Origin of the sequence: Streptacidiphilus melanogenes (assembly GCF_000787835.1) — a bacterium.
GTDB classification, from domain to species: Bacteria; Actinomycetota; Actinomycetes; order Streptomycetales; family Streptomycetaceae; genus Streptacidiphilus; species Streptacidiphilus melanogenes.
In genome coordinates this window covers 1-57020 of record NZ_BBPP01000005.1, presented here as the reverse complement: position 1 = coordinate 57020, position 57020 = coordinate 1, and the positions used below count along the sequence as shown (strand labels likewise).

General features: G+C 71.5%; 51 protein-coding genes, 3 tRNA genes and 1 pseudogene (1 of these 55 running past the window's edge). 22 read left to right on the top strand and 33 right to left on the bottom strand.

Going from position 1 to position 57020, the window contains the following annotated elements:
• The 3 genes and pseudogenes from TR49_RS07690 to TR49_RS07680 all read right to left on the bottom strand — a co-directional run.
• A protein-coding gene (locus TR49_RS07690) for a molybdopterin molybdotransferase MoeA (RefSeq protein ID WP_084724664.1) crosses the window boundary here: on the bottom strand, nt 1–524 show its 5' portion. Its footprint begins 1060 nt before the window's first position; the window shows 524 of its 1584 coding nt (coding positions 1–524); it begins with the start codon at nt 522–524; its stop codon lies off the left edge, out of view.
• Nucleotides 521–1434 (bottom strand): annotated as a pseudogene (locus TR49_RS07685) (NTP transferase domain-containing protein). The gene TR49_RS07690 and the pseudogene TR49_RS07685 overlap by 4 nt, the downstream one beginning before the upstream one ends.
• Nucleotides 1435–1481: 47 nt before the next feature.
• Nucleotides 1482–2633 carry an acyl-CoA dehydrogenase family protein gene (locus TR49_RS07680; RefSeq protein ID WP_042378651.1) on the bottom strand — a complete coding sequence of 384 codons (1152 nt, stop codon included), beginning with the start codon at nt 2631–2633 and terminating at the stop codon, nt 1482–1484.
• 134 nt (nt 2634–2767) lie between these two features.
• Here TR49_RS07680 and TR49_RS07675 point away from each other — a divergent pair, with 134 nt between their 5' ends.
• From TR49_RS07675 to TR49_RS07660, 4 genes are read left to right on the top strand one after another with little or no spacing between them, the layout of a single operon-like run.
• Nucleotides 2768–3577 (top strand): DUF5819 family protein, encoded by an 810-nt coding sequence (locus TR49_RS07675; protein ID WP_052434094.1) that lies wholly within the window; start codon nt 2768–2770, stop codon nt 3575–3577.
• Complete coding sequence (locus TR49_RS07670; RefSeq protein WP_052434093.1) at nt 3577–4803, top strand: HTTM domain-containing protein; 1227 nt, start codon at nt 3577–3579, stop codon at nt 4801–4803. Before TR49_RS07675 ends, TR49_RS07670 begins: the two co-directional genes overlap by 1 nt.
• A 46-nt stretch (nt 4804–4849) precedes the next feature.
• A complete protein-coding gene (locus TR49_RS39720) occupies nt 4850–5596 on the top strand; it encodes a BRO-N domain-containing protein (protein WP_052434092.1) in 747 nt (248 codons plus the stop codon).
• A 3-nt stretch (nt 5597–5599) separates the two neighbouring features.
• Nucleotides 5600–6115, top strand: coding sequence for a BRO-N domain-containing protein (locus tag TR49_RS07660; protein ID WP_052434091.1), 516 nt, complete (start codon nt 5600–5602; stop codon nt 6113–6115).
• Here TR49_RS07660 and TR49_RS07655 read toward each other — a convergent pair.
• The 3 genes from TR49_RS07655 to TR49_RS07645 are packed head-to-tail and all read right to left on the bottom strand — an operon-like array spanning nt 6104 to nt 8192.
• Nucleotides 6104–6835, bottom strand: a complete 732-nt coding sequence (locus TR49_RS07655; protein ID WP_042378649.1) for a TrmH family RNA methyltransferase — start codon at nt 6833–6835, stop codon at nt 6104–6106. The two genes, TR49_RS07660 and TR49_RS07655, sit on opposite strands and share 12 nt — an antisense overlap.
• On the bottom strand, nt 6832–7719 hold the full coding sequence (locus TR49_RS07650; protein WP_042378646.1) for a pyridoxamine 5'-phosphate oxidase family protein: 888 nt from the start codon (nt 7717–7719) through the stop codon (nt 6832–6834). Before TR49_RS07650 ends, TR49_RS07655 begins: the two co-directional genes overlap by 4 nt.
• Nucleotides 7720–7730: 11 nt before the next feature.
• Nucleotides 7731–8192 (bottom strand): VOC family protein, encoded by a 462-nt coding sequence (locus TR49_RS07645; RefSeq protein WP_042378644.1) that lies wholly within the window; start codon nt 8190–8192, stop codon nt 7731–7733.
• Nucleotides 8193–8309: 117 nt separating this feature from the next.
• Between TR49_RS07645 and TR49_RS07640 the strand changes: the two genes are divergently transcribed.
• On the top strand, nt 8310–8840 hold the full coding sequence (locus tag TR49_RS07640; protein WP_042378642.1) for a CGNR zinc finger domain-containing protein: 531 nt from the start codon (nt 8310–8312) through the stop codon (nt 8838–8840).
• A 46-nt stretch (nt 8841–8886) separates the two neighbouring features.
• On the opposite strand, the gene TR49_RS07635 is transcribed toward TR49_RS07640, so the two are convergent.
• The 7 genes from TR49_RS07635 to TR49_RS07605 all read right to left on the bottom strand — a co-directional run bounded on the left by TR49_RS07635 (nt 8887) and on the right by TR49_RS07605 (nt 17244).
• Complete coding sequence (locus TR49_RS07635; RefSeq protein ID WP_084724691.1) at nt 8887–9627, bottom strand: ABC transporter permease; 741 nt, start codon at nt 9625–9627, stop codon at nt 8887–8889.
• A 131-nt stretch (nt 9628–9758) separates the two neighbouring features.
• The gene (locus TR49_RS07630) at nt 9759–10682 is read right to left on the bottom strand and encodes an ABC transporter permease (protein ID WP_042378640.1); all 924 of its coding nucleotides are present in this window, start codon (nt 10680–10682) and stop codon (nt 9759–9761) included.
• Nucleotides 10679–11833, bottom strand: coding sequence for an ABC transporter ATP-binding protein (locus TR49_RS07625; protein WP_042378639.1), 1155 nt, complete (start codon nt 11831–11833; stop codon nt 10679–10681). The genes TR49_RS07630 and TR49_RS07625 overlap by 4 nt, the downstream gene beginning before the upstream one ends.
• 26 nt (nt 11834–11859) lie before the next feature.
• Nucleotides 11860–13032, bottom strand: a complete 1173-nt coding sequence (locus TR49_RS07620; RefSeq protein WP_052434089.1) for an ABC transporter substrate-binding protein — start codon at nt 13030–13032, stop codon at nt 11860–11862.
• A gap of 439 nt (nt 13033–13471) precedes the next feature.
• Nucleotides 13472–15154 (bottom strand): phenylacetic acid degradation protein PaaN, encoded by a 1683-nt coding sequence (gene paaN / locus TR49_RS07615; protein ID WP_042378635.1) that lies wholly within the window; start codon nt 15152–15154, stop codon nt 13472–13474.
• A 219-nt stretch (nt 15155–15373) separates the two neighbouring features.
• Nucleotides 15374–15805: a MarR family winged helix-turn-helix transcriptional regulator gene (locus TR49_RS46325; RefSeq protein WP_042378633.1), complete on the bottom strand. Its 432-nt coding sequence runs from the start codon at nt 15803–15805 to the stop codon at nt 15374–15376.
• Complete coding sequence (locus tag TR49_RS07605; RefSeq protein WP_042378630.1) at nt 15802–17244, bottom strand: MFS transporter; 1443 nt, start codon at nt 17242–17244, stop codon at nt 15802–15804. Before TR49_RS07605 ends, TR49_RS46325 begins: the two co-directional genes overlap by 4 nt.
• 110 nt (nt 17245–17354) lie before the next feature.
• On the opposite strand from TR49_RS07605, the gene TR49_RS07600 reads away from it, so the two are divergent.
• Entirely contained in the window at nt 17355–17960 is a 606-nt protein-coding gene (locus TR49_RS07600) for a TetR/AcrR family transcriptional regulator (RefSeq protein ID WP_042378628.1), read from the top strand.
• Between the two features lie 58 nt (nt 17961–18018).
• Here the strand turns inward: TR49_RS07600 and TR49_RS07595 are convergent, their stop codons facing one another.
• The gene (locus TR49_RS07595; protein WP_084724663.1) at nt 18019–18501 is read right to left on the bottom strand and encodes an Lrp/AsnC family transcriptional regulator; all 483 of its coding nucleotides are present in this window, start codon (nt 18499–18501) and stop codon (nt 18019–18021) included.
• Nucleotides 18502–18695: 194 nt separating this feature from the next.
• Between TR49_RS07595 and pdhA the strand changes: the two genes are divergently transcribed.
• The 3 genes from pdhA to TR49_RS07580 are packed head-to-tail and all read left to right on the top strand — an operon-like array spanning nt 18696 to nt 22146.
• A complete protein-coding gene (gene pdhA / locus TR49_RS07590; protein ID WP_042378619.1) occupies nt 18696–19832 on the top strand; it encodes a pyruvate dehydrogenase (acetyl-transferring) E1 component subunit alpha in 1137 nt (378 codons plus the stop codon).
• Nucleotides 19829–20842 (top strand): alpha-ketoacid dehydrogenase subunit beta, encoded by a 1014-nt coding sequence (locus TR49_RS07585; RefSeq protein WP_042378617.1) that lies wholly within the window; start codon nt 19829–19831, stop codon nt 20840–20842. The genes pdhA and TR49_RS07585 overlap by 4 nt, the downstream gene beginning before the upstream one ends.
• Before the next feature lie 5 nt (nt 20843–20847).
• Nucleotides 20848–22146: a dihydrolipoamide acetyltransferase family protein gene (locus tag TR49_RS07580; RefSeq protein ID WP_042379036.1), complete on the top strand. Its 1299-nt coding sequence runs from the start codon at nt 20848–20850 to the stop codon at nt 22144–22146.
• Nucleotides 22147–22235: 89 nt separating this feature from the next.
• Here the strand turns inward: TR49_RS07580 and TR49_RS07575 are convergent, their stop codons facing one another.
• From TR49_RS07575 to TR49_RS07560, 4 genes are all read right to left on the bottom strand, one after another.
• Nucleotides 22236–22733 (bottom strand): GNAT family N-acetyltransferase, encoded by a 498-nt coding sequence (locus TR49_RS07575; protein WP_042378616.1) that lies wholly within the window; start codon nt 22731–22733, stop codon nt 22236–22238.
• A 68-nt stretch (nt 22734–22801) separates the two neighbouring features.
• Nucleotides 22802–24502, bottom strand: a complete 1701-nt coding sequence (locus TR49_RS07570) for an AMP-binding protein (RefSeq protein WP_084724662.1) — start codon at nt 24500–24502, stop codon at nt 22802–22804.
• Nucleotides 24503–24577: 75 nt separating this feature from the next.
• Complete coding sequence (locus TR49_RS07565) at nt 24578–24907, bottom strand: rhodanese-like domain-containing protein (RefSeq protein WP_084724661.1); 330 nt, start codon at nt 24905–24907, stop codon at nt 24578–24580.
• Between the two features lie 24 nt (nt 24908–24931).
• Complete coding sequence (locus TR49_RS07560) at nt 24932–25747, bottom strand: hypothetical protein (RefSeq protein ID WP_052434088.1); 816 nt, start codon at nt 25745–25747, stop codon at nt 24932–24934.
• 215 nt (nt 25748–25962) lie between these two features.
• Between TR49_RS07560 and TR49_RS07555 the strand changes: the two genes are divergently transcribed.
• The 4 genes from TR49_RS07555 (at nt 25963) to ppk2 (ending at nt 32342) form a co-directional block, all read left to right on the top strand.
• Nucleotides 25963–28743 carry an ATP-binding SpoIIE family protein phosphatase gene (locus TR49_RS07555; protein WP_084724660.1) on the top strand — a complete coding sequence of 927 codons (2781 nt, stop codon included), beginning with the start codon at nt 25963–25965 and terminating at the stop codon, nt 28741–28743.
• A 42-nt stretch (nt 28744–28785) separates the two neighbouring features.
• Nucleotides 28786–29226 carry a MarR family winged helix-turn-helix transcriptional regulator gene (locus TR49_RS07550; protein WP_042378612.1) on the top strand — a complete coding sequence of 147 codons (441 nt, stop codon included), beginning with the start codon at nt 28786–28788 and terminating at the stop codon, nt 29224–29226.
• Between the two features lie 121 nt (nt 29227–29347).
• Nucleotides 29348–31459, top strand: coding sequence for an MMPL family transporter (locus TR49_RS07545; RefSeq protein ID WP_042378610.1), 2112 nt, complete (start codon nt 29348–29350; stop codon nt 31457–31459).
• A gap of 67 nt (nt 31460–31526) precedes the next feature.
• Nucleotides 31527–32342 (top strand): polyphosphate kinase 2, encoded by an 816-nt coding sequence (gene ppk2, locus TR49_RS07540; RefSeq protein ID WP_042378607.1) that lies wholly within the window; start codon nt 31527–31529, stop codon nt 32340–32342.
• Here ppk2 and TR49_RS07535 read toward each other — a convergent pair.
• The 3 genes from TR49_RS07535 to TR49_RS07525 form a co-directional block, all read right to left on the bottom strand.
• Entirely contained in the window at nt 32330–36544 is a 4215-nt protein-coding gene (locus TR49_RS07535) for an ASH domain-containing protein (RefSeq protein WP_052434087.1), read from the bottom strand. The two genes, ppk2 and TR49_RS07535, sit on opposite strands and share 13 nt — an antisense overlap.
• Nucleotides 36545–36794: 250 nt before the next feature.
• A complete protein-coding gene (locus TR49_RS07530) occupies nt 36795–38789 on the bottom strand; it encodes a TolB family protein (protein ID WP_042378604.1) in 1995 nt (664 codons plus the stop codon).
• Between the two features lie 166 nt (nt 38790–38955).
• A tRNA-Leu gene (locus TR49_RS07525) sits at nt 38956–39039 on the bottom strand.
• Between the two features lie 389 nt (nt 39040–39428).
• Here TR49_RS07525 and TR49_RS07520 point away from each other — a divergent pair.
• The 7 genes from TR49_RS07520 (at nt 39429) to TR49_RS07490 (ending at nt 48627) form a co-directional block, all read left to right on the top strand.
• A complete protein-coding gene (locus TR49_RS07520) occupies nt 39429–40343 on the top strand; it encodes an FHA domain-containing protein (protein ID WP_042378603.1) in 915 nt (304 codons plus the stop codon).
• Between the two features lie 10 nt (nt 40344–40353).
• The gene (locus TR49_RS07515) at nt 40354–40887 is read left to right on the top strand and encodes an FHA domain-containing protein FhaB/FipA (RefSeq protein ID WP_042378601.1); all 534 of its coding nucleotides are present in this window, start codon (nt 40354–40356) and stop codon (nt 40885–40887) included.
• A gap of 168 nt (nt 40888–41055) precedes the next feature.
• Nucleotides 41056–42576, top strand: coding sequence for a PP2C family protein-serine/threonine phosphatase (locus TR49_RS07510; protein WP_042378598.1), 1521 nt, complete (start codon nt 41056–41058; stop codon nt 42574–42576).
• Between the two features lie 75 nt (nt 42577–42651).
• The gene (locus TR49_RS07505; RefSeq protein ID WP_042378596.1) at nt 42652–44034 is read left to right on the top strand and encodes an FtsW/RodA/SpoVE family cell cycle protein; all 1383 of its coding nucleotides are present in this window, start codon (nt 42652–42654) and stop codon (nt 44032–44034) included.
• A gap of 75 nt (nt 44035–44109) precedes the next feature.
• Nucleotides 44110–45570, top strand: a complete 1461-nt coding sequence (locus TR49_RS07500; protein ID WP_042378594.1) for a peptidoglycan D,D-transpeptidase FtsI family protein — start codon at nt 44110–44112, stop codon at nt 45568–45570.
• A gap of 234 nt (nt 45571–45804) precedes the next feature.
• Nucleotides 45805–47769 (top strand): Stk1 family PASTA domain-containing Ser/Thr kinase, encoded by a 1965-nt coding sequence (pknB, locus tag TR49_RS07495; protein WP_042378591.1) that lies wholly within the window; start codon nt 45805–45807, stop codon nt 47767–47769.
• 147 nt (nt 47770–47916) lie between these two features.
• Nucleotides 47917–48627, top strand: a complete 711-nt coding sequence (locus TR49_RS07490) for a class I SAM-dependent methyltransferase (protein ID WP_236653261.1) — start codon at nt 47917–47919, stop codon at nt 48625–48627.
• Here the strand turns inward: TR49_RS07490 and TR49_RS07485 are convergent.
• From TR49_RS07485 to TR49_RS07460, 6 genes are all read right to left on the bottom strand, one after another.
• Nucleotides 48599–49279 carry a hypothetical protein gene (locus TR49_RS07485; protein WP_042378588.1) on the bottom strand — a complete coding sequence of 227 codons (681 nt, stop codon included), beginning with the start codon at nt 49277–49279 and terminating at the stop codon, nt 48599–48601. The two genes, TR49_RS07490 and TR49_RS07485, sit on opposite strands and share 29 nt — an antisense overlap.
• Before the next feature lie 243 nt (nt 49280–49522).
• Nucleotides 49523–50488: a class E sortase gene (locus TR49_RS07480; RefSeq protein ID WP_052434086.1), complete on the bottom strand. Its 966-nt coding sequence runs from the start codon at nt 50486–50488 to the stop codon at nt 49523–49525.
• Nucleotides 50485–51138, bottom strand: coding sequence for an aminodeoxychorismate/anthranilate synthase component II (locus tag TR49_RS07475; protein ID WP_042378587.1), 654 nt, complete (start codon nt 51136–51138; stop codon nt 50485–50487). Before TR49_RS07475 ends, TR49_RS07480 begins: the two co-directional genes overlap by 4 nt.
• On the bottom strand, nt 51138–51419 hold the full coding sequence (locus TR49_RS46625; RefSeq protein ID WP_052434085.1) for a hypothetical protein: 282 nt from the start codon (nt 51417–51419) through the stop codon (nt 51138–51140). Before TR49_RS46625 ends, TR49_RS07475 begins: the two co-directional genes overlap by 1 nt.
• Nucleotides 51420–51484: 65 nt before the next feature.
• Nucleotides 51485–52201, bottom strand: a complete 717-nt coding sequence (locus TR49_RS07465) for a class E sortase (RefSeq protein WP_042378586.1) — start codon at nt 52199–52201, stop codon at nt 51485–51487.
• 28 nt (nt 52202–52229) lie between these two features.
• Nucleotides 52230–52979: a DUF881 domain-containing protein gene (locus TR49_RS07460; protein ID WP_042379017.1), complete on the bottom strand. Its 750-nt coding sequence runs from the start codon at nt 52977–52979 to the stop codon at nt 52230–52232.
• 161 nt (nt 52980–53140) lie between these two features.
• Between TR49_RS07460 and crgA the strand changes: the two genes are divergently transcribed.
• On the top strand, nt 53141–53395 hold the full coding sequence (gene crgA / locus TR49_RS07455) for a cell division protein CrgA (protein WP_042378584.1): 255 nt from the start codon (nt 53141–53143) through the stop codon (nt 53393–53395).
• 198 nt (nt 53396–53593) lie between these two features.
• Here crgA and TR49_RS07450 read toward each other — a convergent pair whose 3' ends face one another.
• The gene (locus TR49_RS07450; protein WP_042378583.1) at nt 53594–54424 is read right to left on the bottom strand and encodes a rhomboid family intramembrane serine protease; all 831 of its coding nucleotides are present in this window, start codon (nt 54422–54424) and stop codon (nt 53594–53596) included.
• 28 nt (nt 54425–54452) lie between these two features.
• On the bottom strand, nt 54453–54974 hold the full coding sequence (locus TR49_RS07445; RefSeq protein WP_042378581.1) for a peptidylprolyl isomerase: 522 nt from the start codon (nt 54972–54974) through the stop codon (nt 54453–54455).
• Between the two features lie 218 nt (nt 54975–55192).
• Here TR49_RS07445 and TR49_RS07440 point away from each other — a divergent pair, with 218 nt between their 5' ends.
• A complete protein-coding gene (locus TR49_RS07440) occupies nt 55193–55951 on the top strand; it encodes a DUF5324 family protein (RefSeq protein ID WP_042378578.1) in 759 nt (252 codons plus the stop codon).
• 73 nt (nt 55952–56024) lie between these two features.
• Here TR49_RS07440 and TR49_RS07435 read toward each other — a convergent pair.
• The 4 genes from TR49_RS07435 to TR49_RS07425 form a co-directional block, all read right to left on the bottom strand.
• Nucleotides 56025–56097 (bottom strand) — tRNA-Ala (locus tag TR49_RS07435).
• 58 nt (nt 56098–56155) lie between these two features.
• Nucleotides 56156–56287, bottom strand: coding sequence for a DLW-39 family protein (locus tag TR49_RS45325; RefSeq protein WP_218161989.1), 132 nt, complete (start codon nt 56285–56287; stop codon nt 56156–56158).
• A gap of 118 nt (nt 56288–56405) precedes the next feature.
• Nucleotides 56406–56482: transfer RNA gene (locus TR49_RS07430), tRNA-Ile, on the bottom strand.
• Between the two features lie 80 nt (nt 56483–56562).
• On the bottom strand, nt 56563–57020 hold a 458-nt coding region (locus TR49_RS07425; protein ID WP_063770042.1), incomplete at its 5' end, for a DUF3566 domain-containing protein.

The following is a 57020-nucleotide window of genomic DNA, read 5'->3' as shown; positions in this document are numbered from 1 at the left end:
CCCTCGGCCGGCTCCCGCAGCCGCCAGGGGCCGGGGCCGGAGACGGCCCAGCCGTCCATGGCGGAGGTGTCGAAGGGGGGCAGGTGCGTGGCGGCCGTCAGGGGGGCGGCGAGGACGGCGCCCAGCGCGTCCGCCGCGTCCCGCTCCTCCGTGCCGAGCGGGCGCGCGCCCGCGTGCGCGGCGACCGCGCGCGCCTGCTGCCAGCCGAGTTCGCCCGGGTGGGTCGCGGGCGGGGGAACGGACGGGTCGGCGTCGCCCGGCTTATCAAGATCATCAAATGCGCCACGTGTTGCATTTCGTGATCTTGATGCCGCGGAGGGGCCGACCAGACCGAAGGCGTCGTCCAGCACCTGGTCGAAGGAGGAGTCCGCTCCAGGCGACCGAGGAGCGGGCGGCAGCTCCTCCGCGCCCGCCTCGTAGTCGAACGGACGGTCCGGCTCGGGCGGGGACGGCGGGGTCGACGCCTGCGGCAGCAGATACGGATAGGCGGCCAGCAGGTCCGTCTCGACCTCGCGACCCGTCATTCCGGGTGCTCCTCGGCGCGGTCCGCGGCCCAGCGCAGCGCGAGCTGCGCGGCCTTCCGGTTCGCCTCCGCAACCGCCTCCGGACCGCCCCCGGCCGAGGCCGCCGCGTACCCCACCAGGAACGCGGTCAACGGCGCGGCGGGGCGCGCAACGCCGTGCGCGACGTCCCGGGTCATGTCGAGCAGCCCGTGGACGTCGACCTCCAGGTCGATCCCGAGCTCGGTCTTCGCAGCGGCGATCCAGTCATCCAGCACGCCTCCATCGTCCCCGATGGGCGCGCCGGCGGCGTGCATCAGGGTGGTGTTCCCTGCGTGTCCGCGAGGTTCCGCGCGCGTTTCCTGGCCCGCTCGACGTCCTCCCAGGTGTCGCAGTCCACGGCCGCGCCGGTCGGGTCGGGCAGCCGCAGGGTGCGGAGCGCCCCCGTGACGGCCCGCAGCCGCGCCCCGTCCGGATCCCCCACGGCGGCGAGCGCGACCCGGAGCGGCCCGGTGCGATAGGCGGCGGTGAGGAGTTGCTCGCGGCCGCCCGCGTCCACCAGCACGGCGGCGTCGACATCGGGCTCCGCCAGCGCGTCGAGCAGGCGGTGCACGGTGGCCGCGTCCAGGAACGGCAGGTCGGCGGCGAGCAGCACCGTCACCTCGGCGGCGACCTGCGCCAGGCCGGCCGCCAGCCCGGCGACCGGCCCGCCGCCGGGCGGCTCCTCCCGCGCCCACCGCACGCGGCGCGCGGTCGCGCGCTCGGGGCCGACGACGACCGTCGTACCGGCGTCCGCGCAGGCGGCCAGCACCCGGTCGAGCAGCGCCATCCCCCCGACGACCAGCGCGGGCTTGTCCTCGCCACCCAGCCTGCGGGCGGCGCCGCCGGCCAGGACGACGGCGTCGTATGCGTAGCGCTCCATGGTGTCTCTCATGCAACCACAGCGCACCGGGCGCTCGTTCCCGCGCGCCGGAGCGGAACTCAAGGCAGCTGGTGCTCCGCCAGCAGGTCACCCAACTCCTGCTCGAAGGCCGCCGCGGGCCCGAGGAGGAGTTCGAGGTGCTTCGCCCAGGCGTGGTAGCGGTGGAGCGGGTAGTCGAGATCCGCCCCGATGCCGCCGTGGAGGTGCTGGGCCGTCGACGCCACCGCGCGGACGCCCTCCGCGGACCAGATCTTCGCCGTGGCCAGGTCCGCGTCCAGCGGCATCCGGTCGGCGAGGTCGGCGCCGTGGGCGACGCGCCATGCCGCCTGCCACAGCGTGACCTCCATCGCCCGCAGGTCGATGTAGCGGTCGGCGGACTGCACGGCCACCGCCTGGAAGGTGGCGATCGGATGCCCGAACTGCTCGCGCTTGGAGGCGTACGTGGAGGTGAGCCTCAAGGCCGCCTCACCGAGGCCCAGGCAGAGCGCGGCGACGCCCACGATCAGCCAGGCCCGCACCGCACGCCAGTTGGCGCCGTCCGCCGAGACCGGTCCGAGCTGCCAGGAAGACTCGACGAACGCGCCGCCGAAGACCAGCCGCCCGGCGAGCTCGCCGTTGGTCGACACCTGGCGCTCCAGGGTCACCCCCGCCCCACGCGGGTCGACGAGCAGCAGCACCGTGCCCTCGGGGCCACGCGCCGGGACCAGGACCAGGTCCGCGACCGGCGCCCAGGCGACGGCGGTCTGCTCCCCGGTCAGCGCCCAGCCGCCCGCGACCGGCTGCGCCGTCACCGCCTCGTCGGCCGCCTCGTGGCCACTGCGGCCGTGCGCGGCGACCCCGAGCAGCAGACGGCCTGCGGCGACCTCCGGCAACAGCCTGCGCCGCAGCTCCTCCGCGCCGAAAGTCTGGACGGCCAGGGCGGCCGCGCCGGCCTCCAGCAGCGGGACGCGCGCCAGCACCCGTGCCGACTCGCGCAGCACCAGACACCAGGCGATCTCGTCCAGCCCCGCGCCGCCGTGGCTCTCGGCGAGCGCGATGCCCAACAGGTCGGACTTGGCCAGGCGCTGCCACAGCTCCCGGTCGATGTCCGCGGCCACCGGCTCGATGCCGAGGGCGGGGCTGGGCACGCCCCCGTCCGGTGCGACGTCCGCGAAGACGCCGCGGGCCGCCTCGGCAGCGGCCTGCTGCGCGTCGGTGAAGGTGAAGTCCACGGGGCGCCCCTTCCGAAGCAGATGCTGACAGTGCGTCAGATTAGAACAAGTTCTAGATACACGGAAGGGTCGCGCACAGGCCGCCGACATCAGTACCGTGCTCAGACATCAGTGGAGCGGCGAGGCGGGTACAAGTGGCAGACGAGCCGGACGGCGCGACCGCGTACGAACCCATACCCGCGCCCCGAACCGCACCGGACGAAGCCGGCCCCGCAGACGGCCGGACCAACGACGCCGAGGCCACCGACACCGAGACCACCGAGACCACCGAGACCGAGCACGACGGAACCGACGAGCCCGAGGCCGGGCAGGAACGCCGCTGGTCGCTGCCGTCCCTGCTGGTCCTCTACGCCGCCGTGATCGCCGTCGCGGTCGCCGTGGTCTACCACCTGGGCACCGTCTTCCTCTCCATCGCGCCCAGCAACCCGATCTCGCAGCACAACGCCACCACGGTCAACGCGCACGTGATGCCCGAGTTCGAGCAGAACTGGCAGCTGTTCGCACCCAACCCGCTGCAGCAGAACATCGCGGTCCAGGCACGCGTGCAGACCCTCGACCCCGACGGCGGCCGCACCGAGTCGCCGTGGATCGACCTCACCGCCCAGGACGTCGCCGCGATCCGCGACAACCCGTTCCCCAGCCACGTCAACCAGAACCTGCTGCGCCGCGCCTGGGACTACTACACCGCCTGGCACGACCAGAACGAGAAGTCCACCGGCTTCGGCGGACCGCTCTCGGTGGAGTACCTCAAGCGCATCGGCCTGCAGCGGATCGGACGGGACTGGCACGGGGAACCCGTCATCCAGATCCAGTTCCGCTCCGCCACCACCGACGTCACCGGCCCCACCTGGACCGGCGCACCCGCGACCACCGCACCGTCCTACCGCCAGCTGGCGTGGTGGCCGGCCACCGACGACGACTACCGCGGCCTGGGGGTCTCCTGATGCGCGCCCTTCTGACCCGCGGCGCCGACGCCGCCTTCCAGGGCTGGACCACCGTCACCGGCCGCACGCTCGCCCGCTACCAGGCGGCGATCGTGCGCATCGGCGTCGCGCTGACCTTCGGCACGTTCCTGCTGCGCGAGTGGCCGCACCGCCGCGTCCTGTACGGCGACCTCTCGCCGTGGAGCGGGGATCTGTCCCGTCAGTTGCTCTCGACGAACCATGCGTTCTCCGTGCTGGCCTGGTCCGACGCGGGCTGGTGGTTCGAGTGCGTGTACGTCGCGGCGATCGCGGTCAGCGTGCTGATGCTGCTGGGCTGGCGCACCCGCGCCACCTCGCTGGTCTTCATGGTGCTGGTGCTCTCGCTGCAGAACCGCGCGGTCCTGGTCGGCGACGGCGGCGACAACGTCGTCCACCTGATGGCGATCTACCTCGTCTTCACCCGCTGCGGCGAGGTCTGGTCCCTGGACGCCCGCGCCGCGCGCCTCGGCACGCGGCGCGCGGGCGATCCGGCCGGCGTCGCGGTGTGGTTGCTGCTGGGGACGGCCCTGGCGTTCTGTCAGCTCACCGGCTTCGCCAAGCTCGGCATGCTGGATCTCGGCCTCTACACCTGGGGCACCTTCTTCTGGCTCTGCTGGCTGCTGGCCGGCCTGCGCGGCGCGCTCACCCGCCGCGCGCCGGAGAGCGAGGGCTCGGCCCTGCTCGACGCGCTGACCGCGCTGCTCCACAACGCCGCGATGCTGGTGATCGCGGCGGAGGTCTGCTTCATCTACGCCACCGCCGGCTGGTACAAGATCCAGGGTTCGCTGTGGCAGGGCGGGACCGCCCTCTGGTACCCGCTCCACCTGCACTACTTCGAGCCCTGGCCGGCCCTCAACAACATGCTCGGCACCAACAGCACGCTGGTCACCCTGATCACCTACGGCACGGTGATCGCTCAGGTCGGCTTCCCGTTCCTGGTCTTCAACCGGCGCATCAAGAACCTGATGCTGGCGCTGATGATGACCGAGCACCTTGCCATCGCGGTCGTCCTCGGGCTCCCCTTCTTCTCCCTCGCGATGATCACCGCCGACGCGGTCTTCCTCCCCACCGGCTTCCTCGTCCGAGTCGGCCAGGGGGTGGCTAAGGGGGTGGCGCGGGTCGCCTCCACGCCAGTCTTGCGCCAGACGATCATGCGCGCCCCCCGCGCCACCGAGCGCGAGCAAGAGGCCGTGTCGGTCATCCGATAACCCGCGTTGTGCAGGGCGCTCCAGCACCCACCCGAAAGGGCGCGTCATGCACACGCGAATGCTCCACGCGGTGTTCCCCACCACGGGGCAACCCCTCCGCGTCATCCTGATCGACGACGAGCCGTGGTTCGCCGTCGCCGACGTCTGCCGGATCCTCGGCAGGACCGAGCCGACCCAGGCCGTGAGGCTCCTCCCCACGGATGAGGTCAGGGCCGTGAATACCCGCACTCCAAGTGACGGTGTTCACGAACCCGCTGGTCACCGCGGGTCCTTCCGAGGGAACTCGAGCCTCGACGTCATCAGCGAGAGGGGCCTCTACCGACTGATCACGCGCTCCGACAGGGCCACGGCCCGGCCCTTCCAGGACTGGGTCACCCGCGAGCTCCTCCCCTCCATCCGCCGTGGCGACCCGCGCGAGCGCACGGTGGAGAGCTTCGCCGAGGTCCTGGACCTGGACAGCGTCGCGGACCCCGAGCCTGTCAGCGCGTTCGAGCTGCTCGGGCAGACGTTCCAGCTCTACTCCGACGGCTTCGTCCACTGCCCCCACGGCGCGATGGACCCGGTCTTCCCCGCCCCTCACGAGGACGACGGCCCGCCCTACGGACCGCACTTCCGCTGCCGCCCCGAACGCATCGGCATCCTCGGCAGCAGGACCCGCCACCCCTGCCCGCCGGTCCGCCTCACCGATCTCGCCCGCGCCTGCCACCGCCGACCGGCTGCGCCACCCAGCTCGGTCCTGCTCATCGCCGGCGCCCCGACCGACGTCCTCACCGTCCTGAACGGAGTTCGGTAGACCATGGACACCCGCCTGATGCATGCCGAGTTCCCGACCACAGGACAGCCCATCCGCGTCGTGATCATCGACGACGAGCCGTGGTTCGCCACCATGGACATCTGCCGCGTCCTCGGCCGCCGCAATCCGAGCGACGCTGTCAAGAACCTCCACAGCGACGAGACCCGCACGGTGGACATGCGGACCGTATGCCTCGCCCAGAGCGAGGCATACGACGAACCCACAGGCAGGAATGCCTACGGCCGCGGTAACCAGACCCTGAACCTGGTGAACGAGAGCGGGCTCTACAAGCTCGTTCTCCGCTCCGACAAGCCCACTGCCCGCCTCTTCCAGGACTGGGTCACCCGGCGGTTGCTGTTCACCTCCGTGGTGCGGCACCTGCTGCATCGCTCGCACCGGCCGCTGCCGGAGCCCGACATCACCGTCAGCCTCGGGTCGGCCGAGCTGCGCGGCAGGGCCCGCGCACTTCGCCGAGGTTCTCCACAGGTTGGGGATGGCGGCTCCCGCCTACTGACGTGAGCGGCCCTGCCAGTGGAACAGCGCCATGCCGACCGAGGTGGCGAGGTTGAAGCTGGAGACGTGAGGACGCATAGGGATGGCCACAGTAGAGGTGGCCATCCCTTTCACATCATCCGTCACCCCGTGGCGCTCCGAGCCGAAAACGAGCAGAGCGTCATCCGGGAAGGTGACGTCGTGGATGGAGACGCCCTCCGGGTCCAGGGCGAAGACCGGCCCGGAGGGCAGGGCGTCCAGCGAGGTGCGTGCCACCGAGGTCGCGAAGTGCAGGCCCGCCGCGCCGCGGACCGCCGTCGGGTGCCAGGGGTCGACGTCGCCCGTCGTGAGGACGCCCGCGGCGCCGAAGCCGGCGGCGAGGCGGATGACCGCGCCGATGTTGCCCAGGTTGCGGGGGTTCTCAAGGACCACGAACGGGCTGGTCCGCGCCGCGTTGTCCACAGGCTGTGGACGAAGGGCCAGGGCGGCCACGCCCGTCGGGTGCGGGCGGGGGACCAGACGGCGCAGGACCTCCGTGGAGACCGGGACGGCATCGACGCCGCCCAGGTCAGGCGCCAGAGCGGAGGCCAGTTCCGCCAGCCCCGCCGGATCGGAGGTCACCGCAAGGGGCACCACCGCCCCGAAGCGCAGCGCGTGCTTCAGCGCATGGAAGCCCTCCAGCAGGACGGTGTCCCCGCCCGCCGCCAACTCGGCCCAGCGTTCCTCGACGTCGATCACGGTCCTCAGCGTAGAGGGGGGTTGGCCGGGGAATACTCCGGCTCGGTCCAGCGCAGCGGCAGCGCGCCGGGCAGCAGGACCGCGGCCGTCAGCTCGAACTCCACCGACCGCTCCTGCCAGTCGGTCCGGGCCTCACCCGTGAGCAGGAGCGTGTCACCGCTCTCCCAGTCCGGCAGGACGAGTCCCGCACGCGGGTTCAGTTCCAGGTTGCCCAGCGTCATGTAGGCGCCGTTGCCCACGTAGTCGGCCCACCGCAGCCGGGTCGGCGAGAGGACCTCGACGAATCCGGGGAGGCCGCCCCGGTGCGAGGCGTCCACATGGCCCTCCGCATCGGCGGTGGCCAGGAAGAACGTGTCGGCAGTCGCGACGAACGCCTGCTGCGCCGTCGACAGCTCCGCACTGTGACGCGCCGTTCCCGGCTCGACGGTCGGGGTCTGCCGGACCGGGCGCCGTTTCTGGATGTACTTGGGGCAGTTGGAGAAGACCTGCTCGGTGTGGAGCAGGAGGCCTGGCGGCCCGGCCTGCACGGTGCCGTTGACCCGCATCCGGCGTCGCGTCGCGGGTTCGAGCGCGATGGTGCCGACGCTGGTCGGCGTGCTCCCCCGCAGCACGCCGACCAGCGGGTCGTCGGGGCGCGGGGACGCGGCCACGACGACCGTCCGCTCGTCGGGGACGGAGACGAAGCCGGGCGAGCCCGTCAGCACCGTCGCCCACATCCGCCCGGTCTCGTCGGCGGCGCCGACGACCAGGAGCTGCCGCTCCGCCAGGAACGCCGCCGCGACCGAGGGGACGGTGCTGCGGATGCTGCGGCCGAGGTGCTCCGCCCGCGCGGTGTCCCCGAGCCGCACCTGGGCCGCGAGCTCGCCCGCGTGGTAGCCGGTCGTCGTCGCCATGCCGAACCTCCTTAGAAGAAGCCGCAGGTGGGCGCGTCGGCGTGGGGCGCGGAGCCCTCCGCGGCCACGCCGCTCGCGGTGAAGATCTCCAGCCGGGTGCCGTCCGGGTCGGCGAAGAAGATGCCGCCGGAGTCCTGGCCGGGGCCGTGCAGCACGATCCCGTCGTGGTGGAAACTCGCGCCGCGCTCCTTGAGCGCCCATTCCGCCTCGCGGACCTCCTCGACGGAGTCCACCTCGAACGAGAGGTGGTGCAGGCCGGGCCGGTCGGTGGGATGGGCGCCGGACGCCTGCTGCCAGATGGTGAGCACGAGCTCGCCCTTCCTGCCGAGCCGGGCCCGGCGGCGTTCCGGGGGCGTGCCGGGCTCGCTGCCTCCCATCACCTCCAGCCCGAGGACGTCGCGGTAGAAGGCGACCGAGCGGTCCAGGTCGGTGACGTTGATCCCGATGTGGCCGGTGCGCAGCGAGGCGGGCATGGACGGACTCCCGTTCCGAGAAGAGGAAGGCGATGTCTAACCGTTCAACACGACAGTAAGGGTTAGAACCGAAGCACCGCAACCGCTACTCGACGCCTGAACGGTTAGACTCCCTCCATGGACGCCCTCGCCGACCAGGACCCCCGCCCACTGCGCGGCGAACCGCTCTCGCTGGACCTGCTCAACACCCGCTGGCACGACGAGCAGCTCTTCCAGCAGCCGAACGGTCTGGCGATCTGGCTCGCCTCCAACGGCCTGACCGACCGCGTTCCCGACTCCCCCGCAGCGCTCGAGGCGTTGCTCCAGACCCGCACCGCGCTGCTCGCGCTGCGCGCCGATCCGCGCGACACCGAGGCGCTCAACGCGGTCCTCTCCCACGGCCGGATCCGCCGCACCCTCGACAGGGACGGGCAACCCCACGACGAGCCCGACGTTACCGACCCGGTCTGGCTGGCGGCCTGGCTGGCCGCCGACGACTACCTGCGGCTGCTGGCGCGCGGCCCCTCGCGCATCCGCGAATGCGCGCACGAGCGCTGCATCCTGACGTTCTTCGACACCTCCCAGAACGGGCGCCGCCGCTGGTGCGACATGGCCAACTGCGGCAACCGCGCCAAGGCCGCCCGCCACTACGCGCAGCAAAAAGGCTGATCCCCGCCCGGACGAGCCGGACGGGGATCAGCCACAGAAACGAGGGCTACTTCTTGCGCGCCGCCCGCATCTGGTTGAGGACCTGCGAGACCGCGATCACGGCCATGGTGCCGAGCAGCATCAGCGAGCCGATGACGTCGATCTGCGCCGGGTAGGCGCGCTGCACCGAGCCGAAGATGTACATCGGGAAGGTCTCCGAGTTGCCCGCGGTGAAGACCGTGATGATGTAGTCGTCGATCGAGATCGCGAAGGCGAGCAGCGCGGCCGCGCCGATGCCCGGGGCGACCAGCGGCAGGGTGACCTTCATGAACGTCTGGGCCGGGGTGGCGTAGAGGTCCTGCGCCGCCCGCTCCAGCGTCGGGTCCATGCCCGCCAGACGGGACTTGACCGTCACCACGACGTACGAGATGCAGAACATCACGTGGGCGATGGTGATGGTCCAGAAGCCCATCCCGCCGGGGCCGATGGTGTTGAAGAACAGCGCCGCCAGGGTCGCACCCATGACCACCTCGGGGGCGGCCATCGGCAGGAACAGCAGGGCGTTGATGCCGCTGCGCGCCTTGAAGCGGTGCCGGACCATGGCGAAGGCGATCATCGTGCCGAGGATCGTAGCGATGATCGTTGCGACCACGCCGATCTCCAGCGACAGCCCGATGCTGTGACACATCGTGCTGTTGGAGCAGGGGTTCTTCCAGGCGTCCAGGGAGAACTTGTTCCAGGTGTAGTTGAACTTGCCCTCGGGCGAGTTGAACGACATCCACAGGATGACGGCGTTCGGCAGCAGCATGAAGACGAACACCAGGAAGGTGACGACCAGCAGGACGTGCTGCCTGGCCCAGGCGAGCGGGCTGCGCCGGCGCACCTTCAGCTGCGCGCCGCCGCCGGGGGCGGGAGCGGTGGAGATGGTCTGAGTAGCCACTAGAGCAGGTCCTCCGTCCCGGCCCGCCAGATGTACGTCATGACGATGACGAGCGTGCCGACCATCATCACGACCGACATCGCGGAGCCGACCGGGTAGCCGTTGGTCTGACGCAGGAACAGGTCCTCGATGCGCTGACCGACCACCGTCGTGTTCGGGTTGCCCAGCAGCTGGGCGTTGATGTAGTCACCGACCGCCGGAATGAAGGTCAGCAGGGTGCCGCCGATGACACCGGGCATCGACAGCGGCAGGGTGATCCGACGCCAGGTGGTGAACGCGCTGCAGTACAGGTCGGCGCCGGCCTCGTGCAGGCGCGGGTCGATCTTCTCCAGCGAGGTGTACAGCGGCAGGATCGTGAACGGCAGGAAGTTGTAGACCATGCCGCAGACCACCGCGGCCGGGCTGGCCAGCACGTGGTTGCCGACGGTCCAGCCGAGCGCCGTCGTGATCTTCAGCAGGTGCAGGCTGTTGAGCGTGTGCACCACCGTGCCGTTGTCCGCGAGGATCGTCTTCCAGGCGATGGTGCGGATCAGGAAGCTGGTGAAGGACGGCACGATGACCAGGGCCATCAGCAGCGTCTTCCACCGGCCGCCCTTGAAGGCGATGAAGTAGGCGACGGGGTAGGCCAGCGCCAGGCAGACGATCGTCGTCAGCAGCGAGTACACCAGCGAGTGGTAGTACTGCGGGCCGAAGTCGGCGATCGCGTCGTGGTAGTTGGCCCAGTGCCAGGTGAGTTTGAAGCCGTCGTCGTAGTCGCCCGTCTGCACCGAGGCCGAGACCGAGGTCAGGATCGGGACCAGGAAGAAGACGGTCAGCCAGAGCAGGCCGGGGAGCAGCAGCACCCACGGGGTCCAGTTGCGGCGGGGCTTGCGGTCCGGCGCGCGCTCCTCGACCGGGGCGGGCGCCTCGGTGAGAGTCGTCATGCCGCAGCCTCCTCGTCGACCTCGGCGCCGGCCTCGATGTCCTGGGAGCCCTCGAGGCCGAAGCCCTGGCTCGGGTCCCAGTAGACGACGACCTCGGCGCCCGGGCGCTGGATGGCGCGACCGGTGTTCTGCTCGAAGACGGAGAGCTCCTCGCCGGACGGCATCTGCACCAGGTACTGGGTGGAGACGCCGATGAAGCTGGTGTCGACGACCTTGCCGCCGACCAGCGCGTTGTAGCCGTCCGGGACCTCGCCGCGACCGGTGGCGATCTGGACCTTCTCCGGGCGGACACCCAGGATGATCTTGCCGCTGGTGGAGCGGCAGCGGCTGGTGTCGACCTTGAGCTGCTGGCCGTGCGCGGAGACGGAGACCACGCCGTCCTTCTCGCCCTCGACCGAGGCCGGGATCAGGTTGGACTGGCCCAGGAAGTTGGCGACGAAGGTGGTCGCCGGGTTCTCGTAGAGGTCGGCGGGGGAGCCGAGCTGCTCGATCCGGCCGTGGTTCATGACCGCGATGGTGTCGGCCATGGTCATGGCCTCCTCCTGGTCGTGCGTGACGTGCACGAAGGTGAGGCCGACCTCGGTCTGGATGCGCTTCAGCTCGATCTGCATCTGGCGGCGCAACTTGAGGTCCAGCGCGCCCAGCGGCTCGTCCAGCAGCAGCACCTGCGGCTGGTTGATCAGCGCGCGGGCCAGCGCGATGCGCTGCTGCTGACCGCCGGAGAGCTGGGTCGGCTTGCGCTTGGCCAGGTGACCGAGCTCGACCAGGTCGAGCATGTCGGTCACGGCCTTCTTGACGTCCTTGACGCCGCGGCGGCGCAGGCCGAAGGCCACGTTCTCGAAGATGTCCAGGTGCGGGAAGAGCGCGTAGTTCTGGAACACCGTGTTGACCGGACGTCGGTAGGGCTTGAGGTCGGTGACCTCCTGCTCACCCAGGAAGATCTGGCCGACCGTCGGGTCCTCCAGACCGGAGATCATGCGCAGCGTCGTGGTCTTGCCACAGCCGGAGGCGCCCAGCAGGGCGAAGAACGACCCCTGGGGGATCGTCAGGCTCAGGTCGTCCACCGCGGTGAAGGAGCCGTAGCGCTTGGTGAGGCCGACCAGGCGGAGGTCTCCGCCCTCGGTGCGGCCGAGTACGTCGTGGGAACTCATCGGGACTCTTCTCTCCGTGGGCAGGACTACTGGCCGGTGATCTGCTGGAAGCGGCTGGTGTAGTCGTTCAACTGGGCGATGCTGAGCGCCATGAAGCCGCGCGCCTTGGCCTGCATCTCCTTGGTCGGCACGATCAGCGGCACTGCGGCGGCGTCCGAGTCGAGCTGCTGCAGGGCGGCGACGGCGCCCTGCACCGAAGGGATGTAATCGATGTAGTCGGTGAGCTCGGCCGATACCTCCGGCTGGAGGTAGTAGTTCATCAGCTTCTCGGCGTTCTTCTTGTGCCGCGCGAAGTTGGGGATGACCATGTTGTCGGACCAGGCCAGCAGGCCCTCCTTGGGCAGGTCCACGGTCACCAGGTTCGGCTTGCCGAGCTGGGCGACGTCACCGGAGTAGGCCATGGTGACGGCGGTGTTGCCCTGCTGGAAGTCGCTCAGGTAGTCGTTGCCGGTGAAGGCACGGATCTGGCCGGCGTCCTTGGCCCGGCGGATGTACTCCAGCGCCTGGTTGAACTGCGCGTCGGTGAACTGCTCCGGGTTCAGCCCCAGTGCCAGCAGCGCCATCGCGACGGTGTCCTCCATCTCCGCGAAGAGGGACACCTTTCCCTTGAGGTCGGGCCGGGTGAACAGCTCGGCGATCGAGGTGATCGGCGTCTTCACCAGGTTGGAGTTGTAGGCGATGGTGGTGTAGCCGTACGCCCACGGGATGGAGTGCAGGCGGCCCGGGTCGGTCGGGTCGTGCAGCACGCTGGGCAGCAGCTTCGAGTGGTTCGGGATGTTCGCCAGGTCGAACGACTGGATGTAGTCGTACGTCCGGTACTTGGCCACCATGTAGTCGGAGACGACCATGATGTCGTAGCCGGTGTCGATGCCCTTGACCAACGACGGGTCGATCTTGTTGTACCAGTCGTTGTTGTCGTTGATGATCTCCAGGTAGTCGACCTGGATGCCGCTCTGCTTGACGAACGCGTCCAGCGTGGGCCGCTTGTTCTGGTCCTTCGCGTCGACGTCGATGTACGCCGGCCAGTTGGCGAAGACGACCGTCTTCTCGACGTCCGAGTAGTCGTGGCCGGCCTGGCCGTTCTCCTTGGAGCCGGGCGGCAGCACATGGCCCTGGACACCGCACGCGGAGAGCGCACTCGCGCCCGCCACGGCGATCCCGCCGACCATCGCGCCGCGCAGCAGCGAACGCCGGCTCATGCGGCGAGCGGTCGACGTCAGCCTGGTGCGGTTCGTGTAGCGCGCGAGCTCAAAAGAGCTGGAACCCGTCATGTTCGGGGGAGTGCCTTTCTCAAAGACGCGGGGGCTGTCCAGAGGTCCTTTCCGACGTTGCGATGGGGACCGACATTAAAGGTCCTGAGCTGCGGATTCCATGCCTACCCAGTGAGTTGGGGGCGGAATTGTTATCAAAGCCCAGTCACGACGACGTGATCCGCATCACCGCTTACCCTGCGTGATTCGGCCCTCCCAGGGCCACCTACAGCGTGTAAAAGGCGCAACAGAACGCCTACACCCGTGTCAGTGCAAAGCGGCGGGGCCGCCCAGGAGAATCCTGGACGGCCCCGCCTTTCTCTTATGCCAACGCGGCTCTTATGCCAACACCCCGCGCCGCTTCTTATGCCAACACCTGCGCGAGGAATCAGCCGTTGTGGCGGCGGACCTCCATCACACGGAAACGGCTCGCGACGAAAGCGGCGTCGGCGTAGGCCGCGTTCGCGGCCGGGTTCGCCCCGGTGCCGTGCAGGTCGGAGAAGGCGGCGGTCTGGTTGACGAAGACCTGGCCGGTCAGGTTGAGCGAGAGCGAGACGCCGGCGTCCACGGCTGCGTCGACCACCGCGCGCTCGACCTCGGGCGAGGTCGTGTAGGCGGCCGCGGTCATCGCGCCGCGGGTCCGGACGGTCTCGGCCAGCAGCTCCACGCCCTGCGCGGCGGAGTCCACGGCGATGGCGAAGGCCACCGGGCCGAAGCACTCGCCCGGCAGCGCGTCCTTGGCCGCGTCCAGGGTGACCAGCGCGGGCGTGCGGATCACTGCCTCCGGGAACTCCGGGCTCACCACCGCGCGCGGCGCGAGCGCGAGCTCGCCGTACTCGCCCTTCTCGGCCCGCTCGACACGCTGGAGCACGCCCGGGTTCACCACCGCCCCCAGGAGCTGCGCGGCGCGCGCGTCGTCGCCCAGGAGCTTGCCGAGGGCGGCGGCGAGGTCGGCGACGACCTCGGCGAAGGACTTCTCGCCCTGGTCGGTGGCGATACCGGCGCGCGGGATCAGCAGGTTCTGCGGCGTGGTGCACATCTGGCCGCTGTAGAGGGAGAGGCTGAACGCCAGGTTCCCGAGCGCGGCCGCGTAGTCGTCGGTGGACTCGATCAGGACGGTGTTGACGCCGGCCTTCTCGGTGTAGACCTGCGCCTGGCGGGCGTTCTCCTCCAGCCAGTCGCCGAAGGCGGTCGAGCCGGTGTAGTCGATGATCGCGACCTCGGGCCGGGTCGCCAGCGTCTTGGCGAGCCCCTCGCCCGGCTTCTCCGGCGCCAGCTGCACGACGTCGGCGTCGAAGCCGGCCTCGGTCAGCACCTCGCGGGCGATCTCGACGGTGAGAGCCAGCGGCAGGACGGCCCGCGGGTGCGGCTTCACGACGACGGCGTTGCCGGTCGCCAGCGAGGCGAAGAGGCCCGGGAAGCCGTTCCAGGTCGGGAAGGTGTTGCAGCCGATGACCAGCCCGACGCCGCGCGGCCGGACGATGAACTCCTTCTCCATCTGGAGCGGGTCGCGCTTGCCCTGCGGCTTGGTCCAGTTGGCCTTGGCCGGGATCCGGGTCTGCTCGGCGTAGGCGACGGCCACGGCCTCCAGACCGCGGTCCTGGGCGTGCGGCCCACCGGCCTGGAAGGCCATGCCGAAGGCCTGCCCGGTGGTGTGCTGGACGGCGAAGCCGAACTCGACCGAGCGGGCGTTGATCCGCGCCAGGATCTCCAGGCAGACCGCGGCCCGCAGCGCCGGGCTGGCCTGCGCCCACGCGGGCTGCGCGGCGATGGCCGCGGCCATCAGCGCGTCGGCGGAGCGGTGGCCGTACGCGATGTTCAGCGGCTCACCGAACGGCGAGACCTCGCCTCCGGCGTCGGCGGCGGGGCCGACGAGCTCGTCCGCGGCGAGGCGAGTGGTGCCCTTCAGGGCCTCGAACGCGGCACCGCCGACGGCGAGGGCGTCCTCGCCGTAGGCCTTCGGGAATTCGGGGTACGGCGACCAGTAGTCCCGCTCGGCGAGGGCGCTCACCGCGCGCTCAAGGGTCTCCTGGTGACGGTCGATCATCGGGTGGACCGTGGCTGCGGTCATGACGCGCACTCCTCATGGGCTCCGGGCGGCGACTCTGCCACGACCTACCGTAACCGAATGATCGGTCGGTTGAAACGGTGAGTTCCAGGCAACACCCAGGGGCGCGGGGAACTGCGCGAGAAACCACCGGCATGCGGATGGCCCTGCGCGCTCGGCGACACACCACACCGGGTGGCTTGTCGCGCACGCAGTCGTCGAGAAAGCCTCGCGCCCCTCAGGTCAGTGCAACTTCCCCAGGATGCGGTCCAGATCCGCCAGATCCTCCGTCGGCAGAGCCATCAGCTCCGCCGGGGGCGTGGTCAGGATGCCCGTCGCCCGCGCAGCGGCCTCGCAGCCGGCCTCGGTGAGGGTGACGACCTTGCACCGACGGTCGTCCGGGTCCTGGGTGCGGACGACGAAGCCGCGCCCTTCCAGGTCGTCGACCACCAGCGTGGTGTACGGCTTGTCCGTCAGCAGCCGGGAGGTCAGCTCGCGCATCCGCAGCGGGCCCTCCGCCAGGAGCCTCAGCGCCTTGGCCCGGCTGAAGCTCATGCCCAGCGCCTCCGCGACCCGCTGCTTGCGGTCGTCCGCCTCCAGGACCAGCCGTCGCATGACGGCGTAGACCCGCTGGGCGGATTCCTCTGCCGAATCCTCGTGCGCCTGCTCGCTCATCCCGCGCTCACACTCTGTCGCTTCTCCTCGGGCGCGGAGGTGAAGACCCGCTCGGCCGTCCCCCGGGCCCACTGACCCGTCGTGGCGACGCCCAGGACCAGCACGACCGCCGCGCAGCCCACCATGATCCACCAACCGATGTGGCTCGCCTGCGCGAACCCCGCGTGCAGGCCGCCGACCACGGCGGAGGTGACCACCGAGCCGATCACCGCGACACCCAGCGCCTGGCCGGTCTGGCGGCTGGTGGAGGCGACCGCCGCCGCGACGCCCGCCTGGGCGCGGGGCATGCCGGAGACGGCGGTGTTGGTGATGGGGGCGTTCAGCATGCCGAAGCCGAGACCGAAGACCAGGTAGGCCAGCAGCAGCTGCCACAGCGGGGTGTCCGGCCGCAGGCCGGCCATCAGCAGCGAGCTCGCGGTCATCGCGACGCCGGCGATCACCAACGGGAGCCGGGGGCCGCGCGAGCCGACCAGGCGGCCGCTGAGCGGGGAGCAGACGACCGTGGCCAGCGCCATCGGGAGGGTGGCCAGGCCCGCCCGCAGCGCGCTGAAGTCACGCACGTCCTGCAGGTACAGGGTGTTGAGGAAGAGGAACCCGCCGAGTGCGGCGAAGCCGCTGATCGCTATCAGCGTCGCGCCGCTGAACGGCGCGCTGCGGAAGAAGCGCAGCTCGATCAGCGGCTCCTCGCGCCGCGACTCGACGATCAGCAGGACGACCAGCGCGGCGGCCGCCAGGCCGAAGCAGATCAGCGACTGCGCCGAGCCCCAGCCCGCCTTCGGCGCCTCGATGATTCCGTAGGTGAGCGAGCCGAGCAGGGTGATCACCGCGAGCTGACCGAAGGGGTCGATCCGGCGCGGACGCGGGGCCCGGGACTCGGGGACGAAGCGCCCGGCCAGGACCAGGGCCGCCAGGCCGACCGGGATGTTGATCCAGAAGATCGAGGACCAGCCCACCGCGCCGACCAGCAGGCCGCCGACGACCGGGCCGAGCGCCATGCTGAAGCCCACCGTGCCGCCCCAGACGCCGATCGCGCGGGCGCGCTCCTTGGGGTCGGTGAAGGTGTTGGTGATGATCCCCATGGCGACCGGGTTGAGCATCGAGCCGCCGACCGCCTGCAGCATGCGGGCGCCGATCAGCCAGCCGAGGCCCGGGGCGAGGCTGCAGGCCAGGGAGCCGAGGGTGAAGAGCGCGAGGCCGGTCTGGAAGACCCGGCGGCGGCCGAAGCGGTCGCCCATCGAGCCGCCGAGGATCAGCAGCGAGGCGAGCACGACGACATAGGCGTCGACGACCCACTGGAGGCTCGAGACGTCGCCGCCGAGATCGCGGGCGATCGACGGCAGCGCGACGTTCACGATCGTGTTGTCGAGCCCCACGATGAACAGGCTCATGCAGCAGACCGCCAGGACCAGAAGTCGTCGTCGCGCACTGAGCTCGGGCATGTCCGCCCCCTCTCTCAACCCATTGTATTCCTGTAACAGTTATAGCACTACAACGATTAGCGGGGGAACACGGGAGCGAGGCGGGACAACGTGATGTGATACTCGTCCACATGGTCGAGACCTCCCGCGCGCCGCGCCGCGACGCCTACACCGTCGACACGCTGCTGGCCGTCACCGTCCAGGTCTTCAACGAGCGCGGCTACGACGGCACCTCGATGGAGGACCTGTCGCGGGCGGCCGGGATCTCCAAGTCCTCGATCTACCACCACGTCAAGGGCAAGGAGGAGCTCCTCCGCCTCGCCGTCGGCCGCGCCCTGGACGGCCTCTTCGGCACCCTGGACGAGCCCGAGGCCACGCGCGGGACGGCACTGGCCCGGCTCCAGCACGTCGTGCACCGCACGACGGAGGTGCTGCTGGCCGAGCTGCCCTACGTGACGCTGCTGCTGCGGGTGCGCGGCAACACCGCGACCGAGCAGTGGGCGCTGCAGCGCCGGCGCGAGTTCGACCACCGGGTGGCCGAGCTGCTGGCCGAGGCTGTCGCCGAGGGCTCACTGCGCGCGGACGTCGAGCCGCGCCTCGCGACCCGCCTGCTCTTCGGCATGATCAACTCGCTGGTCGAGTGGTACCGCCCGGACGGCCCGGACGGGGCGAAGTCCGCGGCCCGCGTCGTCGACGCCGTCACCGAGCTGGCCTTCCACGGCCTGCGGGCCGCCTGACGCTCTTGCGGGGCCGCCCCGGCCCGGCCGCGGCCGAAGATCGACGCCCAGGACAGGCCTAGTCGGGCAGGACCGGCAGCCGGTCCGTCTCCTCGAACACCAGCAGCGTCTGCGTGGCCAGCACGTTCGGGATCGACTGGATCTTGTTCAGCACCAGGTCGCGCAGCGCGCGGTTGTCGACCGTGTGCACCAGCATCAGCACGTCGAACTCGCCGCCGACCAGCGCGATGTGCTCCACCCCCGGCAGGTCCAGCAGCGCCGTGCGCACCTGCCGCCAGGAGTTCTGCACCACCTTCAGCGTCACGTACGCCGACGCGCCGTGCCCCGCGCGCTCGTGGTCGACGCGGGCCGTGAAGCCCCGGATCACGCCGTCCTCCACCATGCGCGCGATGCGCGCGTAGGCGTTGGCGCGCGAGACGTGCACCCGCTCGGCGACCGACCGGATCGAGGCGCGCCCGTCCTGCTGGAGCAGCCGCAGGATCGCCCGGTCCACCCGGTCCAGCGAGCGCTGTTCCCCACCGGCCATCTGTTCAGCGGTCATGGCCCCCTGCCCTCCCGAAATGGACGACCTGCTTCCAGCGAAGCGCTCGGTGAACCGTCTGTCCACCACTGCGCCGCAAGAGTAGTCAGTTCGATCTCTCGACCGAACAATCGGTAGGGAGAGCCACCACTCCCACAGCATCACCGTGCCCACGCATCTCCCCACTTTCTCCCCACCCACTCGGAGGTGCCGAGATGACCCTTCTCGACCAACCCGCGGGCCCGTCGGCCTCCGTCTGGCCGCCGAACGCCCATGGCCCGCGGCGCGATCCCGCGCCGCTGCTGCCGGACCCTGAGCCGTTCCGCCTGCTCGACACCCCGGCCGCCGACAAGCTCGACCCCGAGCTGCTGCGTGACCTCTACCGTCGCCTGGTGCTCGGACGTCGCTACAACCAGCAGGCCACCACGTTGACCAAGCAGGGTCGACTCGCGGTCTACCCGGCCTCGACCGGGCAGGAGGCCTGCCAGATCGCCGCCGCGCTGGTGCTGCGCGAGGACGACTGGCTCTTCCCCAGCTACCGCGACACCCTCGCCGTCGTCTCCCGCGGCGTGCGCCCCGTCGAGGCGCTGACGCTGCTGCGCGGCAACGCTCACCACGGCTGGGACCCCAAGGCCCACCGCACCGCACCGCTGTCCACCCCGCTGGCGACCCAGGCCCCGCATGCCGTCGGGCTCGCCCACGCGGCCCGCCTGCGCGGCGACGACGTGGTGGCGCTGACCCTGGTCGGCGACGGCGGCACCAGCGAGGGTGACTTCCACGAGGCCCTGAACTTCGCGGGCGTGCTGAACGCGCCGGTCGTCTTCCTGGTGCAGAACAACGGCTACGCGATCTCCGTGCCGCTGTCCAAGCAGTCCGCGGCCCCGACGCTGGCCCACAAGGCCGTCGGCTACGGTATCTCCGGCCGGCTGGTGGACGGCAACGACGCCGCCGCGATGCACACCGTCCTCACCGAGGCCGTCGAGCACGCCCGCTCCGGCCGCGGCCCGGTCCTCGTCGAGGCGGTCACCTACCGCCTCGAGGCGCACACCAACGCCGACGACGCGACCCGCTACCGCACCCCCGACGAGGTCGACGCCTGGCAGGCCCGCGACCCGCTCACCGTCCTGGAGCGCCACCTGCGCGACCACGACCTGATCGACGACGCGGGCGTGGCGGCCGCCGCCGAGGCCGCGGAGGAGCTCGCGGCGGAGATGCGCGCCGAGTTCCACAGCGAGCCGGAACTGGACCCGATGTCCCTGTTCACCCACGTCTACGCCGAGCCCACCCCTCAACTGCGGGAGCAGGCCGACCTGCTGGCCGCCGAACTCGCGGCGGAGGCCGACGCACGATGAGCACCGCGACCGCACCCGCCGCCGCCTCCGGCGCCACCACGACCCTGACGATGGCCCAGGCCCTCAACACCGCCCTGCGCGACGCCATGCGCGAGGACCCGACCGTCCTGGTGATGGGCGAGGACGTGGGCACCCTCGGCGGCGTCTTCCGCATCACCGACGGTCTGGCCGCCGAGTTCGGCGCGGACCGCTGCCTGGACACCCCGCTCGCCGAGGCCGGCATCCTCGGCTCCGCCGTCGGCATGGCCATGTACGGCCTGCGCCCTGTCGTGGAGCTGCAGTTCGACGCCTTCGCCTACCCGGCGTTCGAGCAGCTGCTCTCCCACGTCGCCAAGATGCGCAACCGCACGGCCGGACGACTGCCGCTGCCGATCACCATCCGCATCCCCTACGGCGGCGGCATCGGCGGCGTCGAGCACCACAGCGACTCCAGCGAGGCCTACTACGCCCACACGCCGGGTCTGCACGTGCTCACCCCCGCCACCGTCGCCGACGGCTACGGGATGCTGCGCGCCGCGATCGCCTCCGACGATCCGGTCGTCTTCCTGGAGCCCAAGCGGCTGTACTGGTCCAAGGACGAGATCGCCCCCGGGCCGGTCGAGCCGATCGGGCGGGCCGTCGTCCGTCGCCAGGGCACCAGCGCGACGCTGCTCACCTACGGTCCCTCCCTGCCGGTCTGCCTGGAGGCCGCCGAGGCCGCCAAGGCCGAGGGCTGGGACCTGGCGGTCGTGGACCTGCGCTCGCTCACGCCCTTCGACGACGAGACCGTGACCGCGGCCGTCCGCGCCACCGGGCGCGCGGTGGTCGTGCACGAGGCCACGGGCTTCGGCGGTCCCGGCGCGGAGATCGCCGCCCGCGTCACGGAGCGCTGCTTCCACCACCTCGCGGCACCCGTGCTGCGGGTCACCGGCTTCGACATCCCCTACCCGCCGCCGATGCTGGAGCGCCACCACCTGCCCGGCGTCGACCGCATCCTCGACGCGGTGGCCCGACTCCAGTGGGAGCAGTGACCGCGATGGCCTCCGTGCGCGAATTCGTCCTGCCCGACCTCGGCGAGGGCCTCACCGAGGCGGAGATCGTCCGCTGGCTCGTTGCCGTCGGCGACGTCATCGCCGTCGACCAGCCCGTCGCCGAGGTGGAGACCGCGAAGGCGGTCGTCGAAGTCCCCTGCCCCTACCCGGGCGTGGTGACCACGCTGGCGGGCCCCGAGGGCGCAGTCGTCCCTGTGGGCGCGCCGCTCATCACCGTCGCCACGAGCGAGGCGTCGACGGCGGACTCGCCCAAGGGCAAGGGCGACGCCCACAGCGGCTCGGGCAACGTCCTGGTCGGCTACGGCACCAGCCACAGCAGCGGCCCCCGGCGACGCCGGGTCGCCCACCCGGGCTCCCCCACGGCTCCGACCGCCGCCGTGCCCGCTCCGGTCGTGGTGAAGGCTCCGGTCGCGGTGAAGCCGGCGGCGCACGCCGTCGCGGTCATCTCCCCGCTGGTGCGGCGCTTCGCGCGCGAGCAGGGCCTGGACCTCGCCACGGTCTCCGGCACCGGCCGGGACGGCCTGATCATGCGCGCCGACGTCGAACGCGCCGTCCAGGCACGGACGGTGCCGATGACCGGGCCCAACACCACGGCCACGGAAGGCGAGTTCATTCCGCTGCGTGGCGGCGCGCGCATCGCCGCCGAGCGGTTCGCCCGCAGTCGCACCGAGATCCCCGACGCCACCTGCTGGGTCGACGCGGACGCCACCGCCCTGCTGGAGGCGAAGGCCGCCGTGGGCGTCGGCGTCCTGCCGCTCTTCGCGCGCGTCTGCGTCGCCGCGCTGCGCCGCTTCCCCGCGCTCAACTCCAGCGTGGAGCTGGGCCCTGACGGCCACCCGACGGGTGTGCGCCGCCACCGCGCGATCCACCTCGGCTTCGCCGCGCAGAGCGAACGCGGCCTTGTCGTCCCGGTCGTCCGCGACGCGGACCGGCTCACCACGGAGGAGCTGGCGACGGAGATCGCCCGCCTCACCGAGTCCGCCCGCGCCGGCAGCCTCACCCCGGCGGAGCTGACGGGCAGCACCTTCACCCTGAACAACTACGGCGTCTTCGGCGTCGACGGCTCCACGCCGATCATCAACCACCCCGAGGCCGCGATGCTCGGCGTGGGCCGGATCGCACGCAAGCCGTGGGTCGTGGGAGAGGAGTTGGCGGTCCGCAGCGTCGTCCAGCTCTCGTTCACCTTCGACCACCGCGTCTGCGACGGCGCGACAGCCGGTGGCTTCCTCCGCTTCGTCGCCGACGCTGTGGAGTCACCCGTAGGACTCCTGCGGCACATGTGACCTCAGCGGCGCGGAACCGCCTCTGGGAAGTTGCAGGCGGTTCCGCGCCGCCGGGGTGAGTGCAACCTCCCGCGGGAGGGGAGGCGCGGCTACCGCCGCACGAAGCGGAGCAGGCCCTCGGTCTCGCCGTCGCGGGAGAAGCCGGCCCGCTCCAGGACGGCCTGGGAGGCGACGTTGTCCGGTTCCGTGTGAGCCACCACGTAGTCGACCCCGGGCTGGGTGAGGGCGAAGGCCGTGACCAGCCGTGCGGCCTCGGTCGCGAGACCGCGGCCTCGGGCGGGAGGCACGAGGTCGTAGCCGATCTCACAACTGCCGTCCCGCGGCGCACCGTGGAAGCCGACGCCGCCGACCGCGACGCCCTCGGCGCGCAGGACGATCGCGTACGCGCCCCAGGCCTCCTGGTACAGGCCTGCCTCGTGGGCCTTCAGCAGGCCGCCGCACGCGTCCACCGTGCCTTCGAACGGAGCGCCGCCCAGCCAGTCGAGGCCGCCGTTGCCGCCCGCGCGCAGCGCCGCGGCGACGGTCGGGGTGATGGGACGCAGTTCGATCCGCTCCGTCCGGAGCAGCTCGCCGATTCCGTCGGTCATGTGGGCCCTTCGTCAGGCAGCGGGTTTCACGGCGGGGATCACCCGCCGGACAACATCTTCGCTGAGACTCACGGCTCCGGCACCTGGTTTCGACCGATCAAGGCGGCCCGGCCGTGCTCGGCGAAGAGCGCCGCGAGCTTCTCGCGGTCCGCCGCCGTGAGGACGCGATAGCTCAGCTCACCGTCCGCCGACCGCTCGTAGGGCCGCCACAGCACGGTGTCGCCGCCGACGGCATCCCAACGCTCCTCCCGCAGGCCCGTCTTGGCCGTCTTGTGGGTGGCCGTGACCGGCATCCGCGCGACGAAGCGGACGAAACGCGGCGGCATCTTGGTGCCCAGGTCCGGCTGACGGGACAGGAACCGCGCGAAGCCCGAGGCGAGCTCCTCCCCACGCACCGTACCGGGCCGCAGTTCGACGCTCGCCATCACCTGGTCGCCCGCGACCGGGTCGGGCACGGCGTAGACGGCGACCGCCGCGGCCGCTTCCCAGCGGGCGAGGATGTTCTCGATGTCGGCGACGGCCAGGTTCTCGCTGTCCACGCGGAGCCAGTCCGCGCTGCGTCCGGCGAAGTGGAACCAGCCGTCGGCGTCGCGGTGGAAGAGGTCGCCGGTCCAGTACCAGCCGTTCCGCAGCCGGGCGGCGCCCGCCTCCTCGTTGCGCCAGTAACCCTCGAACCCGGCTCTGGCCGTTCGGTTGACCAGCTCCCCGATCGCCTCGTCGCCGTTGAGCAGCCGCCCGGCCGCGTCGAAACGCGACCGGGGGCGTTCCGCACCGGTCCGCGGGTCGACGACCGCGAGGTCGTCGTGCGGCCCGGAGCCGCTGCGGCCGACCGCGCCGGCCGGTGCGGCCGGGTCCTGCCGCAGGTTGCAGCCGCCCTCGGAGGAGCCGTAGCCCTCGACCAGGCGGCAGCCGAAACGCCGCTCGAAGCGAGCGGCGTCCACCGCCCCGGCCTCCGTTCCGAAGCCGAGCCGCAGCGGGTTGGCCGCGTCGTCGGGCTGCGGTTCGGTGGCCAGCACGTAGGAGACGGCGCGACCGACGTAGGTGAAGTAGCCCGCGCCGAAGGCCCGGACGTCGCCGAGGAAGCGGCCGGCGGAGAAGCGGCGGCGCAGCGCGATCGTGCCGCCCGCGAGGAGGAGCGGCGCCCACAGCCCCATCAGTGCGTTGCCGTGGAAGAGCGGCATGCAGGCGTAGCCGGTGTCCGCCTCGGTCAGGCCGTACTGGGCCCGCAGCTTGTCGCCGGCGCGGGCGAGGCGGCCCTGACTGCAGACGACGGCCTTCGGCGCGCCGGTCGAACCGGAGGTGAAGGTCAGCAGCAGCCGGGTCTCCGGCGCGGGAAGGCGCGTCGGCGGGCCCGCCTCGGCGAACGGCGCGAGCGCCTCGTCGTGAGCGGGGGAGTCCACGACGAGGACGGGGATGCCCAGGTCGAGGTCCGCGACGAGCGGCAGCAGCCGCGTCTCGGTCACGAGCAGGGCGCAGCCGGTGTGAGTGAGGTCACGCCGCAGATCCGGCCCGCGCCGGGTCGGGTTGACGCCGACGACCGTCGCCCCGGCGAGGACGGCGGCCTCGAGCCACCACAGGTAGTCCGGGGTGTTCTCCAGCAGCAGCCCGACGTGCGGGTACTCGGCACCGGCGAGCTGCTCGCCCAGATACGCGGCCCGCGCCCGGACGGCGCACAGCGTCTCGTCGCCGCTGTATCCGAAGCCCTCTCCGACCAGCGCGACGCGTTCCCGGCCGCGCTGCGCGAGGACGGCTTCCACGAGTGCGTTCACGCCGGCACCCCCAAGGTTTCTGACACATCGTCAGCTCCTCAGTTGATACCGCCCGGGCCGTGCCCCTTCAAGGGGTCAGGCGACGAAGGCCTCGCCGCCGTCGCTGACCAGCTCGCGGCCGGCCGCCTCCCAGGCGAGCATGCCACCGTCCACGTTCACCGCGCTCCGCCCCTGCGCGACCAGGTACTGCACGACCTGTGCCGAGCGGCCGCCCACCCGGCAGACCACGTACAGCGGCTCGGCCTCGGGGAGCTCGGCGATACGGGCGACGAACTGGCTCATCGGGATGTGGACGGCGTCCGACGCGTGACCAGCGTCCCACTCGTCCTGCTCACGGACGTCCAGCAGGACGGCGTCGGCCGGGACCGCGGAGATGTCGACGGTGGGGACGGAGGGCTGGAACACGAGAATCTCCTGAAGGGAAAAGGACTACGACAACAGTGTCTCAAGCTCGGACTGCCGCTCGGCGACGCTGGCCAGCAGCTGCTCGGCCAGGACCTCCAGCAGGGCGTCCGGGTCGTCGGGGTGCAGCATCAGCAGCTGGCCCATCGGGCTGTCCGCCAGCTCGGCCCGCGTCGCCTCCAGGCGACGCAGCCGGCTCTCCAGCCACTCCAGGCGCCGTCGCAGCCAGGCGACGCGCTCGGGCGTGCCGGCGGCGGGCTGGAAGGAGGCCGGGTCGCCGTCGGCCCACTCCTGGGCCAGCTGCTCCAGGGCGAGCACGTCACCGCGGGCGTAGGCCTCGTTGACGCGGGCGATGAACTCGCCGCGGCGCTTGACCTCCTCCGGGTCCTGGGCCAGGTCCGGGTGCGCGCGGCGGGCGAGATCACGGAAGAGGCGCTGGGCCTCCCGGTCGGGGCGGATCCGCTCCGGCGCCTCGATCGACACCGGCGGCACCGCGCCCTCCCCGGTCCCGTCGCCCTCGTCGAAGAAGGCGGCGAGGTCGGGCATGGGCTCCAGCACGCTGCGCGCCTCGTAGGCGCGGCGCAGGTCCTCCGGGCTGCCGGTGCGCGCGGCCCGGGCCTCGGCGATCAGCGCGTCCAGCTCGTCCAGGCGGACGTACATCGGGCCGAGCCGCTGGTGGTGCACGAGCGCGAAGTTGTCCAGCTCCACCCGGAGCGTCTCCACGCCGACCTCGGCGTCGACCCACTCGGCCTCCGCGCCGGCGACGCGGGCCTCCAGCTCGGGCTCCTCGGGGTCCGCCCACCGGACCGGCGGCACCGGCTCTCCGACACGGTCGGTAGTCATCTGGAACCTCACTACTCGTTCTTCGACGCGCGTGTCCGTCGGGCCACCCTACTGTCCCCGCGATCGGCACAAAGGGCGCACACTAGGGCGTGCGCAGGTGTGCGCGCTACGGAACACGGCAAATGTTCTTCAATATCGGGTTAGACCCGCAGGTTTCGTGCTTGCCTGGGGTACCCGAACTGTATGGAGCCGCGGAGCCGCTGAGAGAGGGTGAGATGACGGAGGAGTCCTTCGCAGCGGCGAACGACCAGGCCGGCAAGGTCGCCGCGCTGCCCGAGGTGGTCGCGCTGGCGCGGCTGGCCGCCCTGGTGGTCGACTCGGACGGGCGGCTCACCCACTGGAACCTCGGTGCCGAGGAGCTCTTCGGGCACCGGCGCAACGAGGTGCTGGACCGCACCACCACGGGGTTGCTGCCGCTCGCGGGCAAGGCTTCGGGCGACGCCCTGGACCACCTCGACGACCTGGTCGACTTCGCCCCCGGCTGGGCCGGTGAGCTCAGCGTCACCGATCGTGACGGCCGCCGGGTCGAGGTCTGCTGCTGGGCCTGGCGCACCGTCGAGCCGAGCGGCCGCGGCATGTTCGTGCTGGCCGCCGACGCGCACCGGCTGAGCGGCTCGGGCCTGCGCATCGCCCTGGGCGAGCAGCAGCTGACCTTCGCCGCGGACGCGCCCGGCGCCGCCGCCGGCTCGGCGCGTGTGCAACCGGTGCTGGCCCCGTGCGGGACGCGTGGGGAGCGCGAACGTGCGGCCCGGCGGCTCGCACAGGTGCTCCCCCGGATCGCCGCCGAACGCCGCCGGACGCTGCTGACCCAGCTCGTCGCCGCGGGCTCGCCCGCCCTGCGGCTGGACGCGCTGGTGCTGCCGGTCTCCCCCGTGCCGGACAGCGAACCGCCGGCCACGGCGCGCGCCCAGAAGTCCGGCCGTACGACGTCCCGCACGGCCGCGGCCCGCACCGCCCCGGCGCGCGCCCAGACGTCCGGCTCCCTCTCCACGCCTCCGTCCACACCCACGTCCGCCGAGCCCGACCGCGCCGACGCGCCGTCCGTCGAGCCCGGCCGCACCGGCGGCAGGCGCACGCCGGGCCGCCTGGTCACCGAGCAGCCCGAGCACGGCGGCCGAGCCGCCGTGCCGTCGCAGACCCGTTCCCGTGGCGCCGAGGAGGAGGCGGCCGAGGAGCAGCCGTCCGCCTCGCGTCGCGCCGCGGGGGACGACGGGCCGTTCAGCGGCCCGCCCACCCGGGCCAGCGTCAGCCTCGGGCCCGGCGCCGCGGCGGTCGGCGAGGAGCTGGACGCCGATCCGGTGAACCCGCAGCTGCTGCTGCTCAGCGACGTGGGCGCGCGCATCGGCACCACGCTGGACCTGGACCGCACCGTCCACGAGGTCTGCGACGTCGTCATCCCGGGCATCGCCGACTTCGCCTGCGTCGAGCTGCGGGACCGGCTGATCACCGACAGCGAGTCGCCGCACGAACGCCCGGACGACGAGACGCAGCTGCGCCGCGTCGCCTGCTCGTTCGGCCAGAGCACGCTGCCGTGGAAGCACCTGGTCACCGAGGGTTCGCTGGTCACCCTCGCCGGGGAGACGCCTTCGGGTTACGCGCTGCAGGGCGGCCGGCCGGTGCTGGTCCCCCGGCTCGATCCGGCCACCGCCGAGGCCTGCGCGCTCGGGCGCGGCGGCCCGGGGCTGACCTCGCTCTTCGAGGGCCGCTCGATGCTGACGCTGCCGCTGGCCGCGCGCGGCACCGTGCTCGGCGTGCTCACCCTGCTGCGTGACGCGCACCGCCCGGCCTTCGACGAGGCCGACGCGTCCTATCTGCGCGAACTCGCCGCCCGCGCGGCGTTGTCGATCGACAACGCCCGGCTGCACCGGATGGAGGCGCGCACCGCGATCACGCTCCAGCGCTCGATGCTGCCGACCCGCCCGCCGCGCATCCCCGGCGTCCAGGTGGCCCACCGTTACCTGCCCGGTGACCGCCGGGCCGAGGTCGGCGGCGACTGGTTCGACGCGGTGCAGCTGCCGGGCAGCCGCGTGGCGCTGGTGGTCGGCGACGTGATGGGCCACGGTCTGCACTCCGCTGTCGCGATGGGCCGGTTCCGCACCGCGATGCAGACGCTGGCCGCACTGGACCTGCCGCCCGGTCAGATCCTGCGCCACCTGGACAACCTGTCGCAGCGTCTGGGCGACGACCATCTCGCCACCTGCCTGTACGCGGTCTACGACCCGATCGCCCGCACCTGCACGATCGCCTCGGCCGGCCATGTGCCGCCGGTGCTGGTGCACCCGGACGGCCGCGGCGAGCTGCTTGAGATCCCCTCCGGCGCCCCGATCGGCGTCGGCGGCGTCCCCTTCGCCTCCAAGGAGGTCAAGGTGACGGACGGTTCGATGCTGGTGCTGTGCACCGACGGCCTGGTGGAGATGCGCGGCGGCGACATAGGGGACGGCCTGGCCGCCCTGTGCGGCGACATCGTCGACCCGCGGCGCAGCCCGGAAGAGGTCTGCGACACCGTGCTGGAACGCCTGCACACCGAGGACCGGGCCGACGACCTGGCGCTGCTGATCGCCCGCTTCGACGGCATCCCGCCGCAGGACGTCATCTCCTGGTCGCTGGCGCTGGACGCCAGCGAGGTGCGCCGGGCCCGTAGTCTGGTCCACGACCAACTGACCCGCTGGGGCCTCGCGGAGGTGTCGGAGCTGACCGAACTGCTGGTCAGCGAGCTGGTGACGAACGCGCTTCGGGTGGCCAAGGGCAGCGTCGAACTGCAGCTGATGCGGGTCGGCAAGCTCCTGGTCGAGGTCAGCGACGACGACCACAACCTGCCGTCGCTGGAGCCCTCGGAGCTGCTGGACGAGGAGGGCCGCGGCCTCGGCCTGGTCAGCCAGCTGGCGTCGCGTTGGGGCACCAGCCGCAAGGCGGTCGGCAAGGTGGTCTGGTTCGAGCTGCCGCTGCCGATGCAGCAGCCCGTCCCGGCGCTGCCGCCGCTGGCGGAGCGGTCGTAGCGGGGACTCGCGCAGAGCTCAGCTTGGTTGTATTATGCAACCATGCCCACCACTTCCGCGCGCACGCGCATGGACAGCATCGACTCCATCCAGCGCGAGCTGACCGCCTTCTCGCGCCGCGCCCGCGCCATCGCCTCGCAGATCCACCCCGGGCTGACCCTGGTCAGCTACGCGATCCTGGACCACCTGCGGGACGTCGGCGGCTGTCGCGGCACCGATCTGGCCGGCCACTTCCTGCTGGACAAGTCCACCGTCAGCCGCCAGGTCGCCACCCTGGAGAAGCTGGGCCTCGTCGAGCGCAGCCCCGACCCCGAGGACCAGCGCGGCCAGATCATCCATCCCTCCGAGACCGGCGCCGAACTGCTGCGCAAGGCCGGCGAGCAGCGGCGCCAGGCCTTCCTGAACCGCCTCGCGCACTGGTCCGACGACGACGTCGCCGTCTTCGCCGACCTCCTGGAGCGCTACAACGCCGAACCCCGGTAGTGGACATCGGCGTGAACATCGGCCGCACGCTGACCTGGAACGGTTGACAACCCCCGACGCCCGCGCACATCGTGGACGCTACAGTCGCGATGTATCGCGTTAAGTTGGGGGATGCACACACATGAATCACGTCCGGCGGCTCGCCGCCCTTCCTGCCGGCCGCAGAACCAAGTGGGTCGTCCTGGCCCTGTGGGTGGTGGCCCTGGTGGCCCTCGGCCCGCTCGCCGGAAAGCTCACCAGTGCGGAGAACAACCAGACGTCCAGCTGGCTGCCCGGCAGCGCGGAGTCGACCAAGGTCGTGAACCTCGAGGGCCGGTTCGTCTCCAGCACGGCGTCGCCGACCATCGTCGTCTACACCCGCGACGGTGGGATCACCCCGGCCGACCTCCAGAAGGCCACCGCGGACACCGCGGCCTTCGCCAAGGTCGACCACGTGCTCGGCCCGGTCCAGCCGCCGCGCCCCTCGGCCGACGGCAAGGCGCTGCAGACCACCGTCATGATCGACCTGTCCAAGGACGGCTGGAACAACCTCGGCCCGGCCGTCGACCACCTGCGCTCCATCGCCGCGACCGGCGACCCGGGCCTGACCGCCCACGTCGGCGGCCCCGGCGGCTACGGCGCCGACCAGAGCAAGGCCTTCGCCGGCATCGACGGCACGCTGCTGTACTCCACCCTCGCCGTCGTCATCGTGCTGCTGCTGCTCACCTACCGCAGCCCGACCCTGTGGCTGCTGCCGCTGATCTCCTCGGGCCTGGCCCTCACCGCCGCCCAGGGCGTCATCTACCTGCTGGCCAAGAACAGCGGACTGACCGTCAACGGGCAGAGCCAGGGCATCCTCACCGTGCTCGTCATCGGCGCCGGCACCGACTACGCGCTGCTGCTGGTGGCCCGCTACCGCGAGGAGCTGCGCCGCCACGAGGACCGGCACGAGGCCATGGCCGAGGCCCTGCACCGGGCCGGCCCCGCGATCCTCGCCTCCGCCGCCACCGTGGCCGTCTCGATGCTGTGCCTGATGGTCGCCGAGATGAACTCCACCAGCGGCCTCGGTCCCGTCTGCGCCATCGGCGTCGGCGTCGCCCTGCTCGCCATGATCACCCTGCTGCCCGCGCTGCTGGTCATCTGCGGCCGTTGGGTCTTCTGGCCGGTCCGCCCCGCGTTCGGCTCCGTCGAGCCGACCGAGACGGGCGTGTGGGCCAGGATCGGCGGCGGGATCGCCCGCCGCCCGCGGATCGTCTGGGTCGGCACCGCGCTGGCGCTCGGCGCCCTCGCCCTCGGCATGCTCGGCCTCAAGGCGAACGGCCTCTCCACGGCCGGCTCCTTCAGCAACACCCCCGACTCGGTCTCCGCACAGACGGTCATCGACGCCCACTTCCCCGCCGGCACCGGCTCCCCGCTCCAGGTCATCGCCAACGCCTCGTCCGGCGACCAGGTCGCGGCCGCCCTCAGCCGTCTCGACGGCCACGGGCTGACCGGCGTCACCCCGCCGGTGACCCGCAACGGGCTGTCCTACGTCACCGCCACGCTCACCAGCGCCCCCGACAGCAACGCCGCGGAGAACACCGTCGACGCGGCGCGCACCGCCGTCCACGCGGTGCCGGGCGCGAACGCCTACGTCGGCGGCGACACCGCCGTCCGCCTGGACGTCCAGCGGGCCTCGAACCACGACAACCAGGTGATCATCCCGCTGGTGCTGGGCGTCGTGCTGCTCATCCTCGGTCTGCTGCTCCGGGCGGTGGTGGCGCCGATCGTGCTGATCCTGACGGTGGTGCTGTCCTTCGCGGCGGCGCTCGGGATCTCGTCGCTGGTCTTCACCCACCTCTTCCACTTCCAGGGCGAGGACAACGCGTTCCCGCTGTTCGTCTTCGTCTTCCTGGTGGCGCTCGGGATCGACTACAACATCTTCCTGATGACCCGCGTCCGCGAGGAGTCCGCCAAGCGCGGCACCCGTGGCGGCGCGCTGGCGGGCCTGGCGGCCACCGGCGGCGTCATCACCTCCGCGGGCCTGATCCTCGCCAGCACCTTCGGCGTCCTCGGCACCCTCCCGATCGTCGGCTTCGCCGAGATCGGCTTCGCGGTCTGCGTCGGCGTCCTGCTGGACACCTTCGTGGTCCGCTCGATCCTGGTCACGGCCCTGGCCATGGACCTGGACCACCGCCTGTGGTGGCCCTCGGGCCTCTCCCGCAAGCGGCAGCCGCTGGGCGAGGCGCCGCGCGAGCAGGTGGCGGCCCACTGAACCATCGGGGCGCGGGGGACGGGCTTGTCGCGCCGTTCTTCGCGCCCCTGGTGGTTACCCTCCTGCAATGGCTGACAAGTTGCCCAAGAAGGTCTACGAGCAAGAACTCTTCCGCCTCCAGGCCGAGCTGGTCACCCTTCAGGAGTGGGTGAAGGCCACCGGCGCGCGCGTGGTCGTCGTCTTCGAGGGCCGCGACGCCGCGGGGAAGGGCGGGGCCATCAAGCGGGTGACGCAGTATCTGAACCCGCGCGTCGCACGGATCGCCGCGCTGCCCGCGCCGACCGAGCGCGAGCGGAGCCAGTGGTACTTCCAGCGCTACATCGCGCACCTGCCCGCCGCCGGCGAGATCGTCCTGTTCGACCGCAGCTGGTACAACCGGGCCGGCGTCGAGCGGGTGATGGGCTTCTGCACCCAGGACGAGTACCACCGGTTCCTGCACCAGTGCCCGATCTTCGAGCGGATGCTGGTCGAGGACGGGATCATCCTGCTCAAGTACTGGTTCTCCGTCAGCGACCGCGAGCAGGAACGCCGGTTCCGGGCCCGCCGGGACGACCCCATGCGGCGCTGGAAGCTCTCGCCGATGGACCTGGAGTCCGTCACACGCTGGGAGGACTACTCCCGGGCCAAGGACGAGATGTTCGTCCACACCGACATCCCCGAGGCCCACTGGAACGTCGTCGAGAGCGAGGACAAGAAGCGGGCCAGGCTCAACATGATCGCCCACCTGCTCTCCGCGGTCCCCTACGTCGAGCAGCCCGCGCGCAAGATCCCCTTCCCCAAGCGCCCCTCCCCGGCCGGCTACGTCCGGCCGCCGCGCGACGAGCAGCACTACGTGCCCGATCACGCGGCGACCCTGCGGAAGCGCGACGCTCAGGAGAAGTAGCCCACCACCTGGACGTGCAGCGCGGTGGGCGCCGATCCGTTGTTGCGGACGGCGATCCGGCCCGAGGAGTCCAGCGGCACCACCGCGAGGTCGCCGCACAGGTGGCCCGGGACGTTCCAGAAGAACGCCGTCGTGGCCGGGCGGACGCCGTTCGCCGGCCAGGCGGTGAGGGAGCCCCAGGCGGTGCTGCCGTCCGCGCCGAGGTCCACCAGGACCGCCCTGGCGCCCGCGGGGACGCCCGCGCCCGACACGGCCAGCGTGACGGTGCCGCTCGCGGCCAGCCTGCCGGTGCCGTTCTGGCCCACGCCGGCGGAGGTGTCCAGCAGCAGCTTCGGCGTCGTGGACACGAAGCCCGCCGCGGGCGCGACCACGCCGCCGGTCGGGCCGTACCAGCCGACGACCACCGCGGTCAGCGCGACGCTGCCGCCGCCCCAGTTGTAGAGCGAGATGCCGCCGTTCGCGCCGACCGGGACCGTCAGCAGGTCGGACGTCATGTCGCCGCCCTGCTTCACGTACAGGTTGCCGAAGCCGGGACGGGCGCCGCCCTGCGCGTACGCGGTGAGCGAGGTGTCGGCCGACGCCCGCGAGGCGGTCAGGTTCACCACCACCGAGCGGGCCGTCGTCGGCACCCCGCCGACCCCGGCCACCTTGACGTTGAGCGTGCCGTGCGCGGCGAGCGCCGCCGTGCCGCGCTGGCCCAGGGCGCGCGCGGTGTCCAGGTCGAAGACCGGCGGCACCGACGTGAAGCCGCTGCCCGCGCCCGGCATGGTGTAGCCGAGGACGTACAGCGCCGCGTGCACGCTGCCGTGGCTGGAGTTCACCACGTCGATCCGGCCGCCCGTACCCAGCGGCACCACGGCCGTACGGGCCACACTCTGCCCGGTCGCGTTCCAACTGAGGACGCCGTGGGCCGGGGCCGCGCCGCCGTGCGGGAGCACGGCCAGCGAGCCGCTCGCGCTGCTCGGGGACGCCGCCTGCGCCTCCACCAGCACCGAGCTCGCGCCCGCCGGCACCCCGAGCGCGCCGCCCACCACGACGCTCGCGGTCGCGCCCGCGGCCAGCGGCGTGGTGCCGGGGCGGCCGACGCCCGCCCAGGTGGCCAGGGCCCGGCCCGGCGTCACCGGCACATAACCGGCGACCGCACCGCCGCTGACGACGACCCCGCTGACCGCGTGCACGTCGTTGAGCGCCCCGGTGCCGCCGGAGAAGCCGACGTAGGCGGCGGACGGCAGGTAGCCCTGCCAGTCGATCCGCTGCACCCCGTCCAGCCAGACCAGCAGATGACCGCCCGTCACCTGCACGTCGACCTGGTGCGTGCCCTGGCGCAGCGAGTTGGGCAGGCCGGTCCAGGAGACGTAGTGCAGGGTGCTCGATCCGGGCGTCGCCAGCGCGACCGCCAGGTCGTTGCGCCCGGCGACCGGACCGTCCGGCGTGGTGCCGAGCTTGACCACGACCGCCGGCACGCCGGCCGCACCGACGCCCGCACCGCGGGCGCCGAGCGCGCTGGTCCGGCCCAGCGCAGGGTCGAGCAGGTCGAAGGCGAGCCCGTCGCCGCCGGTGCCCTGGCCCAGGCGGGCGGTGAACGTGGCGCGCAGCCCGTCGGTCCGCAGCGGCGTGGTCAGGTAGGCACTGCCGGCCTGACTGTTGACCGCGCCGGTCAGCTGGATGCTGCCGTCGCCGGGCACGGTCGCCGAGCCGTTGACGGTCCAGGCGCCGGGCTGCACCCCGGCCGCGTCGGCCGTCCCCTGGCCGACTCCGGTGAGCTGCTCGTACATCGCGCCCTGCGAGGCGTCCGCGGCGTCGACGCCGGTGACCTCGTAGGCGGCCGTCAGCGTCCCGGCGCTGCGCGGCGTGAACGTCACCTGCTGGACGGCGCTCTGTCCAGGGCCGATGACCAGGCCCTCGGAGAGGCCGACCGCGCTGTTGAAGTCGCCCGTCGGGGCCTTGGCCTTGGTGACGGTGACGGGGATGTTGCCGTCGTTGGTGAGGGTGAAGGCCAGCGTCTTCGACGCGCCGACCGGCACCGTGCCGAAGTTCGTGGTGGCGGCCGAGAACGACAGGTGGCCGTGCCCGGCCGTGCCGGTGCCGGTCAGCGGGACGGTGACGGTGCCGTTGGTGCTGGTCACCGCGAAGGACGAGGTGTCCGCCTGGGCCGCCTGCGGGGCGTAGACGACGGTGACCACGACCGAGGAGCCCGGCGCGATCTGCGTGCCGGCGGTGGGCAGCCCCGTGGCCTGGAACGGACCGGTGGGGGCGGTCGCGGCGCTGACCGTCTCCGGATCCGTCCCGGTGTTGGTGAGCTGCACGTTCATCGTCAGGCTGGTGCCCGTCGGCACGTCGCCGAAGTCCAGCGAGCCGGGAGCGGCGCCCAGTCCGGGCCGGGTGCCGACCCCGTGCAGCGCGAAGACCAGGTTCGACCCGTCCGAGAGCGTCACCTTGACCGCCCCGTTGGCGCCTCCGGTGGCCGTCGGCGTGTACTGCACGGGCACGGACAGGGTCTGACCCTGCGCCACCGCGGCAGGGAAGACCGGCAGGTTGGGGCCGATGCCGAACGGCGCGGCGGTGCTCGCCCCGGTCACGGTGACCCCGGCCGGGACGGTCGCGGTCAGCTGGAGCTCGCCCTGCGCGGTGCCGCCGAGCGCGGTCGGCGCGAAGTCGACCGGGGCGGCCGTCAGCGCGGTGGCGGCCGGGCTGCCGAAGCCGTACAGGAAGCCGTCCCTGGTGCCCACGTAGACGCGGCCCCCCGCCGCGGTCGGGGTGACGAACTTGGCGGCGTTGCCGATCGGGGCGGACCACAGCAGCTGGAGCAGGCCGTTCCCGTCCGGGGTGGCCGAGTAGGCGCGCAGCGTCCCGTTCGCGCCCGCGGCGTTGGACGCGGAGACCGTCCACACCACCGCGCTGCCGTCGGTTGTGCCGTCCGAGGTGACCAGCGGCGAGCCGCTGGTGTAGCCGAAGACGTCCTGGGTCTGGCCGGTCTGCGTCAGCGCCGGCAGGCCGTCGCCCGCGACGCCGAGGTGCAGCGCGCGCATCGGTCCGTTGTTGCCGACGAGATAGACGTAGCCGCCGTCACCGCCCCAGAACGCCGGGTGGCCCCACTGCCCCTGGTAGGGACCGGAGACACCCAGCACGTCGTCGCCGCCGCCGTTGCCCTGGCCGGTGCCGCCGAGGTGGTCGCGGTCGAGCAGGAAGACCCGCCCGTCCTTGCCCTGCTCCACCATCAGGTGCGGGTGCGCGGCGGTGCCGTAGCCGTCCGGGACCGCCATCGGGGCGCCGGAGGAGATGTCCTGGTCGTTGAGGTCGAGGGTGGCGTTGTTCGTCGGGCTGAAGTAGTCGGCGGCGGTCAACCCGCCGTCGCTGCCGACCTGCAGGCGCACCACCGACTCGGCCAGGGTGCCGGGCGGACTGCTGCCCGGCCCGGTGCTGGGGCTGATGCCGTTGCCGGTACTGAAGAAGATCCGGCCCGAGCCGTCGGAGACGAGGCCGCCGCCCGCCTGCCACACACCGGCCCCGCTGGTGCTCGCCCCCGCCTCGGAGGCCCACATCGAGGTGATGCTGTGCGTGGTGGTGCTGACGCCGACCACGTAGCCGCGGTAGGGCTGCACGTCGCAGTGGGCGCCGAAGCCGGCGTAGACGACTCCGTCGAGCAGGAGCAGCCCGGGACGCTGCATCTCGTGGAACGGGTCGAAGGTGACCCCGGGCTGGTTGGTGGCCGTGCCCGCGATGGTGACCGGCCAGCCCGCCCGCTCCGCGCCGCTGGTCGCGTCGACGGCGTGCATCAGCCAGGTCGGGTGCAGGTCGGCCGTGGTGCCGTCGGCGACCTTGGTGGTGAAGTAGAGGGTGCCGGTGGCCGGGTCGTAGACGGGCGTCGACGTCGAGCCGATCGTCGGCGTCAGGTCCCCGCAGCCGATGGAGGAGGCCTGGAACGGCGTCCCGTAGTGGACGTGCCAGCGCACCGCGCCGGTGGCGGCGTCCAGCCCGTAGGCGGTGTTGTTCTCGGTGAGGGCGACCACCTCGTCGCCGATCACCAACGGCTGGGCGTAGACCTGCCCGTCGAGCGCGGTCCGGAACAGCTGGCCGAAGGCCGAGCTCTGCACGGCGGCCGGGGAGAGCCCGGACTCGTTCTGGTCCCAGCTGGTCCGCAGGTTCCCGCCGCCGCCGGTGACCTGGTCGGCGTGGGCGGCGCCGGCCGGTGAACCGAGCAACAGGGCGGTGAGAACGGTGACAGCGGTAACGGCTCCGGCCAGTCGGCGCACAGGTCCCCCGGGTCTTCTTCCGAAACTCTCACAGATTCCTTGCGGTTCTAGCACCGGGCGCCCCTCTGGCACACCGGTCCGGCGCGATGCGTACCCGGACCGTTATCGGCGGGGCGGGATGGACACGGGGGAGCCCCGGTCCGCGGTGCGGACCGGGGCTCCCCGTTCGCCGACTGACGACGCGTCTGCCGACGGTGGATCAGCCTGTGGTGCCGGACCGGAGGACGCCGAGGGCGGCGCCGTGCGGCGCCTCCTGTCCCCGCGAGCCGGCGGACGGGCCGGAGAGACCGGCGACCTTGCTGGTCATCGCCGGGATGGTGCCGTTCGGGTCCTGCATGAGCTCGGTCCACGACGGGGTGGCCCCCAGCGCGCCGGCGATCGCGTTCACCGTGGCCGTCGGCCAGCCGGTGCCGAAGATCTGCGCGTTCGTGGCGCCCGCGCTCTCCTGCTGGAGGTAGAGCTTGTCGACCGGGTCCAGGCCGGTGGCGGAGGTCCACAGCAGCGGGCCGTAACCGGCGTTGACCGAGGCGCCGGCGAAGCCGGAGCGCCAGTCGGAGGTGTTGGCCAGCGTGGTCAGGTAGGGCGAGCCCCACCAGAACTTGGCCATGTCGTAGGAGAGGTACTCGGGGTCGGAACCGGTGAGCGTCCAGAACTTCCACTGCGAACCCTGACGCAGCGGCGTGTGCTCCATGGCGTAGATGCTGTGGTTGCCGATGGCCACGACGTTCGTGGTGGTCGGGTTGCTGCGGTTGAAGAACCCGGTCAGGGTGCTCGGCAGCGACCAGCCGGTGTTCAGCAGCACGACCGAGCGGCCGCCGTAGCCCGCGGATGCGGCCATGGACGCGGCCGAGGCGGCGACCCGGTAGTCCTGGGCGTCGGCGACGAACACCCAGTTCGGCGTGTGGGCGATGTTCCACGCGCTGGCCACCGACTGCCCGGAGGCCCCGCCGGAGGCGGTCACGCGCACCACCTTGAAGCCGAGCCGCTGCACCTGGGTGACCACGGTGTTCGACAGCTCGGAGGTGCTGCCCTCGAGGTAGACGGTCGAACCGTGGACCAGGGCGCGCTTGAGGTCCGCGGCGGCGGCCGCGTCGAGCGAGCCGCCCGAGGTCAGCAGCAGCGGGCCCTGCTTCTCGGCCGCCAGGGCCACGCCCAGGGCGGCGTCGGTGGTGTCGCCCTTGTTCGCCAGCACGGCGTTCTTGGCCCACAGCAGACCCGGCGTGTAGTGGCCGAGGGTGCTGAACTGCCAGCGCGAGGCCGCCGCGTCGTTGCTGACGCCGCCCACGCCGTAGACGTGGCTGATGACCGCCTTGCGCAGCGGCTGCCACGACGGCGCCTGACCGTTCGCCAGCACCGTGGTGGTGGCGGAGGACAGGTCGAGCAGCTTGACGACGTTGCCGCGGGTGCTGTCGTAGGAGCCGTAGACGAGCTTGGTGCCGTCCGGCGACAGGCTCGGGCGGTTGGCGCCGGCCGGGTCGGCGGTCAGCGTGCGCTGGTTGCCGCCGGCCGTGTCCACGATGCCGATCTGGTCCGTGCCGCCCAGGTTCTGCTGGTACAGGATGGTCGAGCCGTCGGCGGAGAAGGACGGGTTGGAGGCGTTCTTGGCGACCTCGTTGATCGCCTTGGTGGCCGGGTTGTACGTCATGATCGACGTCATCGTGCCCCAGTTGCGGGTGAAGGCGTAGACACCCTTCACGCTGAGGACGGGCTGGCTGTCCGAGACCGTGCCCGGCTCGTCGGCGGCCGGCAGCGCGAGCGCGACCGCGTTGGCGCCGTCGGAGGACTGCCGGTAGATCTTGTGGCCGTCGTCGGAGACCAGCAGGCCACTCTCGCCGCCGTAGACGCCGTCGGAGGTGGCGACGGTCTGGCCGGACGGGACGCTGATCGCGGCGGAGCCGTCGACCTTGACCGTCGAGACGGTGCCGTAGCCGCTGAGCGCGACACGGCTGCCGTCCGAGGACCAGCTGATGGATCCGGAGCCGCCCGCGGGCAGGGCGGAGAAGACGCGGTCGTTGGTCCCGTCCGCGTTGACGAAGTGCACCGAGCCGTTCGGCGCCTGGTAGGCGATGACGCCGTTGGCGGGGCCGGCGGTGGCCGCCTCGGCTGTACCGGTGCCGAATGCGCCGATCAGCCCTGCGGTGAGGGCGATGGCGGAGGTGAGCGCCGCAGTTGCGCGGCGCGAGCGGTAAGACACGATTCCCCCTGAGGAAAGGTCAGGGGCGGGAGCTTATGGCGGGCCTGTGCACGCCGCCAGGGACAAGTCCGTACTGTGCACAAACGTCCGCGGGTGATCCCGGTCACTCGGCAGGCCGACATGACAAAGGCCCCGCAGTGAGTTATCTCACTGCGGGGCCTCGTTGTGCGCGAGGGGGGAGTTGAACCCCCACGCCCTTTCGGGCACTGGAACCTGAATCCAGCGCGTCTGCCTATTCCGCCACCCGCGCATCTGGGTGATGTCGTCGACTCTACCGAAGTTCCTTCGAAGCTTTCAAACCGGTTGTTTTCGGCTTGTTCAGCTCCGCGTTTCCCGCGGTGTCGCCTTCCGACGAGAAGAACAGTAGCACGTCGGAGGGGGTGGAATCACATCCGCCCGGCTCCGGGGCGAGGGGGTGCGCAAGCGGGGCCCGGCCGAACGAGTGAGACTCGGATGTCCCCGCTCTGGGCCGGGTACGTGTCCACTGGCATCCTGCTGTCGGCTCCACGGCCCGAAGCGCGGACGAGGAACCACACGTCCGCCCCGGGCGTAGATACGATCTGTAAGGCAGACAAGCAGCAGCCGCCCCGCGCCAGTGCGCCGGGTGGGACGACGACACCCGACGGAAGGGGGTGCCCCGTGGGAGCCCTGAAGAAGTTCGAGCAGCGGCTGGAGGGCTTCGTCAACGGCGCCTTCGCCAAGGTGTTCAAGTCCGAGGTGCAGCCTGTCGAGATCGCCGGTGCGCTGCAGCGCGAGTGCGACAACAACGCCAGCATCTGGAACCGGGACCGCACCGTCGTCCCCAACGACTTCATCGTCGAGCTCAGCCCGCACGACCACGAGCGGCTCAGCCCGTACTCCGGCCAGCTCGGCACCGAGCTCGCCGGCATGGTGCGCGAGTACGCGCAGGCCCAGCGCTACTCCTTCATGGGCCCGCTCAGCGTCCAGCTGGAGCGCGCCGACGACCTCGACACCGGGCTCTACCGGGTCCGCAGCCGGATCCAGGCCAACGAGGCCGCGCAGGCCCCGGCCCAGCCGCAGTACCAGCCCCAGCCGCCCGCCGCGCCGCCCTACGGGGGCCGGCCGCCGCAGCAGCCCTGGCAGCAGCAGGCCCAGGCCCCGATGGCCCCGCCGCCCGCCGCGCCGCCGCTGCCCAGCGTCGACGGGCCCACGTCGTTCACCGGCAACCCCGCGGCGCGTCCCGTCGAGGGCCCGCACGCCTTCCCCGGCGCGCCCACCCAGGCCGCCCCGGTGCAGGGCCCCGCGGGCGCCAACACGCGCCGCTGGCTGGAGCTCAACGGCCAGCGCCACCCGCTGGACCGTCCCGTGCTGGTGCTGGGCCGCAGCACCGAGGCCGACATCCGCGTCGACGACCCGGGCGTCTCCCGTCGGCACGCCGAGGTCCGGGTCGGAAACCCGAGCATGGTCCTCGACCTCGGGTCCACCAACGGCATCGTCGTCGACGGCCAGCACACGACTCGCGCTACGCTCCGCGACGGCTCACGGATCGTCGTGGGCAGTACGACCATCGTCTACCGGCAAGCCGAAGGGTGACGCGGGGCACATGTCAGAGCTGACCCTCACGGTCATGCGGCTCGGGTTCCTGGCCGTGTTGTGGCTGTTCGTGATCGTCGCGGTTCAGGTGATCCGCTCCGACCTGTTCGGCACCAAGATGACCGGGCGCGCGACCACGACCGCACGACGCGGCGGAAACCCGACCACCGCCCGCCAGTCCTCCGCTGCGGCCGCGCCGCAGCAGCGCCAGCAGGCGCCCGCGCAGCAGCCGCGGCAGCGCCGGGGCGCGCCGACCCACCTGGTGATCACCCAGGGCTCACTGGCCGGCACCACCGTCGCGCTCCAGGGGCAGACCATCACGCTGGGCCGGGCCCACGACTCGACGATCGTCCTCGACGACGACTACGCGTCCTCCCGGCACGCGCGGATCTACCCGGACCAGAGCGCCGGCGCCTGGGTGGTCGAGGACACCGGCTCGACCAACGGCACCTTCCTCGACAACGCTCGGCTCACCGGCCCGAGCCCGCTCCAGCCGGGTTCGGCGATCCGGATCGGGCGCACCGTCATCGAGCTGCGGAAGTGACGCGTCGATGAACCAGCGCACGAACCACGGCGGCGGCGCCTACGGGCCCGGCCCGCAGGAGCAACGGGCCCTGGTTCGACCGCGCAGGCAGCCAGGGCCGTACGATGCAGCAACGCACGCTGCACCGGGGCATCGCGCAGGGGACCGAGGGAAGGGGGCGGACGGCACATGAGCCTGGTGCTGCGATTCGCCGCCGGTTCGCACAAGGGCATGATCCGCGAGGGCAACGAGGACTCCGGCTACGCCGGCCCCCGGCTGCTCGCCGTCGCGGACGGCATGGGTGGACAGGCAGCGGGCGAGGTCGCCTCGTCGGAGGTGCTGTCCAGCATCGTCGAGCTCGACGAGGAAGCCCCCGGAGCCGACCCGATGGCCGCCCTGCAGGGTGCCGCGGAGCGTGCGAACGAACGGCTCCGCGTCCTGGTCGAGGCCGACCCGAGCCTCGAGGGCATGGGAACCACCCTCACCGCGCTGCTGTGGACCGGCCAGACCGCCGGACTGATCCACATCGGCGACTCCCGCGCCTACCTGCTGCGCGAGGGCGTCCTGACGCAGATCACCACCGACCACACCTGGGTGCAGCGCCTCGTCGACGAGGGCCGGATCACCGAGGAGGAGGCCTCCACCCACCCGCAGCGCTCGCTGATCATGCGCGCGCTGATGGGCACCGGCGAGGTCGAGTCGGACCTGTCGATCCGCGAGGTCCGCGCCGGCGACCGCTACCTGCTCTGCTCCGACGGCCTGTCCGGTGTGGTCTCCCACCAGACGCTGGAGGAGACCCTCGGCAGCTACTACTCGCCCGAGCAGACCATCGCCGAGCTGATCGAGCTGGCGCTGCGCGGCGGCGGCCCCGACAACATCACCTGCGTCGTCGCCGACGCGCTGGACATCGGCGACGCCGGCGAGCACGACGCGATGGCCGCGCACTACGACCTGGCCCCCGTCGTCGTCGGCGCGGTCGCCGAGGGCAACGCGCTCGGCCACCACTCCGTCGCCGACACCCCCGCCTCCCGCGCCGCCTCGCTCGGCCGCGCGCCCGGCGCAAACGGCGCCGAGGGCTACGGCGAGGGTGAGGACGGCCGGTCCGGCGGCTACCAGGAGTACGGCGAGTACGAGGGCGGCTTCGACGACGACTACGAGCCCGAGGGCCGCCGCAGCCGCCGCCGCGCGAAGGAGAAGAAGCGCCGCGGCTGGGTGCTGCCGACCACCCTCGGCGTCGCCCTGCTCGCACTGCTGGGCGTCGGCGCGTACCTCGGCTACCAGTGGACGCAGCAGCAGTACTACGTCGGCGTCAACGGCGACCACCTCGCCATCTACAAGGGCGTCTCGCAGAACCTGGCCGGGTTCAAGCTCTCCTCGGTCTACGAGGACCACCCGGACGTCGCGGTCAAGAACCTGCCGAGCTTCGAGCAGAAGAACCTGCAGACCCCGGTCACCGCGGCCAACCTGGGCGACGCCCAGGGCAAGATGAACGTCTTCAAGCACGAGGCGGCCGTCTGCCAGGAGGTCCGCACCGTGAAGACGACGCCGACGCCCACCCCGACGCCGTCCCCCAAGCCCTCCGCGAGCGGCAAGGCCGGCACCACCCACCCGTCGGCCTCACCGAGCACCTCGCCCAGCCCCGCGGCGCCGAGCACCCCGGCCCTCAGCTCGTCGGACCAGACCCTGGCGCAGCAGTGCGTGGCGTCCTGAGCCGCCCCCTCGGGCAGGCGGGTTCACCAGCGCCACCCCCGGTGGCGCGACCACGCGTGGGAGCGGACAGCTGACGTGACCACCGTGGAGAGCCGTGCAGTCGCGTGCGCCCCCCAGGGGCCCGCGCCGGTCCGTCGGAACACGGAACTCTCCCTGCTGGTCTTCGCCGCCCTCGTGCCGGTGCTCGCGTACGCCGAGACCGGACTCGCCATGGACGGCCGGCTCCCGGCCGGCATGCTCGGGTACGGCCTCGGGCTCGGATCCTTCGTCCTGCTCGCGCACCTGTCCGTACGACGCTTCGCCCCGCACGCCGACCCGCTGATGCTTCCCATCGCGGCGCTGCTGAACGGCCTCGGACTGGTCTTCATCTGGCGCCTCGACAAGGCCCGCGAGCTGCACCCGAACTACCCCGCCGCGCAGAACCAACTGCTCTGGTCGGGGCTGGGCATCGCCCTGTTCATCGTCGTGATGGCCCGGCTGAAGGACTACCGAAGGCTCCAGCGCTACACCTACCTGTCCGGCTTCGCCGCCCTCGTGCTGCTCGCGGTGCCGGCGTTCTTCCCGGTCCGGGCCGGTGACTTCGGGGCGCGGATCTGGATCCACCTCGACGGCTTCTCCATCCAGCCCGGCGAGTTCGTGAAGATCCTGCTCCCGGTCTTCTTCTCCGGCTTCCTGATGGTCAAGCGGGACGCCCTGGCGCTGGCCAGCCGCCGCCTCCTCGGGCTGTACCTGCCGCGCGGACGCGACCTCGGGCCGATCGTCGTGGTGTGGACGCTCAGCCTGCTGATCCTGGTCTTCGAGACCGACCTCGGCACCTCCGTGCTCTTCTTCGGCATCTTCGTGGTGATGCTCTACGTCGCCACCGAGCGCACCAGCTGGGTCCTGTTCGGCGTGCTGATGGCCGGGCTCGGCTTCTGGGCCGTCGCCCACACCGAGGGCCACGTGCGGGGGCGGATCGACGAGTGGCTGCACCCGCTCGCGGCCGCCCCGGGAGCGGGCGTCGGGCAGATCGGGCAGGCGCTGTTCGCGCTGGGGTCCGGCGGCGCGCTCGGGACGGGGCTCGGGCAGGGGCACTCGTGGCTGATCGGCTTCGCGGCGAAGAGCGACTTCATCCTCGGGACCATCGGCGAGGAGACCGGCGTCACCGGGGTGATAGCGGTCCTGGTGCTGTACGGCCTGCTGGCGGAGCGCGGGCTGCGCACCGCGCTCGCCGCCCGCGACCCCTTCGGCAAGCTGCTGGCGGTTGGGCTCTCCGCCGCGTTCGCGCTGCAGGTCTTCATCGTGGCCGGAGGCGTCACCGGCGCCATCCCGCTGACCGGCATGACCCTGCCGTTCGTGGCCCAGGGCGGGTCCTCGGTGATCACCAACTGGGCGCTGGTGGCGGTGCTGCTCAAGATCAGCGATCTGGCCCGGCGGCCGGCCCCGGGGGAGCCGCTGCAACCGGGAACACAGCCGTAGCCGTCATTGGGGCATAGGGCGCCGATGTAGGGTGCCGATGGTCAGGATCCCGAACGCCGCCGGAGTGAGCGCCACGTGAACAAGCCGATCCGCAGGGTCTCCGTGTTCTGCATGCTCCTGGTCCTGGCGCTGATGATCCGCGCCAACTGGGTCCAGGGCCTGGACGCGAGTGCGCTCAACGCCAACGTGCACAACAAGCGCACCGTCATCGAGGCCTACAGCTACCCGCGCGGCGACATCATCGTCGGCGGCAATTCGGTCACCAAGGACCTGCTGGTCAACGGCAACTTCTACAAGTACCGCCGGGCCTACGTGAACGGCCCCATGTACGCGCCGATCACCGGCTACTCCTCACAGGCCTTCGGCTCCAACCTGCTGGAGAACGTCGAGGACCCGATCCTGTCGGGGAACGACCCCCGGCTCTTCTTCCGCAACGCCCTCGACACCCTGACGGGCAAGCAGAAGCAGGGCGGCGACGTCGTCACCACGATCGACCCGAAGGTCCAGCAGGCCGGCTGGGACGGGCTGCAGGGCAAGAAGGGCGCGGCCGTCGCCATCGACCCGTCCACCGGCGCCATCCTCGGCCTGGTCAGCTTCCCCTCCTACGACCCGACCAGCATCGCCGGTGTCACCAGTGACTTCGCCACGAACTGGAAGAAGCTGACGAGCGACCCGAGCCAGCCGATGCTCAACCGGGCGCTGCGCGCGACCTACCCGCCCGGCTCGACCTTCAAGCTGATCACCGCCGCGGCGGCGCTGGAGACCGGCAAGGTCACCGACATCGACGCGCCGACCGACTCCCCGGACCCGTACATCCTGCCCGGCACGAACAACGTGCCCCTGCCCAACGAGACGGGCGACACGGGCTGCAAGAACGCGACCATGAACACGGCGCTGGCCCTGTCCTGCAACACCGTCTTCGGCAAGCTCGGCGTCGAGGTCGGCCCGCAGCGGATGCTGCAGGAGGCGCAGAAGTTCGGCTTCAACAACTCCTCGATGACCATCCCGGTCGGCGTCACCGCCAGCAACTTCGACGCCAACATGAACCTCGCGCAGACCGCGCAGTCCTCCATCGGCCAGTTCGACACCCGCGCCACCCCGCTGCAGATGGCCATGGTCGCCGCCGCGATCTGCAACAACGGCACGCTGATGAAGCCGTACCTGGTCGCCGAGGAGCGCTCGGCCAGCAACTCGGTCATCTCGCAGACCAGCCCGACCCAGCTGTCCCAGGCCACCACCCCCGACGTCGCCGCCAAGCTGCAGACGATGATGGTCAACGTGGTCAAGAACGGCACCGGCACCACCGCCCAGATCCCGGGCGTCGAGGTCGGCGGCAAGACGGGTACCGCGCAGCACGGCGTGAACAACGACCAGAACCCGTACGCCTGGTTCGTCTCCTGGGCCAAGTCGGGCGGCAAGCAGATCGCGGTGGCCGTGGTGGTCGAGGACAGCGACACCTCCCGCGGCGACATCTCCGGCATGCACCTGGCCGCCCCGATCGCCAAGAACATGATGCAGGCCTACCTCGGCAAGTGACCCGCCGAGGTGACCTCCGTCACGCCCGTGAGCATGGGCCGAACGGTGGGTGACGGAAAGCACGTTCGGTGTGTTCGTCCAGCGCAGACGTATTCCAGTCTTGTATCAGGTCGTCCGGCGAATCCGCTTTGACTTGCGAGCCCGGTAGCGTATCCGCAGCAGCGGTCTGTCCGCCCGCGCCACAATCCACGCGGGTGCGGCTGGGCAGACCGGAGAGTGGAGAGGGCTCGAACCATGGAAGAACCGCGTCGCCTAGGCGGCCGGTACGAGCTGGGCGGCGTTCTCGGACGCGGCGGCATGGCCGAGGTCTACATCGGTCATGACATCCGGCTCGGACGCGCCGTCGCCGTCAAGACGCTGCGGACCGACATGGCCCGCGACCCGTCTTTCCAGGCCCGGTTCCGGCGCGAGGCGCAGTCTGCGGCATCGCTGAACCACCCCTCGATCGTGGCGGTCTACGACACGGGCGAGGACTACATCGACGGCATCTCCATCCCGTACATCGTGATGGAGTACGTCGACGGCTCCACGCTGCGCGAACTGCTGCACTCCGGCCGCCGGCTGCTGCCCGAGCGCGCCATGGAGATGTGCATCGGCATCCTCCAGGCACTCGAGTACTCGCACCGCAACGGGATCGTCCACCGCGACATCAAGCCCGCCAACGTCATGCTGACGCGCACGGGCCAGGTCAAGGTGATGGACTTCGGCATCGCCCGCGCCATGGGCGACGCCGGGATGACCATGACCCAGACCGCCGCCGTCATCGGCACCGCCCAGTACCTCTCGCCCGAGCAGGCCAAGGGCGAGCAGGTCGACGCCCGCTCCGACCTCTACTCCACCGGCTGCCTGCTCTACGAGCTCCTCACGGTGCGCCCGCCCTTCGTCGGCGACTCGCCCGTGGCGGTGGCCTACCAGCACGTGCGCGAGGAGGCCCAGCCGCCCTCGTACTACGACCCGGAGATCCGGCCGGAGTACGACGCCATCGTGATGAAGGCGCTGGCCAAGGACCGCGACTACCGCTACCAGTCCGCGGACGAGATGCGCGCCGACATCGAGCGCGCCCTCGACGGCCTCCCGGTCGCCGCGGCGGCCGCCCCCACCATGGCCCTGGGCATGAACGGCTACGGCCAGCAGGCCGACGGCCGCACCATGGCCATGCCGCCCGTCCAGGGCGGCGGCCAGACCAGCATCCTGCCCGGCAACGGTCAGGGCTACGACGCGGGCGGCGACGGCTACGAGCCGGGCGGCTACGACGACGGCTATGACGACGGCTACGGCGGCCGCGGCGAGCGCCGCCGCGCGGCCAGCGGCGGCGGCAGGAGCAAGAACACCTCGGTGATCGTCCTCATCGTCGCCGCGGTGCTGGTCCTGCTCGGCGCGTTCTTCGTCACCAAGTCGATGTTCGGCGGCACACCCACGCAGAGCATGCAGGTGCCGTCGCTGACCAACCAGTCCTTCGCCAGTGCGACGCAGATGGTCGAGAACAGCTTCGGCGGCAAGGTCAAGCTGGTGAAGGGCACGCCCGTCCAGTGCGACGCGAACGTCGCCACGAAGGGCAACGTCTGCCGGCAGACGCCGGACGCGGGCACGACGATCCAGCAGGGCGGCACCATCACGGTCCAGCTGAGCAGCGGTCCGCTGACCAGCGGCGTCCCGAGCCTCGTCGGCCTGACCGTCGACCAGGCCACACAGGCGCTGAACGCGAAGGGCTTCCAGCTCGGTCAGACGACGCAGAAGTCGTCGTCGTCCGTGCCCAACGGCCAGGTCATCAGCTACTCGCCGACCGGCGACCAGCCCAAGGGCGCCACGATCGACATCGTGGTCTCCTCCGGTCAGGCCCTGGCGACGGTCCCGAGCGACCTGGTCGGCCAGTCCTACGACCAAGCCTGCGCCGAGCTGAAGACCCAGCAGCTGAACTGCGCCAAGCAGATCCTCCAGCAGGCCGACCCGCAGTACGGGGCGAACTCCGTCACTCAGGTGACGTACAACGGCCAGCCCGCCGCGGGGCAGCAGGTGCCTGCCGGCACCGCGATCCTGCTGGTGGTCAACCCGGACGCCACCGCGACCGACCAGGGCGGCACCGGCACCCAGAGCCCGACCGGGGGCCAGACCGGCGGCAACCCCGGCATCATCGGGGGCAACGGCGGCGGCAACGGGAACGGCGGGAACGGCAACGGCGGCTGGCCCGGCGGCGGCTGATCTCCTCCGCTGCGCGAACTTCAGGGGCGCGGGGCTGTACCTCTCCGGTACGGCCTCGCGCCCCTGGCGTCTGCCATGGCAGGCCTTCCACCGCGGGTCTTCCATGGCAGGCCTTCCGTGGCAGGCCTTCCGTGGCAGACTGACGCGGTGATTCCCGTCACCCCTCTCCCCGACGCCGCGGGCTTCGTCCGCGCGCACACCCGGCTCGCACCCGCCAGTCCGGGGTTCCTCACGGAGGTGCGCCTGCACCTCGCCGACCGGGTCTTCGAGTTGTGGGAGGAGACGGAGAGCACGTCCGGCAGGAACGACGCTCCGCCTCCCTTCTGGGCTCAGGCCTGGGCGGGCGGCCTCGCGCTCGCACGCTACGTGCTGGACCACCCCGAGACCGTCGCCGGCAGGCGGGTCCTCGATCTCGCCTCCGGGTCAGGGCTGGTCGCCGTCGCGGCGGTGAAGGCGGGGGCCGCGACCGTGACCATCAGTGAGATCGATCCCCTCGCACTCGACGCGGCCGCCCTCAACGCCGACGCCAACGGCGTCACCCTCGGGCCCGTCCTGGGGGACGTCCTGGACGCCGACCCCGCGCCGGACGCGGACGTCGTCCTCGTGGGGGACGCCTTCTACGAGCGCACCATGGCCGCCCGCGTCCTCGCGTTCCTGCGCAGGGCGCAGGAACGCGGGGCGACCGCTCTCGTCGGCGACCCGGGGCGGACCTACTTGCCGCGCACCGAGTTCGACGCGCTCGCGACCTACGCGGTGCCCGTCCAACGGGAGTTGGAGGACGCGGAGACCAAGCAGACGACGGTGTGGAAACTCGGCGCCCGCCCCCTCCTCACTCCCGCCGTCGTCGACGCAACCTGAGCCCGCGCTCCACACGCAGCTCGGAGAGCTCCTCCCGGACCCCGGCCAGGGTGTCCTGGACGTCGTCGAGCTTGCCCTCCATGGCGCTGACCTTCACGCTCAACGCCCCGATCACCTCGGTGTGGGGCTTCAGCCGTGCGTCGACGCGAGCGTCGACGATCTCGCACGCCACCCTCGCCGCGGTGGTCGCCGCGAGCTCGGTGACATACCGGTCCAGCACCCCGGGGTCGGTCCGCACCGAGCCCTCGGAGTCGAGCAGGTACACCCGCACCCGCCGCGCGACGTCGCTGTCGCGCAGCAGCATGGCGACGTTCAGGACCGCCCGGCGGCTGAACAGGGTGAGGTGCGCTCGGAGGGCCTGTGGATAACTCCTGTTCGAAAGGGACAAGATGTCCCTATCGAAGCCGACCAGGGCTTCTCCCCGGAGCACGGTCATCCCGTTCGATTCCAGCTCTTCGCGGTTCCGCTGGGTGACCTTCTTGATCGCCTCGGCGTCGACCTCGAAGTACTCCGCCACCATGGCCGTGGTCACGTGCATGTCGTCGGGAAGCAGTTGGAGCGCCTTGACCTTCGTCAGCGCCTCGACGCGACCGCTCACGCCGTCGCGCGCGGTCCGCGATTCCAGCAGGACTGCCTGATCGTGGGTACTCATCGTTCCGTGGTCCTTCCACTCATCGGGAATGCGAGAGATGGAAGAGGCACCAGGGCATGGCATGCCGAAAAAGGCCGATGAATTCCTCGGGGCTCCCCTGTACGTGTCGTCGACTCATCTGTGCTGCCCGCACACCGGTCCCGGTCGTATCACGTCGCACCACGTCGCCCCGGAATCTCATCCGTTCGGCTCAACGAGCCGCCTCACGGGTGGTCACGGCATGCGGAGGAATCAGATGACTAGTCAGCCCGTCGACAGGGCGGCCGGGGTGCGACCCGCGCTCTTGGGGAGGTCCTCGACGAGGCGGCCCCAGACGGCCATGCGGTAGGTGGAGGTGAACTCGGGCGTACAGGTCGTCAGGGTGATGTACCGGCCCGGGCCCTTGAACCCGCTCTGCGGGGGGACCGGGGCGATGACGGAGACGTCGTTCGGGGAGGTCTGCGGCAGCGAGCTGGTGACCACGTAGGTGTACCAGTCGTAGGCGGTCTCCACGACGATCTTGTCGCCGGGGACCAGGCGCGGGATGTAGCGGAAGGGCTCGCCATGCGTGTTGCGGTGCCCGGCCAGGGCGAAGTTGCCCGAGGCGTCCCACGGAAAGGCCGTCTCCTGGGCGCCGGTGTAGTGGCCGACGAGGCCGTTGTCGAGGATGGACGTCTTGTCCGTGCCCTCGGCGACCGGGGTCTTCACGTCCAGCTTGGGGATGTAGATGATGGCGAACTTCGTGCCGAACGCGATGGAGTTCGGGTACGGCGGGTGGCTCCTGGCCGTCGCGCCGCCGCCCCACTGGTGCTCCAGCGTCGACGCCTGGCCCTGGGCGTAGGCGTCTGCGCGGACGTTGGTCCACCACAGCTGGTAGGCGACGAAGAGGATCATCACCGCGCCGAGCGTGATCAGCAGCTCGCCGAAGACCCGCACCGCGATGATGCCGGGGCCTTCCTGACGGGCCTTCGCCGCGCGCCGTCGCGCCGCACGACCGCCGCCGGCCGACTCGGAGGCCGCGGGCGGGGGAGCCGCGGCGGAACCCCGCCGTCGCGCGGCCCGTCCGCCCGTCACGGGCGTCACCGCCGCCGCGGGAGCCACGGAGGACGGTGGAGCAGGGAGCACGCGCAGCCGCAGCGTCTCGTCGGACTCCTCCTCGAAGAACGACCCCCAGTCAGGTTCCGGCTCGGGCTCCGGTTGCGCACCGGGCTCGGGGCGCAACGCGGTCACGCGACCGCCACCCGGCCGATCACCGGGGCCAGTCCGGCGGAGCGCGCCACGGCCTCCGGATCGCCGCAGGCGGCAAGCCAGTTGGCGAGCATCCGGTGGCCGCCCTCGGTCAGCACCGACTCGGGGTGGAACTGGACGCCCTCGACGGGCAGCTCCTTGTGCCGCAGGCCCATGATGACGCCCGTGTCCGTCCACGCGGTGACGTGCAGCTCGTCGGGGACGGTGTCGCGGTCGACGGCGAGCGAGTGGTAGCGGGTCGCGGTCAGCGGCGAGTGCAGGCCGGCGAAGACGCCCCCGTCCTCGTGGCTGACCGGCGAGGTCTTGCCGTGCAGCAGCTCGGGCGCGCGGCCGACGACCGCGCCGTAGGCGACGGCGATCGACTGCAGGCCGAGGCAGACGCCGAAGACCGGCAACCCGATCCCCGCGCAGTGGTGCACCATCTCGATGCAGACCCCCGCCTCCTCGGGCGCGCCGGGGCCGGGGGAGAGCAGCACCCCGGCATAGGTGTCCGCGGTCACCGCGGCGAGGTCCACCTCGTCGTTGCGCCGCACCTCGCACTCCGCGCCCAACTGGTACAGGTACTGGACCAGGTTGAAGACGAAGCTGTCGTAGTTGTCGACGACCAGGATGCGGGCGGGACGGGCGGACATCAGACGACGACTCCATGGTTCTGGGAGAGCTCGGCGACCGGCAGGCGGTGCGCACCGTTGAGCGTGGAGGCGGAGGGACCGGGCGACGGCGGGGCCGTGGCGCCCGTGCCGGAGCCCGTGCCGTTGCCGTTCACGGTCACGTCGCCGAAGGGGAGCAGCGGCTCCAGCCTCGGGAAGACGAACTGGAACAGCACGAAGACGGCGAGCAGGAAGAGGAGCAGGCACTGCAGGGCGCGCAGCGGCGTGCCGCCGGGCAGCTTGCGCCACAGAAAGCCGTACATCGAGCCTGTCTCCTCCTGTCGGCACCAGGGTATCGGGCACCCCTGTGCGTGACGGTTGATCCTGCCTATCCCGACAGTCCCCGTGGCGGGCCCGCCGAGACCGGTGTAGTGGACACCAGACGGCCCCACTCGATCAGCCGGTGGCTGTGTCCCCAGGCCGGATCGCAGGTGGTCAGGGTCAGGTAGGAGCCCGGCCGGGTGTAGCCGGACTCCGGTGGCACCGGGTCGAGCACGCCGATGTCGGTCGGCAGCGTCCGCAGCGGGGTGCGGTCGAGTCGGTAGACATACCAGAAGTGGCCGTCGTCGACGTAGATCCGGTCCCCCGGACGGAGCAGCGGGAAGTCGTTGAAGGGGTTCCCCCAGGTGCGCCGGTGCCCGGCGAGGGCGAAGTTGCCCACCTGGCCCGGCTCCGCGGTGCCGGTGTAGTGGCCGATGCCCTTCTGCAGGTCGGTGACGCCGGTGCCCTCGATGATCGGCTTCTTCCAGTCCCGGCCGAAGCGCGGGATGTAGAGGACGGCGAAGGCCTGATCCGGCGGGTACGCGAGCGCGGACGGCGTGGCGGACGGCCCCGGCGCGGGCCCGATCGGCGCGGACGCGGACGGCGCGGGCGCGACGGTCGTCCGCGGCTGGTCCCACTGCTGCTGGAGCCGGCTCAGCTCCCCCGCCATGGCCTGGTCGGCGGCGAGGTCGGTCCAGAACAGCAGGTAGCAGGTGAGCAGCACGATCAGCGCGCCGACGGTGATGCACAGCTCCACCAGCGTCCGGGCGACCAACCGACCCACCGCTGTCCTCCCCCGCGACCCGAGGTCGCTACTTCGCCTTGGCGAACTGGAGGTCCACTGTGCCCGAGTAGCCCGGAAGAGTCATCGCCCGCGACGGCGCGACTTTCCAGCCGAGCCCGTACGCGGTGACGTACTGCAGATAGGTCTGGATGTAGGTGTCGCCGTTCAGCGCCGTCTCCAGCGCCTTGGGCGTGCCGACCGCCCGGATCACGTAGGGCGGCGAGTACACGCGGCCCTGGAGGATCAGCTGGTTGCCGACACAGCGCACCGCGCTGGTGGAGATCAGCCGCTGGTCCTGGATCTGGATGCCGCGGGCGCCGCCGCGCCACAGCGCGTTGACGACGGCCTGCAGGTCCTGCTGGTGGATGACCAGGTCGTCCGGCTGCGGCTGGGGGACGCCGGGGATGCGTGCGGTGGCGTTCGGCGGCGCGTCGTCGAGGGTGACGGTCAGGCCCTGGCCGGTGACCGGATCGAGTCCGGCGGCCTTTTCGAGCGCGGCCAGCCTGGCCTGGTCGGCCGGGTTGCCGGGGTGCGTCTGCGCGAGCGCGTCGATCTGCGCACGCAGCGCGGCGACCTGCGCGTCGGCGGTGGCGTTGTCGTGGCTGCGCTGCTGTATCACGTCGGAGAGCCGCAGCAGGGTGTTGTCGTTGCGCAGGTCGGTGCCGTTGGCGGTGTGGGCGCTGGTGTAGAAGAGGAAGCCGGCCAGCGCGAAGATCACGCAGGTCAGGGCACGCCCGACATATCGCCCGTGGCGATGCGGACGCGAAGTTCCCTCGATCGGAGGATTGTCCGATCCAGGCGGAACTTCTTCCGAATCTGACACGTACCCTTATCTCCTTCCGACTCCCGGAGCCACTACGCTAACGGACGCCGGGGTACGCTGCCGCACCCCTGCCCGCGCGCCCCTGCGATCGGCCCACGTCCCCGGGAGCCTTACCAGTGCCGAAGTCACGCATCCGCAAGAAGTCGGATTACACCCCGCCGACCACGGCCGCGACGGCGGTCAAGCTCAAGTCGGGCCGCGGCTTCATCGCGCCGCTGATGCTGGGCCTGTTCCTGATCGGTCTGGTCTGGATCGTCGTCTACTACGTGACGAACGCACAGTGGCCGGTCAGCGCCATCGGCAACTGGAACATCCTGATCGGCTTCGCCTTCATCGCGGGCGGCTTCGGCGTCTCCACGCAGTGGAAGTAGCCGGGAAGGCTTGTCCACACACTTATCCACAGTGGGGAAAAACCCTGACTATCTGTGGATAACTCGATCGGGACAGTCCCCCGACCTGCTGGCGCACCTCATGGAATTCGCAGGTGAACGCGCGTAGCGAAGGTCACATCGCAGCGGCTCGCACGGTTGTGCGAGCCGCTTTGCACATCTTGTGGATAACCTCACACCTCAGGCGGAGATGTGGGTGGCCGCATACAGGCTGACTCCGGCCACCAGCGCCGCCACCAGCACCACCGCGACGGTCTGCACCAGGTCCCGGCGCTGGGCCGGCGTCGCCGGGGCGTGCACGAAGCCCACCGCCAGCAGCGTGCCGACGACCAGTCCCCCGATGTGCGCCTGCCAGGCGATGAAGCCGAGCGAGAAGGTGGCGACCAGGTTCACCACCAGCACGGCCATGATCGGCCCCAGCGAGAAGCCCCGGTGCCGGTGGATGACCACCACGGCGCCGAACAGCCCGAAGATCGCCCCGGACGCGCCGGCCACCACCAGCCCCGGACTGGTCAGCATCAGCAGCGCGGAGCCGCCGATCCCCGACAGCAGGTACAGCACCAGGTAGCGCATCCGCCCGAGCGCCGACTCCACATAGGGGCCAAGGATCCACAGCGACCACATGTTCATGGCGATGTGCAGGATCCCGAAGCTGCTCGGCTCGTGCAGGAAGACCGAGCTGACCATCCGGTACCACTGGTCCCCGGTGACCACCGCGTCGCCCTGCATGACCAGCCGGTAGAAGAAGTCGTCGCCGCCGACGAAGGCCAGCAGCCACACCACGAGGTTGGCCCCGATCAGGCACCGCGTCACCAGCGCCCCGTCGGCGCGCGCCGGGCCGCCGTAGTCGGTGCGGGCCCGCCGCACCGGCTCCGTCCGGCCCCCGTGCACGCACTCGAGGCACTGGAATCCGACGGCGGCCTCGACCCGGCACTCGGGACAGACCGGCCGCTCGCAGCGCGAGCAGCGCACACCCGTCTCCCGGCCCGGGTGGCGGTAGCAGTCCGGCATGACGAGCGCTCCCCAGGGACCCCGGCCGTCAGCGGCGGGTGACGGTCACGGATTCGAGCACCACCGGCTGCTCCGGCCGCTCCCCCGCGGTGGGCACGGTCGCGATGGCGTCGACGACCTTCTTCGAGGCCTCGTCGGCGACCTCGCCGAAGATGGTGTGCTTGCGGTTCAGGAACGGCGTCGTGTCCACCGTGATGAAGAACTGCGAGCCGTTGGTGCCCGGGCCGGCGTTCGCCATGGCCAGCAGGTAGGGACGGTCGAAGACCAGCTCGGGGTGGATCTCGTCCTTGAACTGGTAGCCGGGGCCGCCGACGCCGGTGCCGAGCGGGTCGCCGCCCTGGATCATGAAGCCGGGGATGACGCGGTGGAAGACGGTGCCGTCGTACAGCCGGTCCGAGGTGACCTCGCCGGTGCCCGGGTGGGTCCACTCGCGGCCGCCCTCCGCCAGCTCCACGAAGTTCGCCACCGTCCTGGGGGCGTGGAACTGGAAGAGCTTGAGCTCGATGTCCCCGTGGCTGGTGTGAAGGGTGGCGAACAGCTGCTGGGCCACGATGCGCCTTCCTGCCGGGGTGACCCCGGCCGATCGGGTCCGGATCCCGAACGATCCTGACGAATGAATCCTCGCACGCCCTGTGCATCGCCTCACAAAGGAGCAGGATGCAGATGAGAAGAAGTGCCGCTTTTCAGCGCGCCGGGGGACGAATCAGGCGGCATGATCTTTCATTGGGTGATACGTGACGAAGAGGACGCCCGAGGAGGAGGTTTCCGGTGAGCCGGATCGACACAGCTCGCGAGGCAGCCAGTCGCACCCGCGAGCAGCTCACGCCCTATGCGCTGAGCGCCAAGGACACCGCGGCCCAGTACGGCGGGGAGGCGTGGCAGAAGGTCGCCCCCGCCCTCGGATCCGCAGTGGAACAAGCAAGGCAGGCGGCGCAGAGCCGCGTGCAGAGCCAGGTGGTGCCGTTGTGGGAGAAGGGCCGCGGCAGCGTGCCGCCGGTCGTGGACGAGGCGGTCGTCAAGGCCGCGCGCCAGGCCGCGCAGCAGGCGAAGATCGCCGCCCGGCAGGCCCGTGAGGCCGCCGCGGTCGCCGCCGACCAGGCCCGCAGCATCGCCCAGGAGCGCGTCCTGCCCGCCGCCGAACAGGCCGCGCAGCAGGTCCACGACCGCTCCCTGGCCGCCATCCCGGTGCTGCGCGGGCAGGTTTCGCTCGCCGAGGTCGAGGCGCTGGCCAAGGCCCACGAGCGCGCCGCCCGCAGGGGCCGCTGGGCCCGCCGCGGCCTCGGCCTGCTCGCGCTGGGCGCGCTCGCCACCGGCGGACTGGCCGCCTGGAAGTGGTACCGCAAGCAGAGCAACCCCGACTGGTTGGTCGAGCCGCCCACCACCTCCATCCCGCTGCGCGACACCGCGCCCGGCACCGGCGGATCCAGCGCCAGCGGCGCCGTCAACGGCTCCCTGCCGCTCGACCCGGAGGTCGAGGCGAAGGAGGCCGAGGAGACCGCCGGGAACGAGCGCAAGAAGAAGCCGTGACCGGGCGACCGTGACACGACGACGAGGGGCTCCGATCGTCCGACGATCGGAGCCCCTCGTGTACGCGGGAATGTGGAGCCTAGGGGAGTCGAACCCCTGACATCCGCCATGCAAAGACGGCGCTCTACCAACTGAGCTAAGGCCCCGCGAACTGCCGCGCACAAGCGTACCCGCTCGGCGCGGCAGGAAAGACCATTTGTCAGCTCAGCGGGAACCGGCCGGAATCGGGTCCGTGGCCTCGGTCCACAGGTCCTGCTCGGCACGGTCCGCCTGCACCTGGCGGTAGACGAAATACCCGCCCAGAGCGACGAGAACAACCAGCAGAAGCTTCTTCACCGCGAGACCTCGACTTCCTCGATGACGTCCTTGCCGCGATGCTACACCCCATCAGCGGACACTCTGAGCGGTACAACGAGCGAACCCCGACTCGGTGACCGAGTCGGGGTTCTGACGCTGGTGGGCCTAACAGGACTTGAACCTGTGGCCTCTTCCTTATCAGGGAAGCGCTCTAACCGTCTGAGCTATAGGCCCGCGCTGCGTTGCGTTAGAAGATTAGCGCACCTGCAGCTCAATGCCCAAATCGCTTCCCCGGGGCTGCGCCCCAGGTCAGCTCAGTCCTCCTCGGCGAGGGTCACCTCGACGCCGCCGGTCATGCCCGCGGCCGTGTTGTAGATGAACGAGGCGAGCGTGCACAGCGCCGTCATCAGCACCACGTCCACCACCGCGATCAGCAGGGTGAACAGGAAGACGTTGCCGAAGGACAGGTACGACTGCAGGTCGAAGCCGGAGGTGGCGTCCGTGCCCGTGGTGGCCTGCTTCAGGGTGCCGCCGACCGAGCTGAAGACGCCGGCCGCGTCCAGCACCATCCACAGCAGCGAGACGCCCACGACGGTGACCACGCCGAGCGCGATGGACAGCAGGAAGCTGACCTTCATCACCGTCCACGGGTCCGTACGGACCACGCGCAGCCGGGCACGGCGGGTGCGACCCGACGGCGGCGCCGCCGCCGGACCGGGACGGCGGGCGGGCACGCCGGTGCTGGGGCTGCCCGTCGGGCCGGCCGTGGCCG

Excerpts from the sequence above, each read along its gene's own strand:
- TR49_RS07580 (WP_042379036.1), top strand. The coding sequence starts at position 20,848 with ATGGCCTCCGTGCGCGAATTCGTCCTGCCCGACCTCGGCGAGGGCCTC.
- TR49_RS39720 (WP_052434092.1), top strand. The coding sequence starts at position 4,850 with ATGCACACGCGAATGCTCCACGCGGTGTTCCCCACCACGGGGCAACCC.
- TR49_RS07625 (WP_042378639.1), bottom strand. The coding sequence starts at position 11,833 with ATGAGTTCCCACGACGTACTCGGCCGCACCGAGGGCGGAGACCTCCGC.
- TR49_RS07575 (WP_042378616.1), bottom strand. The coding sequence starts at position 22,733 with ATGACCGACGGAATCGGCGAGCTGCTCCGGACGGAGCGGATCGAACTG.
- TR49_RS07605 (WP_042378630.1), bottom strand. The coding sequence starts at position 17,244 with ATGCCCGAGCTCAGTGCGCGACGACGACTTCTGGTCCTGGCGGTCTGC.
- TR49_RS07545 (WP_042378610.1), top strand. The coding sequence starts at position 29,348 with ATGAATCACGTCCGGCGGCTCGCCGCCCTTCCTGCCGGCCGCAGAACC.
- TR49_RS07510 (WP_042378598.1), top strand. The coding sequence starts at position 41,056 with ATGAGCCTGGTGCTGCGATTCGCCGCCGGTTCGCACAAGGGCATGATC.
- TR49_RS46625 (WP_052434085.1), bottom strand. The coding sequence starts at position 51,419 with ATGTACGGCTTTCTGTGGCGCAAGCTGCCCGGCGGCACGCCGCTGCGC.
- TR49_RS07485 (WP_042378588.1), bottom strand. The coding sequence starts at position 49,279 with ATGAGTACCCACGATCAGGCAGTCCTGCTGGAATCGCGGACCGCGCGC.
- TR49_RS07600 (WP_042378628.1), top strand. The coding sequence starts at position 17,355 with ATGGTCGAGACCTCCCGCGCGCCGCGCCGCGACGCCTACACCGTCGAC.
- TR49_RS07660 (WP_052434091.1), top strand. The coding sequence starts at position 5,600 with ATGGACACCCGCCTGATGCATGCCGAGTTCCCGACCACAGGACAGCCC.
- TR49_RS07550 (WP_042378612.1), top strand. The coding sequence starts at position 28,786 with ATGCCCACCACTTCCGCGCGCACGCGCATGGACAGCATCGACTCCATC.
- TR49_RS07630 (WP_042378640.1), bottom strand. The coding sequence starts at position 10,682 with ATGACGACTCTCACCGAGGCGCCCGCCCCGGTCGAGGAGCGCGCGCCG.
- ppk2 (WP_042378607.1), top strand. The coding sequence starts at position 31,527 with ATGGCTGACAAGTTGCCCAAGAAGGTCTACGAGCAAGAACTCTTCCGC.
- paaN (WP_042378635.1), bottom strand. The coding sequence starts at position 15,154 with ATGACCGCAGCCACGGTCCACCCGATGATCGACCGTCACCAGGAGACC.
- pknB (WP_042378591.1), top strand. The coding sequence starts at position 45,805 with ATGGAAGAACCGCGTCGCCTAGGCGGCCGGTACGAGCTGGGCGGCGTT.
- TR49_RS07645 (WP_042378644.1), bottom strand. The coding sequence starts at position 8,192 with ATGCCCGCCTCGCTGCGCACCGGCCACATCGGGATCAACGTCACCGAC.
- TR49_RS07640 (WP_042378642.1), top strand. The coding sequence starts at position 8,310 with ATGGACGCCCTCGCCGACCAGGACCCCCGCCCACTGCGCGGCGAACCG.
- TR49_RS07560 (WP_052434088.1), bottom strand. The coding sequence starts at position 25,747 with ATGACTACCGACCGTGTCGGAGAGCCGGTGCCGCCGGTCCGGTGGGCG.
- TR49_RS07635 (WP_084724691.1), bottom strand. The coding sequence starts at position 9,627 with ATGCTGCTGCCGAACGCCGTCATCCTGTGGATGTCGTTCAACTCGCCC.
- TR49_RS07585 (WP_042378617.1), top strand. The coding sequence starts at position 19,829 with ATGAGCACCGCGACCGCACCCGCCGCCGCCTCCGGCGCCACCACGACC.
- pdhA (WP_042378619.1), top strand. The coding sequence starts at position 18,696 with ATGACCCTTCTCGACCAACCCGCGGGCCCGTCGGCCTCCGTCTGGCCG.
- TR49_RS07475 (WP_042378587.1), bottom strand. The coding sequence starts at position 51,138 with ATGTCCGCCCGTCCCGCCCGCATCCTGGTCGTCGACAACTACGACAGC.
- TR49_RS07620 (WP_052434089.1), bottom strand. The coding sequence starts at position 13,032 with ATGAGCCGGCGTTCGCTGCTGCGCGGCGCGATGGTCGGCGGGATCGCC.
- TR49_RS46325 (WP_042378633.1), bottom strand. The coding sequence starts at position 15,805 with ATGAGCGAGCAGGCGCACGAGGATTCGGCAGAGGAATCCGCCCAGCGG.
- TR49_RS07595 (WP_084724663.1), bottom strand. The coding sequence starts at position 18,501 with ATGACCGCTGAACAGATGGCCGGTGGGGAACAGCGCTCGCTGGACCGG.
- TR49_RS07670 (WP_052434093.1), top strand. The coding sequence starts at position 3,577 with ATGCGCGCCCTTCTGACCCGCGGCGCCGACGCCGCCTTCCAGGGCTGG.
- TR49_RS07650 (WP_042378646.1), bottom strand. The coding sequence starts at position 7,719 with ATGGCGACGACGACCGGCTACCACGCGGGCGAGCTCGCGGCCCAGGTG.
- TR49_RS07555 (WP_084724660.1), top strand. The coding sequence starts at position 25,963 with ATGACGGAGGAGTCCTTCGCAGCGGCGAACGACCAGGCCGGCAAGGTC.
- TR49_RS07450 (WP_042378583.1), bottom strand. The coding sequence starts at position 54,424 with ATGCCGGACTGCTACCGCCACCCGGGCCGGGAGACGGGTGTGCGCTGC.
- TR49_RS07515 (WP_042378601.1), top strand. The coding sequence starts at position 40,354 with ATGTCAGAGCTGACCCTCACGGTCATGCGGCTCGGGTTCCTGGCCGTG.